This is a genomic window from Nitrospinota bacterium (assembly GCA_035528715.1).
Taxonomy (GTDB): Bacteria; JADFOP01; JADFOP01; order DATKYB01; family DATKYB01; genus DATKYB01.
This window is the reverse complement of sequence record DATKYB010000130.1, coordinates 1-52,048: the sequence shown is the minus strand read 5'-3', so window position 1 is coordinate 52,048 and position 52,048 is coordinate 1. Positions and strand designations below refer to the sequence as shown.

The following is a 52,048-nucleotide window of genomic DNA, read 5'->3' as shown; positions in this document are numbered from 1 at the left end:
CAGGTAAAAATTGGTATTTTCAATCCAAATTTATATATCTTCCTTGCGTTTCTAAGTATCAACTTAGGAATCCTCAATCTTCTCCCGATCCCTATTTTAGATGGTGGACATATTCTATTTTTTTCTTTAGAAGCTATTTTAGGTAGGCCCATTAGCCTAAAGAAGAGAGAGATGGCTCAACAGATAGGTCTTATATTTATTGTTTCTTTAATGTTATTCGCCTTTTATAATGATATATTACGGCTATTTGGTAGATAGCTTTTCGTTTGTAAATCTTTAATAAATAAAAAATGAAGAGAAGAAAATCTTTGAGTATATCAATAGGTGGAGTAAAGATAGGAGGGAAGGCTCCTATTGCTGTTCAGTCGATGACGAAGACAGATACGAGGGATATAGACACAACTGTAAAACAGATTAGAGAACTAGAAAGGGTAGGTTGTGAACTTGTTAGAATAGCTGTACCAGATACTGAGGCAGCCGAAAAGCTGAGGAAGATTAAAGAGAAAATAAGTATTCCTTTAATTGCTGATATTCATTTTGATTATAAATTGGCATTAAAAGCTATTCAAGAAGATATCAATGCATTAAGGTTAAATCCTGGAAATATTATTGGTGGAAAGAGAAAGATTGCCGAGGTTGTTAAAGCGGCCAAAGATAAAAATATACCAATACGAATCGGGGTAAATGCTGGTTCGCTAGAAAAAGACCTTATCAAGACGTATCCTAAGAATATATCTAAAGCTATGGTACTAAGTGCATTAAGGCATGTTTCTATTTTTGAAGAACTTGATTTCAGATTGATAAAGATATCTCTAAAGGCCTCTGATATATTGACAACCTTGAGTGCATATAGAATGATTTCTAAAAAAATAGATTACCCTCTTCATTTGGGGATAACTGAGTCAGGAACCGTTTTTGGTGGGACTATAAAATCATCAGTAGGCATAGGAATTCTTCTTTCAGAAGGAATAGGTGATACAATAAGGGTATCTTTAACAGGTGATCCTAGAGAAGAAGTTAGGGTAGGTTTTAAAATACTTAATAGTCTTCACCTAAGAAAAAGAGGTATTGAAATCATCTCCTGCCCTACCTGTGGCAGATGTGAGATCGACCTAACATCATTAGTGAATAAGATTGAGAAGAAGTTGAATCATGCTTCTAAGCCAATCAAAGTTGCTATCATGGGATGCATTGTTAATGGTCCTGGTGAAGCAAAAGAAGCTGATATTGGTATAGCAGGGGGAAAAGGTTTAGGTGTTTTGTTTCATAAAGGAGAAATCATCAGGAAAATAAGAGAAGAGGAGATGGAAAAAGTACTTATTAGAGAGATAGAAAAAATGCTGAAAGACAATTAGTTTTTTCTTGCAATCTTTTTTTTTGTATGATAACTTTTTTATAAATTAAAAGGTCTACTAAAAAAGTGGGTCCTAAAACCCACTTTTTTAATTTTAACTCATTTTTGATGAAAATATAGGTTAATAGTAAAAAATAGACATTATGAATAAAGATAATTTAATTTTCAGGATAAGAAAAATTATCGCTCCTATAATTCATGAAGAAGGTTTTGAACTAGTAGACTTACAATTTTCAAAAGGTGGTAAAAATTTTTTTCTGAGAATATTTATCGATAAGAAAGATGGAGGAGTAACTCTTGATGATTGTCAAAATATTAGCACCCAGGTAGGGGCTATTTTGGATGTTGAAGATCTTATTGATAGGCGCTATATATTAGAAGTTTCTTCCCCTGGGCTTGATAGACCTTTGAAGAAAAATGAAGATTATATTAGATACAAAGGAAGAATAGTTAAGTTAAACACCATTAATTCTTACAATAACAAAAAAAACTTTATAGGTAAGATTATCGATTTCAAAAATGATATTCTCACTTTAAAGATAAAAAACGATGGAATAATAAATATACCGTATAACCAGATATCTAATGCCAGATTAGAGATAGAATTTTAGGAGAAGTTTTTCATGAATCATGATTTAATCCATGTTATTGAACAGATAGGAAGAGAGAAGGGCATAGATAAAGAGATTTTAATTGAGGCTGTTAAGACAGCGATGCTCTCTGCATCAAAAAAACGCTTTGGTTATAATATAAATGACCTGCAGGCTGATTTTGATGATAAAACAGGAAAAATCAAACTTTTTTCTTGTAAAGAGATTGTCAAAGATATCAAAGATAAAGATAATGAGATATTATTGGAGGATGCTATTAAAATTGACCCTAAGGCCAGCTTAGGTGACAAGATTGAAATTCCTTTTGAAATAGAAGATTTTGGAAGAATTGCAGCACAGACAGCAAAACAGATAATCGTACAAAAGGTTAGAGAGGCTGAAAGGGATCTCATCTTTAATGAATTTAATGGACGGCAAGGAGAGTTAGCTAATGGCATTGTACAAAGAGAAGAAAAGGGGAATATTTTTATAGATCTTGGAAAGGCTGAAGCTATCATACCTAGAAGAGAACAAAGCTTTAGAGAATCCTTTAGGAGGGGTGAGAGAATAAAAGCATATATTATTGATGTAAAGAAGACTTCTAAAGGACCACAGATATTCTTGTCGAGAACTCATCCAGTATTTTTGTTTAAACTATTTGAACTTGAGGTTCCGGAAATCGACGAAGGAATTATTGAAATAAAAGAAGCGGTAAGGGAACCCACAGGCAGATCAAAGATTGCAGTCTTTTCTAAAAATAAGGATGTAGACCCTGTTGGAGCCTGTGTGGGTATAAGGGGTTCGAGGGTCCAGTCTATTGTTCAAGAGCTAAGAGGCGAGAAGATCGATATTGTTAAATGGTCAGAAGACCCAGAGACTTTTGCTATTAATGCATTAAGTCCTGCTAAAATCTCTTTGGTAAAACTAAATAAAGAAGATAAATCTATGGAAGTTATTGTCAATGATGACCAGCTTTCTCTTGCAATTGGTAAGAAAGGTCAGAATGTTAGATTGGCAGCCAGGTTGATCCACTGGAAAATAGATATTAAAAGTGAAAGTCAATATAAAAGTGAGCAGGAAAATATTGAAGGTACCATATCTATTGCTCAATCACTTACCGGTCTTGGGAAGAAAACAACAGAATTATTATTAAATAATGGTTTTGAGACAATCAACGATATTTTAAAAGCTGATATAAAAACCTTTATGTCTATAAAAGGAATAGGGGGAAAAACTGCTGAAAGAATCAAGTCACTAGCAGAAAACTATTTAAGTAAAGAAGATGATAATAGTAAAATTATCCCATAGTTTGAGATCTTTAATCTTATGAAGAAAAAGTTTCAAAGAACTTGTATAGGATGTAAAAAAACTTCAGATAAATCAAATTTAATTAGGATTGTTAAGACCCCGGATAGAAATATTAAAATCGATGTAGATAAGAAACTACCGGGGAGGGGTGCATATATATGTCCAAATACAAATTGTATCGAGTTAGCTTTAAAAAATAGATTTTTAGACAAGGTTTTTAAAGATGAAGTATTAAAACCAAATAAAAGAGATTTCTTTGAAAGTATAAAAGAATAAGTTACAAAAATGATATCCAAAATGAAAAGTTTTGGGAAAGGAACATATTAATTCAAAATAAACAAAAGTAATACATGCGAACTTTAATTATTTTTCAATAGACTACTTTAGAATAGAAGAAGGATAATTTATGAGTAAAATTAGAGTTTATGAATTGGCTAAGAAATTAAAAAAAGATAGTAAACTGCTCATTGAAGAACTCAAAAAAGAGGGAATAGAAGTAAAGAGTCACATGAGCACCATTGATAAAGAGACTTCTGATTTAATTCTCGAGGTCTTATCTGAATCAAGAAAGGTAAAAAAGAAGGAAGAGAAATTAAAAAAGAAAGATGTTACTCATCAAATAAAAGAAAAAGAAGAAATTCCGACATCTACTCAGGAAAAAAGATTAAAAAAGATTCAATTGAGCGAGGCAATTACTGTAAAGGAGATAGCGGAAAAATTAAATGTTCAGCCAAACGAAATAATAAAAAAATTAATGGCAATGGGAATAATAGCAACCATTAATCAGGTTATTGATATTGAAGCAGTAAGGGTAATTGCAAAAAATTTTGGATTTGAGGCTGAGATTTATTCAATTGAACGAGAAGAAACTTTTCAGGAAGAAAAAGAAGACCCTTCTTTGCTTATTCCTCGGCCTCCAGTAGTCACTATTATGGGACATGTAGACCACGGTAAAACCCTTTTATTAGATGTAATTAGAAAGACTAATGTTATAGGTAAAGAAGCAGGTGGTATAACACAGCAAATTGGGGCCTATAAGGTTGAGATTGAAAAAGGAGAAATTGTATTTTTAGATACACCTGGACATGAGGCTTTTACCTCAATGAGAGCAAGAGGGGCTCAAGTTACAGATATAGTTGTACTTGTAGTTGCTGCAGACGATGGTGTCATGCCTCAGACAGAAGAAGCGATTAACCATGCTGAAGCAGCTCAAGTCCCTATTATTGTTGCAATAAATAAGATAGATAAACCCAACGCCAATATTGAAAAAGTAAAAAAAGATTTGATGAAATTTAATCTGGTTCCTGAGGAGTGGGGAGGACAAACAATATTTGTAGAGACCTCTGCGAAAAAAAGAACAGGTATTGAAAATCTATTAGAGATGATACTTTTGCAGGCAGAGGTTTTAGAATTAAGAGCAAATCCAAAAAGACTAGCTAAGGGTATTGTTATCGAGTCAAAGCTAGACAAGGGAAGGGGACCTGTTGCTACTGTCTTAATCCAGAACGGAACCCTTAAAGAGGGACAATCTTTTATAGCAGGTCTAAATTATGGAAAGGTAAGAGCCCTTATTAACGATAGAGGAAAAAAGATAAAGGAGGCTGGACCATCAACCCCTGTTGAAGTTCTTGGTCTGTCAGGAGTACCATTAGCTGGAGATTCTTTTGTGGTTGTGTCAGATGAGAGAAAGGCACGACAAATAGGTATTCTAAGACAGACAAAACAACGTGAAGAAGGATTAGCCAAAACTTCTAAAGTTACTCTAGATGATCTCTATACACAAATCCAAAAAGGGGACATAAAAGAATTAAATATATTGATTAAAGGAGATACCCACGGATCGGTTCAGGCCCTTAAAGACTCATTGGAAAAACTTAGTACAAAAGATATTATACTGAAAATCGTTCATGGAGCTGTTGGAGGCATTACAGAATCAGATGTAATGTTGTCATCTGCCTCTAATGCTATTATTATTGGGTTTAATGTAAGACCAACTCCAAAGGCATCAGAATTTTTAGAAAAAGAAAAATTAGATATGAGGATCTATACTGTAATCTATGATGCTATCAATGATGTAAAGGCGGCTATAAAAGGATTATTAGAACCAAAATTCAAAGAAAGAATGCTCGGAAGAGCAGAAATTAGAGAGGTCTTTAACATACCAAAAATTGGACCTATAGCCGGATCCCATGTTACTCAAGGAATAATTAAAAGAGGTTCAGAGACAAGGCTATTAAGAGATAATGTTATAATCTATCAAGGAAGAATCGAATCTCTTAGAAGATTCAAAGAGGATGCAAATGAGGTTCAAAGCGGCTATGAATGTGGAATCGGTATAGAAAATTTTCAAGATATAAAAGTTGGGGATATAATCGAAACTTTCTTTTATGAGAAAGTAAAATAAGTTTTTTTGTTAAAAAAATGTTTATTGGTGTCTGTAGACTAGTTTTGCACTTACCTGAAAACTCTTCTTTAAAGGGAAAACGGAAGGTAGTTAAAAGTATTGTTGCAAGAGTGAAAAATAAATTTAATGTTTCTATCGCAGAAATCGAAGATCATGACAAATGGCAGAAAATAAATATCGGTATTGCTACGATTAGCAATGATAAAAAACATGCAGACAGCATATTAGTCAACATAGTCAGCTTTATAGAAAACCTCTGTCTTGCAGAACTGATTGATTACGAAATCCAAATCTTATAATTATCTTATAATAAATATGCCCTATTCAAAAAGAACAGAGAGAGTGAGCGGATTACTCCTGAAAGAAATTTCTCAGTTGTTACTGAGAGATATTAAAGACCCTAGAATAGGATTTTCAACACTAACAAAAATAGAGGTTACTAAGGATCTTCGTTATGCAAAGGTTTTTGTAAGTATCCTAGGGAGAGAAACTGATAAAATTCAAACTTTACGGGGACTTGTAAGTGCTTCTGGATTCATTCGTGGAGAGCTAGGTAGAAGATTAAGGTTAAAACATATCCCTGAATTGATATTTAAAATAGATGACTCAATTGAACATGCAGCGAATATATCTAAGAAATTGGAAGAGATAAAAAGTAAAGATAAATGAACGGAATTATTAATTTTAATAAACCAAAGGGGCCAACTTCTTATAGTATCGTTAGTCATATTGGACGTATATTAAATGTTAAAAAAATAGGACATATAGGAACCCTTGATCCTGAGGCAAGTGGTTTATTGCCCATATGTATTGGTAAGGCTACTAAGATAGTTGAGTTAATTTCTGATTTTGAAAAAATTTATATTGGAGTTATGAAATTAGGAACTAAGACTGATACTCAAGATGCCTCGGGAAAGATATTATCAGAAAGCCCCGATACTAAAGTCTCAAAAGAGAAGTTAATGAGTGTATTAAAAAAATTCAAAGGTGAAATTTATCAGACTCCTCCCATGTACTCTGCTGCTAAATATAAAGGAAAAAGGCTTTACCAATTAGCAAGAAAAGGTCTAAACGTTCAGGTTAATCCAAAAAAAGTCAAAATCTATGCTTTGAATTTAATAGATAAAAAAAATGAATTAGTTACATTAAAAATAAGATGTTCTAAAGGGACATATATCAGAACTCTCTTTAATGATATTGGAGAGAGTTTAGGCTGCGGAGCTCATATGGTAGAACTTCAAAGAACAAGTGTAGGAATTTTTGACATTTCCAACGCAATAACTATTTCAAGATTGCATGAATTAAAAGAATGTAATAAACTAAAAGACGTGGTCATTCCTATTGATGATGTATTGAATTTTATGCCGACTATATTTATTAAAGAAGGAGAGGAAAAAACATTATTGAATGGAATGCCTCTCTGGAAAAAGAGCATTAATGATATATCAAAGGATTTTTTATCCGATGATAATGTGCTTATAAAAAACTTTAAAGGTAAATTGTTAGCTTTAGGTAAAACTCTTATTGCCAGAAAAGATTTATTAGGATTAGATGATGAAGACGTAGTATTGAGACCAAAAAAGATCTTAATATAGATAATATAGAAAAGAGGAGGAAGAATATATGGTTTTAACAAAGAGTGATAAAGAGTCCATTATTAATGAGTTTCACTTTCATGAAAAAGATACAGGTTCTGCAGAGGTTCAAATAGCAATACTCAGCAAAAGAATAAGTTATCTTACAGAGCATTTTAAGCATCACAAAAAGGATCACCACTCAAGAAGAGGATTATTGAAACTTGTTAATAAAAGAAGAAAATTATTAAACTACCTTAAAGAAAAAGATATGAAAAGATATCATGACGTAATAAAGCGTCTAGGTATTAGAAGATAATTGTTTTATAAATCGGAGAGGTAAATAAGATGGCATACAAAGTAAAAAAAGATATTAGAGGAAAGGCTCTATCGATTGAGACAGGGGAACTAGCTAAACAGGCCGACGGTTCGGTGTTAGTAACCTACGGAGATACAGTGGTATTAGTGACGGCAGTTGTATCAAAGGAAGTTAAGAATGAATATGATTTTCTACCATTAACTGTTGATTATAGACAAAAGGCTTACGCAGCCGGTAAATTTCCAGGTGGTTTTTTCAAAAGAGAAGGGAGACCGGGTGAAAAAGAGATTTTGACCTCTAGGCTCATGGATAGGCCCTTAAGACCCCTTTTCCCAAAATATTTTAATAATGAGATACAAATAATCGGCATAGTTCTATCAGTCGATCAAGAAAATGATCCTGATATATTGTCAATTATTGGGGCATCAGCCTCTTTATCAATGTCAAAAATACCATTTCAAGGACCTATTGGAGCAGTAAGAATTGGATTAATAGATAATAATTTTATTATCAATCCAACTTATAAAGAATTAGACAGAAGCGATATAAATCTCGTTGTGGCTGGAGCTAAGGAAGGTATTTTAATGGTAGAAGGAGGAGGAAAACAAATTTCAGAAAATGTTTTTTTAGACGCAATATTTTTTGGACATGACGTCATTAAAGATATCGTTGAGCTTCAGATTGAAATGGTAGAAAAAGTTGGTGTCGAAAAGATGAAGATAGAAGAACCTCAAATAGATTTAGAATTAAGTAAGAAGATTGAAGAAAATATCATAGATAAATTGAGAGAATCATTGATCCAAACATCTAAAATGGCAAGAAATAAAAAGAGGGAAGAGATGTTAAATCATCTTATGGACTCTTTTGGAGATGATGATGAAGAGAAAGAAAGAGATATCAAAAATATTTTTGAAGAATTAGAAAAAAGGGAGATAAGAAATCTAATTATTAGTAAAAAAATTAGACCGGATGGAAGGAAAACTAAAGATATTCGTCCTGTATCAGCTAAAATTGGAATTCTGCCAAGGACCCATGGCTCTGCTTTGTTCACGAGGGGAGAAACCCAAGCACTGGTTAGTGCTACCCTTGGAACATCAATGGATGAACAAAGGCTAGACGATTTCGAAGGAAAATCTTCTAAAGCTTTTATGCTCCATTATAATTTTCCCCCTTTTAGTGTCGGTGAAACCAGGTTTCTTAGTGGCCCGGGACGGAGAGAAATTGGACATGGAGCCTTAGCCGAAAGAGCCCTATCAGCAGTATTGCCAAAGAATGAGGCCTTTCCTTATACCATAAGGTTGGTATCTGATATACTCGAATCTAATGGTTCTTCTTCCATGGCAACAGTCTGTGGAGGGAGTCTTGCTCTTATGGACGCAGGCGCTCCAATCTCTTCGGCTGTGGGTGGAATAGCAATGGGGTTAATAAAAAATGATGAGGAGACGGTTATCCTTTCTGATATATTAGGAATTGAGGATCATGTTGGAGATATGGATTTTAAAGTTGCAGGAACTGAAAAAGGAGTTACTGCTATTCAAATGGACATAAAGATAAAGGGTGTCGATAAAGAAATTATGAAACTGGCACTGGAGCAGGCAAGGGAAGGGAGGCTCAATATCTTAGAAAAGATGAAAGAAGTAATCTCAAGCCCAAGATCTCAGATTTCTAGTTATGCGCCAAAAATTATGAATATTAAAATTAATAGTGAAAAGATCGGCTTACTCATAGGTCCTGGAGGAAAAACTATTAGAAACATTATTGACAAAACAGGAGCAAATCTTGAAGTAGATGATAGTGGAGAAATATCAATCATTTCATCAGATAAGGAATCCATGGAAAAAGCAATTAAGATGATAGAAGAGATTACCCGGGAGGCTGAGATTGGAAAGATATATCTAGGAACAGTTAAAAAAATAATGGATTTTGGAGCCATCGTTGAAATTTTTCCTGGATCGGATGGGCTCGTTCATATTTCACAAATATCAGACCATCATGTTAAAAATGTATCAGATGAACTTCGTGAAGGTGAAGAAATATTGGTAAAAGTCCTTGATATAGACAAACAGGGAAGAATTAGATTAAGCCGCAAAGAGGCCTTGGGTGAAAAGAAGATATCTGATAGTAAGAAGAATTAAGATAAAACAACAAAAGATTTAGTAAAGTTTTTTAAAATTATATAATCGATTCATCAAGACTGTTCTTAATCATTTTATCAGCAATCTTCTGAGCATCAATAATATAATTATTATTTTTTATTTCTGTTTTTAAGGAATCTATCTTGTTTTCCCTGGTTTCAGGGAGTGATTTGATTATTTGAAAAGTCTTTACTATCTCTTTTCCTTTTTTGGAAATATTTATTTTATCGTTTGAAACTTTATTGTTTATAGGTATACAAGTCTTCTTCTTAATATTATCAAGGGGTAAGGGAATATTATTAATTTTATTGGTTCCAAAAGAATCTATCTTCATCCTCTATTACCTTTAGATGGAAATTTTAATAATAATAAATAAATTTATCTATTCACATATCGGGATATTCTATAAATACTTTAATAAATAAAGAGAAAAAAATTAAAAATATATTTCATTTAGACCTAAACTAAGAGTAAAAAAGAGACGATAAAACTATAAATAATGCTGACATTCTATATTCAAAGAATATTTATTTAATAAAAAATTAAAAAATGAAACAAACTACAAACATATTAATAGTAGAAGATGATCCTTTGGTACTTAGAGGTTTTGAAACAATTCTAAAACAAGATGGATATAAAATTTATCCTGTTAATAACGGCCAAAAAGCACTAGACTTAATTAGTCAACAAAGTTTTGATATTGTTCTCACCGATCTTAAGATGGAGGGTATTAACGGATTAGATATATTGGAAGAGGTAAAGAAAATATCGCCAGATACACCGGTCATTGTTATAACAGGGTATGAATCACTCGATTCAGCCGTTTATGCGCTAAGAGGTGGTGCATATGATTATTTAATAAAACCCTGTCAAGACAATGATCTTAAATTGACTATTAAACGAGGCCTGGAAAAGAGGAAATTGGAAAAAGAACTTTTAGGATTGGCTACTACTGATAGTCTTACTAAACTTTATAATCGGAATTATTTTCTATCACGCTTTGAAGAAGAATTCGAAAAGGCAGTTCGTTATAAAAATAATCTTTCATGTGTCATGATAGATATTGATCACTTCAAAAATGTAAATGATAATTATGGACATCAAAGAGGAGATGAAGTCCTCTTGCAGCTTAGTGATATTCTCAAAATCAATTCAAGAAATATAGATATTGTAGGAAGGTATGGAGGTGAGGAGTTTATAATCATTTTACCTCAGACAGATTCTGAATCAGCATATAAATTTAGCGAAAGACTAAGAAGAGTTATTAAGTCTAATGAATTTGAAGTAAATCATAATAAAATAATAAAGATCACAATAAGCATTGGTGTTTCTAGTTTCCCACAAAGTAAAGTTAAAAGCTATTCTGACCTTATACAATTAGCTGATAATGCTTTATATTCAGCAAAAAGAAAGGGAAGGGATAAAGCCGTTCTCAATGTGGAGAGTTGATGAATAATGAATATATTCTCCAAAATTTAGAAAAAATAGCTGATTCTTTAAATGTAAAGATTCAGTACGACGAATTCAAAAAAGATGACTATAAGATAAAAAGCAGCCTTTGTAGGGTTAGAAATAATATGGTAATATTTGTTGATAAGTCATTAAGACTAAAGGATAAGATTGATATCATACTTAATGAGCTTACAAAGTTTGATTTAGATCATATCTATATACCTCCTAAAATAAGAGAATTAATCAATAATTACAAAGGAGAAGGGGACTAAAGTTGGAAAAAGATTGTCTTTTTTGCAAAATAGAATCTGGAGAAATACCTGTTGATAAGGTATATGAAGATGATGACCTTTTTGTTATCAAGGATATAAACCCCCAATCACCTGTTCATTTATTAATCATCCCCAAGAAGCATATATCAACAATACTAGAGGTCAAAGAGGTAGAAAAAGATCTTATTGGTTCGGTATTTATGGTTGCAAATAGTATGGCAAAAGAAAATGGTATTGATAAAGATGGGTTCAGGGTAGTTACAAATTGTAATCGAGGAGCAGGGCAATCTGTATTGCATATACATTTTCATCTTCTTGGCGGAAGAGAAATGGGCTGGCCTCCAGGTTAAAATATTTGTTAGTTTACATAATATATCTTATCAGAAGTAATATCAGATAATAATTCAAAAATTAGAAGGCAGTCAAATAATATCTAAACAAAGATTCTCTATTTGCCTCTAGGATTGATTTATTTCCCTAAGGAGGTGAATTTTATGGCGTTAAAAAAAGATGAAATTTTTTTGATTATAGAAGCAGTAAGAGGAACAGATATTGAGAGCTCTGAAACAGTTAAGACATTAAGGGAAATCGCTGAAAAAGAGATAGATACAATTACTGTTGAAAAAGGAAATTTCTCCGAGGATTTTAAACGTTCTACATAATAACCGGCTTTACCCTACCCCATATAACATATATAAATTCTAACTTTTAGGAGGTTAAAAATGGAAAATGATAAATATACATATACTTTACGTGGTAGATTATTTGATGAATTAAAAAGATTTATAGAAGAAGGGAAAGACATAAAACTTGAATTAGATGAAACAGGAGAAATAAAGCTTATAGATAACACTCTTGGAATAGAAATCCTAAGATTAAAAAGCGAGTAGTTTGAATAATATTAACTACCCTACCCTATTCTTATCTTTTTAAAAGTACTTATATTTCAGAGACTTATATCTTAGCCTTTAAATCTTCAATCTTATTTATCAATTCAGATTTCCATGTATTTGTTGGAAATTCTTTATTTATTGAAATGTAACTTTTTATAGCTTCTTTATAATCCTTTAAACCTTCATAGCACCTACCTATTGCCATATATGCATGAACTTTATTTGGATTATTTTCATCCTCTGTGATTTTTTTAAAGAAAGCAATAGACTTTTTGTAATCTCCTAAGGCTTCATAGGAATAACCCAGTCCCATTATGGCTAAATCATAAAGATTTGTGTTCTTTTTGACCTCTTTTAAAAGTTCTTTATATTGATCTATAGCCTTATTATATTTTTCCATTTTAAAGTAGATATTCCCTAAATAAAGCTGTGCAAACTTTGATCCCTTGGTTCCTTTATATTTCTTTATAATATCTAAATAAACTTTTTCAATGTCTGTTCTATTCTTTTTAATATCTAAATTCCTATATAATTTCAATGCTTTATATTCAATTATATAAGAATTATTATTAAGTTTATATTTATAGAGAATAAAACCAGAAAAAGCTATAATACATATAAGGATTATGATCAGAGTTGATAGGAGTAGTTTAAAATTTTCGTTTATAAATGAAATAATCTTTTCTGTACTGGTTAAAGGTATAATTGTATCTTTAGATTTCTTCAATATTCTTCTTCTAACCATTTCTCATCTCCAAGTTTAAAAATATTCGTTTACTTTCTTTTTAAAGATAAAAAAGACTAGCGACGGGAATTTTTTTGGTACCCCCGAGAGGAATCGAACCTCCGGCACAGGGATTAGGAATCCCTTGCTCTATCCTACTGAGCTACGGGGGCACATTTAATTCTAAAATTGGATTAAGGAATAAATATTATATTTATTGAGTTTATCCCTTCCCCTTAAAAAAGTCAACTCTATGAGGAATGCGATTTCTAAGATCTCTGCGTTTAATTTTGCGACAAGGTCAGCAGCAGCTTTTATGGTTCCTCCAGTTGCAAGAAGGTCATCTGCAATCAAGACCCTTTGCCCAGGCTTAATCGCATCCTGATGAATCTCTAATTGGTCTGTACCGTATTCTAATTCATATGTTATGCTGTGTGTCTTATAGGGAAGTTTTCCCGGTTTTCTAATAGGTATAAAACCAGCACCTAACTTATATGCCAAAGCAGAACCAATAATAAACCCTCTAGCCTCTATCCCAACAACGACATCTATTTTTTTCTCTGTATATCTATCTCCCAAAAGATCAATGGCTTTACTAAAGGCAACTGGGTCATTTAAGAGGGTTGTAATATCCTTAAATATAATACCCTTTTTTGGAAAATCAGGGATATCCCTTATCTTTTCTCTTAAATTCTCGGCTATATTCATAAATCAATCTCCTTTCTAAGGCAGATACAAGAGAGGGTCTCTTGGAATCCTGTTTTTTCTGATTTCTAGATGAAGATATGGTTCTTCTTTATCCTTTGTTTTCTCTATTCTTGCTATTTTTTCACCCTGCCTAACTATTTGGTTTACAGTAACCAAGTTTTCTTTTTGATTAGAGTATAGGCTTACAAAGCCGAATCTATGTTTTATCATTATCATCTTACCATATCCCTCGGGACCAAAGTCACTGAAAATTATTTTTCCAGATGCAATAGCAACAATATAGCTCTCACCAGAAACACTTATATCTATTCCATTGTTTTTCTTTTTTTCTTTTACACCAAAATAGGAAATGATTTTGCCCTTTATAGGCCAAATAAATTCCTCAATCTTGGGAGAATGGATTTTTGCTTTGAGAGGCTTTTTCGCTCTAGGAATGAAAAGTTTCTGTCCTACAGTTGTTCTTTTTGGGTCAGATATACGATTTGCTCTTATAATCTCTTCCAAATCAACATGATAGAGATTCGATATCCCCCAAAGGGTTTCTCCTTTTTTTACAATATGATAAACTCCTTCTTTCTTATGAGGATAAGAAAATCCTTTCGGTAGAACCCTTGAACAGCTTATCAATCCAATTAAAGCCAAAATTACAAAGATAAGATATAAATTTTTCTTTGAATCTTTAATCATTTCTATTTTATGAGGCTAAACGCTTTTTCTACCGCATCCTCTGCTCCATTTGCTACTACAATATCTTTTAGCCACTTCCATGTATTGATTCCAATAACAGGCTTTCCTATCTTTAATGCAATAGAGATTTCTGACAATGTTCCATACTCTCCATTTATAGCAATGATTGCTTGAGAACTTCTTACGACAATAACATTTCTGGCATGGTCAAGTCCGGTAACAATCGGTATATCAATATATCTATTTGCATCTGTATCTTCAAAACCCGGTAATATTCCAACGGTTAATCCCCCTTCTTCTTTAGCACCTTTTGAAGCTGCTTCCATAACACCACTTAAACCACCAGTAATTAACACCCCTCCCCTTTTCGCTATAAATCTTCCAACATCTTCAGCAATTCTATAAATATCAGAATTACAAAAAGCACCACCAATAACACCAATATTCATTTTCTTTTCTCATTTAATATTCAAAATGGTCGGGACGAGAGGATTTGAACCTCCGACCCCCTGCTCCCGAAGCAGGTGCGCTAACCAGGCTGCGCTACGCCCCGACATTCTATTCATGTTTCCAAGCATGGTTCCCAATTAACTTTACAAAAACACATCCACTAAGATTAGATGTTTTAATTCCTTCTTCATTTTTAACAACCTTTATCAGGTTCTGAGAAAATGAACCTCCTACTGGAATAACCATCCTTCCATTAATCGCTAGTTGGTCAACAAGTGTTTCTGGAATATTTGGAGAGGCTGCTGTAACCATAATTACATTAAAAGGGGCCTCTTCTTTCCATCCATATGTTCCATCAAAGACTTTTAAAACTGTGTTGTGATATTTCAATTTATCTAGGTTTTTTCTTGCCTTTATAGAAAGGGATTTTATTCTCTCAATGGAATATACCTTTATAGCTAATTCAGCAAGTATTGCTGTCTGATATCCGGATCCAGTCCCTATTTCAAGAACCTTCTCATCTCCCGCTAATTTTAAGGCTTCTGTCATTAATGCTACGATATAAGGCTGCGAGATTGTTTGTTTCTCACCAATAGGTAACGGATAATCACCATAAGCCCTATCTCTTAATGCCTGCTCAACGAATAAATGCCTAGGAATTTTTGCCATAGCGTCTAAAACCTTTTGATCTTTAATTCCTCTATTTATCAGTTGATCTCTAACCATTTTGTTTCTGGCTACTGAATATTCCATTTATCTAAATTCTCTTAATAAATTAAAAAGAACGTATCGGATACTTACTAATCATCTGTATAATTTTCTTTAATTCTCTAAAAACTTTTTATTATGATTAATTAATTATGGAAAGTATCTGTTAAGCCAGCAAAACAACTAAATTATATATGAAATTTCCACTCTTTTAGCAGCTTTGAATAAGCCTCATAATTAGTTAGATCAAGATGAAGGGGGGTTATGGAAATTTCATCATTCTGGATTGCAAACATATCTGTATCTTCTTCAAGACTCCATTTTCGATTATTGCTGCCTATCCAATAATACTTTTTATTTCTTGGATCAACTTTTTCTACAATGGTATCTCCGTAAATACTCTTTCCCTGTTTAGTAATTCTAACTCCTTTCAACTCTTTAAGAGGCTTATTAGGAATATTTACATTTAATAGTGTATTTTTCGGTAATCCTTTCTTCAACACATAACTTGCTAGTTCTAATGTAAATTCTGCAGCTGTCGAGAAATGAAAATTATTTTTTGAAACTAGAGAAACAGCAATCGATGGGATCCCTAATAAGGTTCCTTCCATTGCTGCAGAAACCGTTCCAGAATATGTAACATCATTTCCCAAATTTCCTCCTTTATTTATTCCAGAAATAAGAATATCAGGCTTTTTTCTTTTTAGAATAAAGTTTAGACCAATATTAACACAATCTGCTGGTGTTCCGTTAATTGAAAACCAGTTGTTCTTTATTTTTTCAATTCTTAGTGGGGAATCTAATGTTAGGGAATGCCCTACTACACTTCTTTCTCTATTAGGAGCAATGACAATGATTTTACCAAGGTTTTTTAGCGAGTCGTGTAGGAATTTTAATCCCTCAGAATTTATACCGTCATCATTTGATAAAAGTATCTTCAAAATTTTATTCCTCAATAGATAAAAAGCCTACCCTTCGGGCAGACTCTTTATCTCTCCAGCTTTCTGCTAAAATAAAATGGTCGGGGCGAGAGGATTTGAACCTCCGACCCCCTGAACCCCATTCAGGTGCGCTAACCAGGCTGCGCTACGCCCCGCCCTAATCGATGTCAATTAATACAGCGGTTTACTCTTTATTTTTTATCTAAGATACGAAAAATTGAAACTAAATCATTTTTTAAATTATATATTAATCTTTTATATAATTGTTCTTGATCAATGTTTAAGGTCATTTGACGAGCTGTTTTCTTGGAATCGTCTAATATCTTCTTTTTTGCACCAGCAATCGTATATCGCTCATCATATAAAAGTCTCTTTATCTCTAGAATTCTCTCTAGATCCTTTTTCTGATAGACTCTTTGACCCACTCTGTTTTTTTCAGGACGAATAATAGGAAACTCGGATTCCCAATATCTAAGGATATATGGTTTAATACCTGTAATTTTTGCTACTTCTCCAATCTTAAAGAATAATTTTTCAGGAATATGGGTCATGACAATTTCAATTTATATTTAAAGGAAAAATATAATATCTATTTAGAATGGTTTACCCTATCCTTTAGTATCTGACTTGCTTTAAAGCTCAGGACCTTTCTAGGGGAAATCATAATCTCTTGTCCAGTCTTTGGATTCCTGCCAATCCTTTGGTTTTTACTATGGATATTAAAAGTTCCAAGTCTTGAAATTTTAACGTTCTCTCCTTTCTCTAAGGTCTCTTTTATAATATTGAATATGATTTCTACAGCCTCTTCTGCTTCGTGTCTCGAAAAACCGATCCTTTCATAAACAGAGTTTATAATATTGGTTTTTATCATTTTAATAAGGCTCCTCTTTCTTGTTTTTATTTTTCTTCTTTTTTCTCACCTTTTTCCTTAATTATTACTTCTGAAATATGACCGGGTACCTCTTCATAATGAGAAAATTCCATAGTAAAAGCACCTCTTCCTCCCGTCATAGACGTTAAGTTGGAGGAATAACTCAATATTTCTGCCATCGGCACCTGAGCTTTGATTTTCTGGTTACTATTCATCGAATCAACACCTGAAATTTTTCCTCTCTTGGAATTCAAATCTCCAATGATATCACCCATATATTCTTCAGGAACCACTACTTCGATATTCATAATGGGTTCAAGGAGTACCGGATTTGCTTGAAGAACCCCTTTTTTAAATGCAAGCGAACCCGCTATTTTAAAGGCCATTTCTGATGAATCAACGGAATGAAACGAACCGTCATAAAGGGTTACCTTAACATCAACAACAGTGTATCCAGCTAATGCTCCTTGTCCCATAGCTTCTACGATACCCTTTTCAACAGCAGGAACATATTGTCTTGGAATCACTCCACCAACTATCTTGTTAACAAATTCAAAACCCTTTCCTCTTGGAAGAGGCTCTATCTCTATCCGGGTATCACCATATTGCCCTCTTCCACCTGACTGTTTCTTATATTTCCCTTGAACCTTGCATGATTTTCTAATTGTCTCTTTATAGGGAACCTTAGGTGTCTTCATATTAACTTCAACACCAAATTTCCTCTTTAGTTTTTCCACGATAACTTCTAGATGGATTTGTCCCATACCAGAAATCGTAAGCTCTTTTGTCTGACTGTCTCTTTCCACTTTTAATGTAGGATCCTCTTCTTTTAACTTCGTAAGGGCTGTACTTACCTTTTCTTCGTCTCCTTTTGATTTTGGGACAATAGCAAAAGAGATTACTGAATCAGGGAATTTTATCGGTTCAAAGATTATAGGCTTTTTTTCATCGCAGAAAGTATCACCAGTTACGGTTGTTTTTAATTTGGCTACTGCAGCAAAATCCCCAGCACTTATTGAAGAAACTGGCTTCTGGTTTTTCCCTAACATAGCATAAATCTGACCTATCCTCTCTTGTGTTTTTTTGGTCGAGTTAAGCACTGTTGAATCAGAAGTGAGTTGACCCGAAAATACTCTAAAGAAGTTCAGCTTCCCTGCATAGGGATCTGTAATTGTCTTAAATACAAAGGCTGAAAAGGGTTCCTGTTCAGAAGGATTTTTAGAAACAACCTCGTTATTTTTAGGATCAGTCCCTTTTATTTCTGGTCTCTCATTTGGTGATGGTAAACATTCAACTATTAAATCAAGGAGAGGTTGAACCCCCATATTTTTAATAACGCATCCACAAACAACAGGAACAATCTTACCGTTAATAATCCCTTCCCTTAATGATTTTTTTATTTCTGTATCATCTAATTCCTCTCCCTCAAGATATTTTTCTAAAAGTTTATCATTTATTTCTGCTGAGGCTTCAATAAGCTTTTCTCTCTGTTCGTTTGCCTTTTCTAAAAGCTCTTTTGGTATCTCTTCTTCACTAACCTTATTGCTAACCCCATCAAATTTTAATACCTTCATCTTAATCAAATCTATGATACCATTAAAATTAACGCCTTGATTTACAGGGATTTGTAAGGGAACAATATTTTGATTAAAGGATTTGCTCAAATTCTCTATATTTCCAAAAAAATCAGCTCTTTCTTGGTCGATTTTATTTAGAAAAACGATTCTGGGAAGATTTAATTCATTGGCCTTATTCCAAATTTTCTCTGTCTGAACACCTACACCATCTGTTGCACTCACCACTACTACCAAACCATCTACTACTCTTAAAGATCCCTCAGTATCACTAAAAAAATTTGCATTTCCTGGAGTATCTAAGATATTAATTTTGTACTTATTCCAGTTACAGTATCCTAACGACAAATTTATTGTCGTTTGTCTTGATATCTCATCAGCGTCATAATCCATTATGCTCGAACCATTATTTACTTTGCCAAGCCTATCAACAGCTCCAGCATCGTAGAGTATTGCATCACTTAGAGATGTTTTCCCTGTTCCTCCATTCCCAACAATACTAACATTTCTAATCTTGATAACTTCAGCCATTGTCAACGTTCCTCCTGACGATATTTTCTAGGATTTAAGTTTTTGGAGACTTAGAAGTAAGACAATCCTTAATTATCATTTTAAAAATTTTTTGTCAAGATACTAAATTATTTTTATTAATAAAATTTATATTTACCTTCTATCCCTTAATAATATTCTTAAGGGTGTTCCGAAGAACCCAAATTCATTTCTTAACCCATTTTCAATATATCTCATATAAGAAAAATGAATTCCTTTTGAATAATTGACAAAGATTAAAAAGGTTGGTGGACCGGATTTTATTTGTGTTGAATAATAAAACTTTACGGCTTTTCCTCTGTATGAAGATGGATGTCTCTTGTCCCATATCTTTTTAATAATACGGTTTAATTTACTAGTGCTTAATTTTTTGTTATATTCTTTAAAAATTTCTTCAATAAGAGGAAAAAGCTTATTTATCCTCTGGCCTGTCTCGGCTGAAACAAAAATAACAGGAGCAAAAGAAAGATATTTTAATTTATTCTTAATTTCTGTTGTATAAGCTCCTGTTGTTTTATTATCTTTTTCAACCAAATCCCATTTGTTAACTACGATAATACATGCCTTACCTGCCTCGTATGCATAGCCTGCAATTTTTGTATCTTGAGCTGTGATTCCATCAGTTGCATCTATTAAGATCAAAGCAATATCAGATCTTTCTAAGCTTTTTAAAGCCATAATTACACAGTATTTTTCAAGAACGTTTGTTACTCTTCCCTTTCTTCTAATCCCAGCTGTATCAATAAATAAAAATTCCTTCTCATCTCTTTTGAAATATGTATCTATTGAATCCCTTGTTGTTCCTGGAGATTTATCAACAAGAACCCTTTTTTCATTTATGATCTTATTTATTAGGGAAGATTTGCCTACGTTTGGCCGTCCAACAACAGAGACCCTTATATATGTATCAGGATATTTTATTTCCTTATAATCCGGTAAGAAATTACATACTGTGTTTAAAAGATCACTAATCCCAATTGAATGTTCCGCTGATATTGCTAAGAGTTGATCTGTTCCCAGTTTATAGAAATCATAAACCCTTTCTTTGTGTTTCGAGTCATCGATTTTATTTATTGAAACAACAATTGGTTTCTCAGTTTTTCTAAGAAAATTAAAAATCTCTATGTCATCATTTGTGATTCCTGTTTTACCATCGCAGAGAAATATGATAATATCAGATTCATCAATTGCTAATTGAGCCTGTTCTTTAACTTGCATCAAGATATTATCTTTCGAGACAGGCTCAAAACCTCCTGTATCTATTAAAATAAAATCTTTTCCCTCAAAAGAGGCTCTATTGTAGTTTCTATCTCTAGTAAGTCCTTCAGTATCATTGACAATGGCCTTTCTTTGACCAATAATCTTATTAAATAGAGCCGATTTACCAACATTAGGTCTTCCGACTATAGCTACTACAGGAATTTCTTTTTTGTTTTTTTTCATAATTTCAAAGAGGGTTTTAATCAGGAATAATTTTTACCTTGCTGCTCGTAAATCTTTCTTAGTTTCACTCATATAATTCTGGATACCTATAAATATGGCTTCTGCTATACGCTGCTTATATCTCTCGTTCCTCAACATTTTCTCTTCTTTTCTATTGCTTATGAAGAGAGTCTCTATAAGAACACTCGGCATTTCTGCGCCAAATAGAACATAAAAAGGGGCCGCTTTAGCGCCTCGATTTTTCAATTTTCGATAATTAGAATCAAGACTCAAAATCAATGACTCTTGAACATGATTTGCCAAGAGAATAGATTCATTATAATAATTGGTTTTTTTAAGATCATACAAAATTGCTTGAAGGTCATCCTTCAATAAAAAAGGAGCGTTATTTTCTCTGGAAGCAATCTCTAGGACTTCTTCATTAAAAGTATAGTCAAGAAAATAGGACTCAACACCCATAGCGCCCCTTCTTCTGCTGGCATTAGCATGTAAAGAAATAAATAGGTCAGCATTTAAAGTATTTGCAATAGCTGTTCTTTCTTCTAATGAAAGATAAACATCTTTTTCTCTTGTTAAGATAACTTTATAGTTCGTTTTTTTTCTCATTATTTTTTTCAGTCTCTTAGCAATATCTAAAACAACTGTTTTTTCCTCAAGACCATTATATCCAATAGCCCCAGGATCTTTACCTCCGTGCCCGGGATCAATAACAATTGTCTTTATATAATGTTTTACTGTCAATTCTTCTCTTTTCTTTCTAGGGAGAGCATCCTCTTCTTTTCTCTTTTCAGTAACTACCTCATCCTTAACACAGCCTCCTTTAACATCAATGACTATTCTAAAAGGATTCTCGAGAACAAAGATTTTATATCTATTTATATTATTAATATCTATAACTACCCTGGTTATCTCTGCTGTATGGTGACTTAATCTTATGCTTTTTAAAAGGCTGTCTCCGATTTTTATGAAATGTTTTTTTACTTCTGGTCCTAATCTTGTATTTAAGAGATCAAGGTAGATTCTGTCTGGGTTCTTCAGTTGAGATTCTTTATAGGTAACTTTGTTATCTAAATCAATGACGATTCGAGTATATTTTGGGTTTGACCAATGACGAACACCTTTTATTTGGCTCAATCCCTCTTTTTTCTCTAAAGAAGCTTTATTTGAATAGAACTGCTTAATCTCTCTTAATCTTATTTTTGCTGAGGTATATTTATCCCCTTTAGGATAATTATTTACTATCTTTCTATAAGCTGAATCAGCACTGGAATAGTCCTTTTCATAAAGAAAAAATGCTTCTCCTATCAAAAAAAGGGAATCATCTGATAGGTTGCTTTTAGGAAATTCTTGGTAGACCTTTTGATAGTATTTTACTGCATTCTTTAAGTCATCCTTGTTTCCAGCTCTTCTATAAAGCTCTGCGTAAAGACTTCCAATTGAGAATAGAGAATCATCAGCTAAAGAACCTCTAGGATTTTTATTAAAAACTTCTTTAAATAGACCTATTGTACGATCCCAACTCTGTCTATTTATCTTTTCTATAGGAGATGAGGTCATCAGTTTGTGATATCTCCTTTTAGCAATCTCATAAGTCTTCTCTGGTGAGAGATCAGCATTTGAGGGAACAGTAATTAGCAAGAAAAAGATGGAGAAAAACAACAATAAAATGTTTTTTAAAGACTTCATAAACCGAATTCTAAACGCTGATAAAATATTGATTTATTGACATTTTATTACAGAAAAAAAATATGTCAAGAAAAAGAGTTTTTTAAACATAAAGCTTTTTTGGAACTGAAAAAACTACTTTAAATTTTCGATTAATTTCAAACTCAGGCTTATTATCTATTATGCCCCCTATTCCTAAATTTGAGTTGACATATATCCTCCGCATTATTATTTTATGGAATATATAGTGTTATTGAAGGTTTTTTAGCCAACACATCATCATCGCAAAATATTTATTTGGTTTGTCTTTCTGAAAGGAAAAAATAAATATGTCAATGGCAAAAGATTGTAGTTTATCAAATCAAATGGCAAAAGTGGCTAGTTGGCCAGTTTTCCCTTGTAGTCGGCACTAAAATCCTTTCATGGTTCTAAATACCAATCTTCTACTTTTTTATCTCTTGTATAGATCCATCCAACAGGTAATAACTGATGATGTCTCTCATACTGGTCAATAATCGTAACTTTTACTTTTATCTCTAAGCGCTCAGAACTCACAACAGCTTCTTTTGGAACGCTAAAATGCCCTCGAATAAGAAAACGTGGGTTTAAATTCCATTTCTTCTTTCCAGAATAATATTCTTCAGTTTCTGGCCAACCTAAGTCTTTATTTCCTAATAGTATTTGAGCATTAACTAAGACATTTACAGGTAGGGAATCCCCCATATGCCAAATTTTAAAGCCAACATCGGGCAAACGACGTCTCTGGTTATTAGGCAGCACCTGAGTAATTTTATAATGGATCGGAGGAACAAGATGGCGAGTTTGTTCCTCATAGATTTGATCTCGACGTGCTTTAAGCTCTTTTGGCCGATATTTATTGCCTAGAGGATGCTCTTTATTATATCTACCAATTTCACTGTGACACTCAAAACATAGTGGTATAGCATTATCAATATCAGCAGATCCTTTTTCAATATGTGCGATTTCAATATTCGCTCCGCAGGCTTTTCCGCATAGACAACAATGACGATTACACCAAAGGAGACATTTTACTTTATCTTGTTCGCTAAAATCATCTGACATTTCTATATCCTCCTATCCTTCATTAGTAACTATAATATATTATAAATTATATAATAATAAGAAAAAAATGAGTTTTTGCAATGGGAAGTCTTGACAGGGTGTTACCAAAAGATTTATAAAGCCATTATCTTTTAATATTTTTGTTTAAACAAAAACCTTTACATAAAATTTTAATCTTTCAGGAAACCATATCATGTATGATTCATTAATCAATCATTATACTCAGTTGCTAAAACCTATATTTCCTCCAGATGCAGATTTCTTAAGCGAAGAAACAACTGAAGATGCTATTATTATTAAGGTGTGCTGGTATCTTGGCAGTGACCCAGATCGTAAACACAAGCGCTCCCGGCCAATCAAAATCATAATCCCTCGAGAAACAATTGAGGACCACAATCTTGAAAACGATAGTGATCGAAAAAATGCAGACAAAAAGATTTTTAACTTTGTAAAAAATAAATATAAAAATTTCAACCCAAATCATGATTTTCCGCAACAAGAAGTACCTCCAGCCGTGGAATGGATAATAAGTTCTGACTTAATCTAAAAATTTTTGATCAGGACCTCCTTCCTGGGTTTGGATCTGGAGTCGTCAACCGGCCTCGTATGAAATAAAGGTTCCTTATCCTCCATCTGATGCTTTCAGACCGATTAAGTCGGAGGTACATCTGGTTGGTATAAATATAACTGGCTCTGGTATCTGAGAGGATTTTTAGATCAGATTTTAGGGGGTGTTGGAACAAGGCGGGGGCGCCGCAATCCAAAATCTTTATTACTTGGTGATACTGTTGATTTTTGGCGTGTTGAAGCAATCGACAGAATCGCCTTCTCAGATTAAATGCCGAAATGAAGCTTCCTGGACGAGGCTGGCTGCAATTTGAAGTCGAAAAGGATAAAACCGGTTCGATTATTTGGCAGACATTAATCTTTGATCCTATAGGCATTCTCGGATTACTTTATTGGTATCCTCTTTACCCAATACACAAGTTGATATTAAAAGGAACGCTTAATGGAATTGCTAAATCCATTAGAGAACAATAGAATGTAGGATAATAGAATTTTCTTTTATTTATTTCTCATTTGTTTTTATCCAAAAAGCAATATATATTTGAATAAATAAACTTTTTATGGAGAAATAACAATGAAGCTTAGCGAATATTTTGAAAATAAAAAAGGTCTTGGCGTAATCGCTACAGCAGATTCAGATGGAAGAGTGGATGCTGCGGTTTATGCAAGGCCTCATTTTATTGATGAAGAGACTATTGCTTTTATCATGCTTGAGCGCTTGACCCATAAGAATCTCCAGTCAAACCCTCATGCCGCATACCTTTTTATGGAAGGGGGGGATAAATACATAGGCAAAAGGCTTTATCTCACAAAAATTAGAGAGGAGAAGAATAGCGAATTTATCGATACTCTTAGAAGAAGAAAGGATTACAAAGAATATAAAGATACGACAAGATATCTTGTCTATTTTAGAATTGATAAGGTTTTACCTCTTGTTGGAGACAAAGAATAATATTGGATTCTTCTATGGCATATCAAGTTTGTAATTTAAAAAAAGAATATTATTATTTTAAATAGGAAAGAAAGTTTTTTTAATTTCTTTTCCTACCCCTCCTAAAGTCCCATGATAGAAATATCTGGGGCTTTTTGTTTAAAGAAATAATAGATTATCTAAAGATAATAAAAGCACCTTTGATCTTTTGTCTATGTTCTGTCTTAATATATAAAAAAAGGGAATTAAAAAAAGGAAAGAAGGATTGAAAAATTAATTTATCAAACTGGTGAGAGAATAAACTAATTTTAATGTCTTTCCCATTGTTTATCCCACGATTTCATAATTCTTATGTATTCTTCTATGAGAGACTGTTGATAGCGATCTTCCTTAAATTCTATAGCAATGTGATACTCCTCACTACTTTTCTTTTCGCACCGAACTACTCTGCCAGAAATATTTATTACAGTATTAATACTCGGTAACAAAAGACCAACATAAATTTCTGAATCCTTCATATAGGGCTTGCTAGAGATAAATTTTGCTCCTACAGCAGAAACATCACAGATTTTTCCTCTGAGCTCTGTTTTATGCTCACCATTTATAGGATATACATCTATAAAAGCTGAACGTAAAGTTATTCTCGGTGCTCTACGTCTCTCTTTTTGTCCTATTGTCTTCATCGTTTATAAATGACAAATTTTAAAAATTAAACATAGTCTTACAACTATTTATCGGCAAACTTCTTTATAACTTTAATATGATAATTTAAGGTAGTTTGAATGAGTTTAGCAGAGTGAAATGATATGAGTCATACTCAAGGTTAAGGAAACAAGAGATAACAGGGCTAACTATAATTAAAATAGATATTTATGAAAAAAATATTAAAAATTATTTCCCGTTATTTTTTGCTATTTTTAATTACTTTGTTAGAAAAGTGTTAGAAAATGACAAAAAAATGGCCTACCGATATCAGCAAGCCATTGATTTTATTGGTAGCGGGGGCTGGATTCGAACCAGCGACCTTTGGGTTATGAGCCCAACGAGCTACCAGACTGCTCCACCCCGCGATAATTCTAAACGATTGATATTATTTTATTATCAAATGGTTGTCAAGGAATTTTTATGTCTCTTTTAGGTTTCTTTTCATCTTCCTTTTCGTCAACAAATTCGTAAACCTTTTCCTTTGGTTTTACAAGCCCAAGCTCTTCTCTGGCAAGCTTTTCTATGTAATAGGGATCTGTTTTTAGTTGATGAATCTCTTTTCTAATCCTATTATTCTCTTTTTCTAACAGCTGAATCTCCTTCTTCATAGCATCCACCCTATTATTCATCTGAAAAACCTTCATTATACCTTGTGAACCAAATATAGAGACATAGATAAGAGATAAAAAAAAGCAAAGGGTTAAAATGAAAGGAATGTTAAATCTTTTGTTATTTTTTTTTCTATTATCCATTTTGGAAAATTAGATAATTTATTGAATATTGTAAAATACCCCTTTACCTTTAAATATGGCTATATCTCCGAGTTCCTCCTCTATTCTTATTAATTGATTATATTTAGAAACCCTATCAGTCCGAGAAAGGGAGCCTGTTTTAATCTGACCTGTATTATAAGCCACTGCCACATCGGCAATGGTAACATCTTCTGTTTCTCCTGACCTGTGTGATACTACAGCAGTATATCCGTTTCTTTTAGCCATCTCTATAGCATCTAAAGTTTCGGTCAGCGTTCCAATCTGATTTAATTTAATTAATATCGAGTTTGCAATACCTTTCTTAATACCCTCTTGAAATATCTTTGTATTGGTTACAAAGATATCATCTCCAACAATCTGAATCTTTTTACCAAGTTCCTGAGTTAATAACTTCCACCCATCCCAATCATTCTCAGCAAGCCCGTCTTCTACGGAAATAATTGGATATTTTTTTATCATGCCTTTATAAAATTCTATCATTTCTTCAGATGACTTTTTAGGTTTTTTTTCTGCAGACAAGATATATTCTCCATCTTTATAGAATTCACTCGCAGCAGCGTCTATTGCTAGATAGATGTCTTCTCCTGGTTTATATCCCGACTTCTCAATTCCTTTTAGAATTAATCCAAAAGCCTCTTCGTTTGAACGAAGATTAGGTGCAAAACCTCCTTCATCTCCTACAGCGGTATTATATTTTTTTTCTGAAAGAACCTTCTTTAGGTTATGAAATACCTCTGAGCCCATTCTCACAGCTTCTGATAAGCTCTCTGCCCCTAATGGCATTATCATATATTCTTGGAGATCAAGATTATTGTCAGCATGGGAACCCCCATTGAGAATATTCATCATAGGCACAGGAAGCTCTTTTGCGTTGGCTCCTCCTATGTATTGATAGAGAGGTAGCCCCAAGTCCTGGGCTGCTGACTTAGCAATTGCCAGCGATACCCCCAAAATGGCATTGGCACCTAAATTTGATTTGTTCTCTGTACCATCTAAGCTTAAAAGGAGATTGTCTATAAAGACCTGATCTGCAGGATCGAGCCCAACCATCTCTTCAGCTATCTTGTTGTTTATATTTTCAACAGCTTTTTTAACGCCTTTACCGAGATAGCGTTTTTTATCCCCATCTCTTAATTCAATGGCTTCTCTCTCACCAGTGGATGCCCCTGAAGGAACTGAAGCCCTTCCCAGTATTCCATTTTCTAAAATTACATCAACTTCAATTGTAGGATTGCCGCGAGAGTCAATGATTTCTCTTCCGATAACTTCTGTAACTTTTGACATAAGCCACCTTTCTAATTTATTTTTATTTAAAAAATTATATTATATCTTTTCTTAGAATTATTCAACCCGTTTTTTAAAAAAGCTTCTAAAGAGATTTTAGCGCAGTGAGGTTTGCAGAGAGGGTTTTTTCTATATCTTGATATGAGTGGGCCGTAGAGACAAATCCCGCTTCAAATTGTGAAGGAGCGATACTTACCCCCTGATCTAGCATTGAATGAAAATATTTTGCAAAGCGTCTTGTGTCAGACTTCTTGGCTGCCTCATAATCAAACACCTCTTCTTTATTGAAAAACATGCAAAACATCGATCCGACTCTTGTAAAATATGCAGGAATCCCTACCTTTTTTGAATTTTCACTCATGCCTTTACAGAGGACTTCTGCCTTTTTATCCAATTCATTATATATCTCTTTATTGCTTGATAAGATCTTTAATGTTTTAAGACCAGCAGTAATCGCAATGGGATTTCCTGAAAGGGTTCCTGCTTGGTAAACAGGGCCCAATGGTGAGATATGCTCCATGATATCTTTTCTTCCACCATAGGCTCCAACAGGTAGACCCCCTCCTATGATTTTTCCAAGGCATGTTAAATCAGGCATGACATTATAAAACTCCTGTGCTCCACCGTAGGATACTCTAAATCCCGTTATCACCTCGTCAAAGATGAATACGATATCATAATCTTTGGTCAATTTTCTCAGTCCTTGGAGAAAGTCCTTCTTTGGAGGAATGACACCCATGTTTCCAGCAATAGGTTCAACAATAATGCATGCAACATCTTTTCCTATCTTTTCTAACACATCTTTTAGAATTTCAATATTATTATAAGGTAGAGATATGGTGCTCTTGACCAAATCCTGAGGAACACCTGAGCTGTCTGGAATCCCAAAAGTAGATGCGCCAGAACCTGCTTGTACTAATAGGTTATCTGCATGTCCATGATAACACCCATTGAATTTTATAATCTTATCTCTCTTTGTGAAACCCCGAGCCAACCGAATAGCGCTCATCGTGGTTTCTGTACCTGAATTTACTAACCGAACCATATCGATTGAGGGAACAGCTTCGATAATCATCTTAGCCATTTTCACCTCTAAATGAGTCGGAGCTCCAAAACTCGTTCCTTTATCAGAGACTTCCTTAATGGCAGAGATAACTTCTGGATGGGCATGACCAAGAATCATTGGTCCCCAAGAACCAACATAGTCGATATATTCGTTTCCATCGATATCATATATCTTAGAGCCAAAGCCTCTTTCGATAAATAGAGGTGTCCCTCCCACTGCCTTAAAAGACCGAACAGGGCTGTTAACGCCTCCTGGTATGTATCTCTGGGCAATATGAAACAAATCTTGAGATTTTTTCCCCATAGTTAAAATAACCCTTAAATATATTTACCTATGATGATTTCTAAATTCTTTTTAGTTTTTTCAGGGATGGATTCTTTTGAAGTGAGGATTGTGTGTTTTAATGCTTCAGAACAAATACATGTTCTCTTATCAGAAATCATTTTGACGGCCTTTTTAATAATGGACTTTGCCGTGTTAATGTTTTTGTTCATAATCTCCAATACCGCATCAATCTTTACATCTTCTTCGGATTCGTGCCAACAATCAAAGTCGGTAACAAGGGCAACAGTTGCATAGCAGATTTCTGCTTCTCTAGCTAGCTTTGCCTCAGGTATATTCGTCATTCCTATGATATCTACACCCCAGGCTCGATAGGTTTTTGACTCAGCCCTTGTAGAAAACTGGGGACCTTCAATACAAAGATACGTCCCTCCTTTATGGATTTTAGCCCCTATCTTCTCTCCTGCTTTAAATAAGATAGAGCTAAGATCAGGGCAAACTGGGTCAGCAAAGGGGACATGAGCAACAACCCCGTCTCCAAAAAATGTGTTGATTCTTTTTTTTGTTCTGTCAAAAAACTGGTCGGGAATGACTATATCTCCAGGATAGAGATTTTCTTTCATGCTACCTACCGCGCTTACGGATATTATCCACTCTGCTCCTAATTCTTTCATACCGTATATATTTGCACGAAAGTTCAGCTCAGATGGCAATATTCTATGACCAGTGCCGTGTCTTGGGAGGAAAACAACATCTGCTCCATCTAAGGAACCAATAATAAAGCTGTCTGATGGATCACCGAAGGGGGTGCTTAGGTTTTTTTTCTCAATAACCTCTAAACCTTCCATCTTATAGAGGCCGCTTCCGCCTATCACACCAATTTTGGCTCTTGACATTTAAAGTTCTCCAAAAAATTATAAGAGGCCATCTCTAATTATTACCTCGGCTATCTGTATGGCATTAAGGGCAGCGCCCTTTCTGAGATTATCAGAAACTACCCATAGATTTAATCCTTTTTCTATTGACTCATCTTCTCTGATTCGACCAACGAAAACCTCATCTTTCCCAGCAGCATCTATAGCCAAGGGATATTCTAAGTTTTTAGGGTTATCGATGACCTTGATTCCTGGAGCCTTAGATAGAGCCTCCCTTGCTTCTTCTGCAGTTATTTTTTTCTCAGTTTCGATATTTATTGATTCTGAATGGCTATGAAAAACAGGAACCCTAACCGTAGTGGCGGTTACTGCAATCGAATCATCCTCCATAATTTTCTTTGTCTCATTAACCATCTTGATCTCTTCTTTAGTATATCCACTATCAAAAAAAACATCGATGTGAGGGAGGCAGTTAAAGGCTATCTGATGAGGATACACATTACATATTACTTCTTGAAGATTGAAAATTGCTCTGGTTTGTGTCGACAATTCATCTATAGCCTTCTTTCCTGTTCCTGAGACAGCCTGATAAGTGGAAACAACCACTCGTTTTATCTTTGCAATGTCATGAATGGGTTTTAAAGCAACTACCATTTGAATCGTAGAGCAGTTAGGATTAGCGATAATCCCTTTGTGTTTAGAAATGGCGTGAGAGTTAACTTCCGGAACGACAAGAGGAACCTCAGGATCCATTCTAAAGGCGCTTGTATTATCTACAACTACTGCCCCTGCCTTAACTGCTGCTGGTGCAAACTCTTCACTTCGAGACCCACCAGCAGAAAAGAGTGCAATATCTATGTCTGAAAATGAATCTTTTGTAAGTGTCTTGACTATAAATTTTTGGCCTTTAAATTCAAGGCTTTTACCTTCCGACCTTTCGGATGCAAGGAGCCTTAAGTTCTTTACTGGAAACTTTCTTTCTTCAAGTATAGATATCATCTCGTTTCCGACAACTCCTGTTGCCCCTACTACAGCTACATTGTATTCTTTTCTTTCTTTCATTGTTATTTCATCTCCTTTATTATTTCTCCAGTTCTTCTGAAATAAGGGAACTCATTTCTCTGGTTCCGACCAAATTATCCCCTTCTTTAAATATATCCTTTGTTCTATAGCCCTTTTCTAAAACCCTTTCTACAGCATTCTCGATATCATTAGCTGCTTCTTTCTGGTCTAATGTATATCTGAGCATCATTGCTGCAGAGGTAATGGATGCAATGGGATTGGCAATATCCTTACCTTCTATGTCTGGAGCGCTTCCGTGAACAGGCTCATATACCCCTACCTTTCCTCCAATACTTGCAGAGGGAAGCATGCCTATTGAACCTGTAAGCATTGAGGCCTCATCACTCAAGATATCTCCAAAGATGTTTCCGGTAACAATAACATCAAACTGTTTTGGTTCTCTTATTAACTGCATAGCACAGTTATCAACATAGAGGTGGTTAAGTTCTATATCAGGAAACTCTTTTCCAACTTCGTTAACAACCTTTCTCCATAATACACTTGTATCGAGGACATTTGCCTTATCTACAGAGGTCAGTTTTTTGTCCCTTTTCGAAGCCAACTCAAAAGAAAGCCTTGCAATCCTCTCAATTTCATAATCGAAATATACCATGGTGTTAAAACCTCTTTCTTTCCCGTTTTTCTTCTCCACTCCTCTAGGTTCTCCAAAATAGATATCTCCTGTGAGTTCTCTCACAATCAAAATATCCAGCCCTTGGATAATCTCGTTCTTTAAAGGAGAAGCCTCCATGAGCGTTGAGTAGAGTTTAGCTGGCCTTAAATTTGCAAACAGGTCTAGTTCCTTTCGAAGCTTCAGTAACCCTTTTTCAGGACGTATAGAGTAATCTAGCTGATCCCATTTTGGTCCACCTACCGCTCCCATGAGAACCCCATCACTATCTTCGCAAGCTGAAAGCGTTTCATCAGTCAGTGGGACTCCTGTTTTATCAATGGCAGCCCCACCGATAAGGTGTTCGGTAAATTCAAAATTGATCGAATATTTTTTTTCAATGATTTTTAATATATTTACTGCTTCTTTTGTTACATCTTTTCCAATTCCATCTCCTGGCAAAACAACAATCTTATAGGTCATTTTTTCTCCTTTTCTAGACCTTCTTTTATAGATACATAAGGCATCAAGCCACCTGACGCAATCAATTTCTGCATAAAAGGTGGAAAGGGCGTTGTCAAATATTCTTCTTTTTTTGTCAAATTCTCAATCTTCCCTGCCTGAATATTGATTCTCACGATATCCCCTCTTTCAATCTTGTCTGAAGCTTCAGGACACTCAATGATGAGAAGACCTGTATTGATGGCGTTTCTATAAAAAATTCTCGCAAAGGTTTTCGCGATAACACATGATATCCCTGCAGCTTTTATTGAAACAGGGGCATGTTCTCTGGAGGAACCACAGCCAAAATTCTTGCCAGCAACAATGATATCTCCCTTTTCTATATTTTTTACGAAATCCTTATCTATGTTCTCCATGCAGTGTTTCGCGAGTTCAGACGGATCAGATGTATTTAAATACCTTGCCGGGATGATTACATCTGTATCGATATTTGAACCAAACTTCCATGCTTTTCCTTTTATTTGCACCCTGACCTCCTGTTATTTATTGACAACTTCTTCTGGGCTAGCTATTCTTCCCATAACAGCAGATGCCGCGGCAACTGCTGGATTAGAAAGATAGACTTCGCTCTTGGGATGTCCCATCCTGCCCACAAAATTTCTGTTTGTAGTAGCAATAGCCCTCTCTCCTTCAGCCAAAACTCCCATATGTCCTCCAAGACATGGGCCACATGTGGGAGGGCTGATAATCGCCTTGGCATCCAAAAAAATATCAAAGAGTCCCTTTTTCATTGCCTGACGATAGATCTCTGGAGTAGCAGGAATGATGATTAACCGGACATTGCTATTCACTTTCTGTCCTTTTAAAACTTTTGCTGCTTCTTCTAAATCGGAGAGCCATCCATTCGTGCAAGAACCGATTACTGCCTGATCAATCGGAATATCTCCTACCTCATTGATCGGTTTTGTATTTTCAGGAAGGTGGGGAAAAGCAACCTGGGGTTCTATATCTTCCCCTTTAAACTCATAGACCTTAGAGTAGTTTGCATCAGAGTCGCTCTGGTATATCTTGAATTTCCTTTTCGCCCTGTTCTTAACATATTCGAGGGTTATTTCATTTGGTTCAATAATACCGTTCTTTGCGCCAGCCTCAACAGCCATATTTGTCATCGTGAATCTTCCTTCCATGGGCATTGACGTAATGATATCTCCTGTAAACTCCATGGATTTATACAAAGCACCATCAACCCCAATCTTCCCAATAGTATAAAGAATCAAATCTTTTCCAGAGACCCACTTTTTTAGCTTTCCGTTAAATATAAATTTTATAGATTCAGGAACCTTAAACCAGGTTTCCCCAGTAATCATGGCAGCTGCTAGGTCTGTACTCCCTATTCCTGTAGAAAAAGCACCTAAGGCTCCATACGTACATGTATGAGAATCTGCACCAATGACTATATCTCCTGGAAGAACCAGACCTTTTTCTGGTAAAAGGGCATGTTCAATGCCTACCTCACCCCCTTCATAGAGGTTGATAAGCTCGTGTTTTTTTGCAAATTCTCTAACCATCTTGCACTGTATAGCTGAATTGATATCCTTATTGGGTGTGAAATGATCAAGGACAAATATAATTCTCTCTTTATTAAATACCTTTTTTGCACCGGCCTTTTCAAATTCTTTAATAGCTAAAGGAGCAGTGATATCATTTCCAAGAGTAATGTCTAACTTGACATTAATTAACTCACAAGGTCTTACCTCTTGTTTATCAGAATGAGCCGCTAGTATTTTTTCGGATATTGTCATCCCCATTTCTTATTCTCCAGTTTATTAATTAAGTGTTAAAACGAAGTTTTCAAATATATTTTAAATCGATTTTAAAATCAAGACAAAAATGAATTAAAATTATTTCTTATTTATCTTTGGCCAGTAATGATATTTTATGAAGGATTTTTATTGCCTCCATCGGTGTTGTGTTGTTGATATCAATCCTTTTTATCTCTTCCATTAAAACATCCACCCTTTTTGCAAAAAGAGAAAACTGCTCGCCCATCTCCTCCTGATTTCCCCTTTTTTTATAGCTGATTTTGGGTTTTCCCTTATTATCAAGCTCTGTGTTTTCAAGGTTACATAGGACTTCTTTGGCCCTCTCTAAAATTTCTTTAGGAATACCGGCCAGCCTTGCTACCTGAATACCATAGCTCCTATCTGTACTTCCTGGAACAATTCTTCGTAAGAAGATAATTTCATTGTTCCATTCTTTAACTGCAAAGTTATAATTTCTTATCTTTTTTAGCACTAAAGATAAGTCTGCTAGCTCATGGTAATGAGTAGCAAAGAGTGTTTTTGCTTCTAATTTATCATGTATATATTCCACAATTGACCACGCAATACTTATTCCATCAAAAGTACTGGTTCCCCTTCCTATCTCATCGAGGATTATTAGACTCTTTTTAGTAGCATTATTGAGTATATTTGCTGCTTCATTCATTTCAACCATAAATGTGCTCTGGCCTCTTGTCAGAAAGTCTTGAGCCCCTACCCTTGTAAAAATCCTGTCTACCATACCAATTTCAGCCTGTTTTGCAGGAACAAAAGATCCTGTTTGTGCCATGAGGACTATTAAAGCCACCTGCCTTAGATAAGTAGATTTTCCAGCCATGTTGGGACCTGTTATGATTAATATTTGATTGTTCTCACAATCTATAAGCGCATCATTAGGGACAAACTTATTATTAACATCTATCTGTTCCAAGACAGGGTGTCTCCCTTCAGCAATGTGTATAACATCGTTCTCATTAATCTTTGGTTTAACGTAGTTATAAAGTGATGATGCTTCTGCAAATGATGCTAAGACATCTATTGTTGAGATGATACCAGCAATTTTTTGAATTCTATTAACTTCTTTAATTATGGATTCCCTGATCTCCTGAAAGATGTTATACTCCAAAACACAAATCTCTTCCTGTGCATTGAGTACTTTTATTTCATACTCTTTGAGTTCTGGAGTAATGTATCTCTCGGCATTCACTAAGGTCTGCTTTCTGATGTAATCTGGCGGGATCAGAGGGATATTTTTCTTAGTGACCTCAATGTAGTAACCAAAGACCTTGTTATAGCCAACCCTCAGACTATTAATGCCTGTCTTTTTCTTCTCTTGAGCCTCAAAATTTGAAATCCAATCCTTACCAGCTTTTGTAATTTTTCTTAACTCATCCAGTTTGCTGTTAAACCCCTCTTTGATCATTCCCCCTTCGTTTATAGAATATGGAGGATTTTCCTGTATAGATCGCTCAATCAGTTCACCAATATCTTGCAGGTTATCCCATTTGCTTAATAAGTCATTTAAAAGAGGAGAAGACGATTGGTTTATCAACTCATTCAGTCGTGGAAGAACAAGAACAGATTTTTTTAATGCCGAGAGGTCTCTTGCATTGGCTGCTGATAGAGATATTCGACCTGCTAACCTCTCCAGATCATAAACCTCCTTTAAGGCTTCTCTTACTTCACCTCTCAGAATCGTATTCGATAAAAATTCATCCACAACATCCTGTCTTTTTCTGATTTCTGATGCGTTTAAAAGGGGTCTTAATATCCATTTTTTTATTTTTCTTCCGCCCATTGGCGTGATGGTGAGATCAAGAATGTCTAAAAGAGACCCTTTTTTTGATTCATCTCCCAAGCTTTTTAAGAGTTCGAGATTCCTTTGGGTAGATGGATCAATAATCATATAATTTTCTGTGTTGTAATAAGTTAATTTATTGATGTGTGCTAGGGATGTTTTTTGAGTTTCTTGCAGATATTGCAATATCGCTCCTCCAGCCTGAACGGCCACCCTTCTTGATTCACAGCCATAGCCGTCGAGGGAGTTAACCTTAAAATAGTCTAAAAACAATCTATAGGCATGATCATAGGAAAAGACCCAATCATCATAAGGATTAATTGAAATATCAAGGGTTTTTATATAGTCAGATATCTCTTCATTGTCAGATATATTATTTGGTATTAATAATTCTCTTGGATTCCAGCGTGAAAGCTCATCCTTTAATTTTTGAAAGGGAGAAGTTCCATCTAACTCAGTAATAAAAAATTCTCCAGTAGATATGTCAGTAATTGCAAAGCCAATTACTTTTTCTTCACAGAAAACGAATGATGCGAGATACTGATTTTCTTTAGATCCAACCAGAGGAGAATTTAATATCGTTCCAGGCGTAACAATACGTATAACATTTCTCTTCACTATTCCTTTTGCTTTTTTAGGGTCTTCTATCTGTTCGCAGATGGCTACTTTATATCCCGCATTAATTAAACGTGCAATATAAGACTCAGATGCGTGGCATGGCACACCACACATAGGCACAGATTTATCCTTTTCTTTGTTTCTTGATGTTAAAGTAATTTCTAATACTTTTGATGCTATCTTAGCGTCTTCAAAGAACATTTCATAGAAATCACCCATTCTAAAAAAAAGGATAGCGTCTTTATGCTTGCTCTTTATATCAAGATATTGTCGCATCATTGGTGTAGACTCAGCCATAAGAAACCTCTGTTAAGTTAAAAGATACTGAAATCTATCATATTTCAATTTTTCAGTAAATAGATATAAAAGGTCTTAATAGATTTTTTATCCCTGCATCTTTAAGATAGAAAGAAGAGCTAAGGAATATATAAGAGCTGAGAGTAATAAAAGCCATTGAAATCCGAGAAAAATTGCCAAAATCATAGATAAGATCGAGCCCAAGATTGACGATACTCCATTCAGGCAAAAAGCCAGAGGAATGATTTCTTTATTTAAAAGGCCCGTTATCCGGATACCTAAAGGAAAGGGCATTCCCATAAAAAGCCCTATTGGTGCTATGATAAGAATTGTAATGATCGGTTTCATAAAAAAACTGCTGCCCAAAAAGAACCTGAGAACGGTAGGCAATAAAAGCCAATAGATAAAAATAAATGCTATTAATGTAGTTATTCTTAAAATCAATGAATTCTTGATCTCTAATAGAAGATTATTTCGGCTCACAAAACCTTTGTCTGTCAGATAACTCCCTATTCCTGAAAATAATAATACAGAGAAGAGGATAACAGAGAGGGAATATACAGGATGGCCTAAAAACAGAATAAATTTCTCTAAAAATATGATTTCAATAAAAATAAACCCAAAACCTAATGCGATAAAATAAATGGATGTATAGATGTTTAACTTCGAGATAAATTTTATCCCTTTGGATAGAGAGATGGGTAAAAATATCAATAAGATACTAATTAAAAAGGCCTGGGCTAAGATTATGGGTAAAAGATATCCTCCTTCAAAAAAAGGCTGCCATTTTTCACCCATTAATCTATATGTTTCAGGAATCTTGTTCCATCTAAGAAAATGAAAGAAAAAGGGATTATCGTCTGTAACTGGCGATAAATCAAAGATATAGTTATTCAAGACGTCTTTATTTTTATTGTTTAAGAGATTATCTACTAAATCAAAGTAGTAAGGCTTTAAAAACCTATTGAATATATTGACCTCTTCTTTTTTTATTCCTGGAAAATAGACCGTATCAAACCCCCTGTTTTTACAAAAATCTTTTATCACGCTTACATCCTTTCTACCAAAACCATCCTTTTTGAGTAGAAAGGTAATTGTTCCCCAGCTCCTTATTAAAGAGATATGATTTTGAGGGTTTGATATACCGAGTTCTTCCAATGCCCTTTTTGCAATGGAAACTAGCCTCACCCCTTCTTTTGGCGGTGGAATAAGATACCTGGTAACGGTAAAAATCCCTTCTGGCGTGAGGTGGTTGTAAAAATCTTTAAATGCTTCTACAGTATAGAGATAACTCTCCCTAAGGCTGTAGAGGCCTGTAGAGGCTGCTGAAGGGTTATCAGATAGGGATATATTGATGATATCATATCTCTTTCTTGTCTTCCTGATATAGCTTCTCCCCTCCTCACTTATGACATTTATTCTTTTATCGCGGTATATTCTTCCAGAAAACACGGCATATTCCCCTTTGACAGCATTGATGATAAGCGGGTTAGGCTCTAAAGCCTCTATATAAGGGATTTTATGGCACAGTGCTCCAAGGACATCTATACCCCCATTTGAGCCGATTATTAATAGATTCTTTGCTTTTTTAAGATGATATACCAGGGCAGAGGGTAGAAAATCTGTAAATGCTAGACACTTTTCACTTCCGTCAAAATAGGTGATGCTGTTGAGATTGTCTCCATCTATTGTAATACCAAGCTGAGGCGGGAGAGCTTTGTTGTATTTTAGGCTTAATCCCGGAGCAAACCTCACTGCCGGGCTTCCTATAATATCGACCCTTGAAAAAGAGTTCCAATAGGTATTCAAGATTTTAGCGTTTTTATATGTCAGGGATAATTTTAATGCTTTATAAGGAGAAATCGATATTTGAAGAAAGGGAGGAGGAAAGACCAAAAGAGCTAAGAATAAAGCTACTGTTACTAAAGCTAAGGCTTTATATGCTCTTGATAAATTATAAGAAAAAGCGAAGAAGGCAGCCCCTCCAACAAGAGAAACAAATACAATCGTCCCCTCCCCTTTTAGAGGTGAAAAAAGCTGGGTTACGATAAGACATCCTATGGCTGAGCCTGTCAGGTTAAAGAAGTAGAGTTTACTTGATTTCTCCGGCAGTTTCGTAAATAGGATAGCGAGACATAGTCCAAAGAAAAAAAACGGTATGCTCAAAAATAGATAGTAAAGCAGGATATAGAGAGACTGATTCGTATCCCAGGCAATGCGAACGGGATCAAAAGGAATTGTATTGAAGATACAATAACCCAGTATGTTACTTATGCAGAATAACAAAGAGATGATTGAGAGTGTTTTTTGGATTTGAAAATCTAATATCTTGGGAAAGACAAAAAGGAAAGAGCCCCCTGCCCCAAGACCAAGCAGAGCAATACTAATCACCAGATAGGCGAAATGATGCCATTGGGATACGGAGATAACCCTAACAAGGGAGATCTCGAGGATTAAGGTAGCCGTTGATATCAGAAATATGCCAATATAAAGCGATAAGGATCTCTGTTCTTCCATTATTTATCTTGTATTAGGATATAATGAATATTTATTATATTATACCAAAAACTACAAACCTTGTATTAATATTAAAAAAGAAAGAATCTCTCATTGTATAATCTATTAAATAAAAGACCTCTTGTAATCTTAACTATATCTTATATTGCTGGTCTGATAATAGGTTTATTCATATTAAATTCGATATTTTTAATTGTAATTTTCTCTTTTCTAATTTTATTATCTATCATCTTACGAAAAAAACTATCTACAATTACTATTATTTCCATCTTTTTTATTTTATTCGGACTGTTTCGTGTTTATATACATACCTTTCCCTTTCCCAACAACCATATTTCTAATGTTATTAATGATAAAAAAAAGGTTAATCTTGAAGGTGTAATTATTTCACCACCTCAATTTAAACTGGATAAGACAAGATTTATCATAGAGGCAAAAAAGATATATTCTCGAGAAGAAACAAAAATTGTGAATGGAAAAGTTAAAATAACCATTTATGAACCTTATGTCAATTTAAAGTATAAAGACGAGGTTTTAGTTAAAAAGATAAGACTACATCCACCTATAGGTTTTCAAAATTTTAATACTTTTAATTACCAAAGTTATATGCAGAGACAGGGAATATATGTTATTGGAGGTGTATCGAAAGGATCAAGGGTTGAGGTTTTAAAAAGAACCGAGACAGGAATTATCAACACCCTTTTTAAGATAAAAGATAAGGTACTAGAAAATATAGATACTAACTTACCTTTTCCCAATAATGGAATCATAAAGGCAATTGTCTGGGGAGAGAGGGGTTTATTAGACAGGTATATAATAGAGATGTTTAATAACTCTGGCATTGCGCATCTCCTTGCCATATCTGGTCTCCATCTGGGATTTATAGCATTCGCTTCGTTCTTTTTAATATATAAATTGATCTTTTATATACAATATCTAATTATCCCTAAAGGAATAACTTATTATGACTCTAGAAAGATTGCGGCTCTTTTTACTATATTTCCTATATTTATATATGCAATCATGGTAGGAAATAGGATACCTACCCTAAGGGCCGGTATCATGATATATACATATTTATTTGCTATAATCCTTGACCGACACAGAGACCTTTATAATATTTTGGCCCTGGCAGTCATAATTCTTTTAATATGGAATCCCCTATCCTTCTACGATATTGGATTTCAACTTTCTTTTATAGCAGTATTGGGAATTACCTTTTGTATTTCCAATTTTTTATATAATAACACCGAGATAAGAAAAGAAGAATTTAACTTTTATTCCTTTATCAAGAAGAAGGTTTTTCAATATTTAATTGTATCTCTTGCAGCTTCCTTAAGTGTACTACCAATTATAGCAATATATTTTAATAAGCTAATTTTTGTAAGTCCCCTATCTAATTCTATTGTTCTACCTTTTGCCTCATTTTTAATTCCATTGGCTCTATTTTCATCATTTTTGGGATTAATCTATACTCCTTTAATAAAACTTACTTCTTGGACTATAAATATTTTCACATCAATTATATTCTATCTTGCTAAGTTCTTCTCTTCTTTACCCTTTTCATATATCTTTATATCAAAACCGTCTTTATTAATTCTTTTATTATATTATACAGCGCTTTTCACTATATTTTTTTATAAAAAGAGAGTTTTAAAACGAGTACTTATTACTTTACTTCTGTTATTATCAATCTTATTTTATTCATCAAAATTTATTTTAAATAGTAATAACTCCTTAATGGTAACCTTTCTTGATGTAGGGCAAGGAGAATCAACCTTTATCAGAACCCCATCACACCAAAGCATATTGATTGACGGCGGTGGAGCATATAATAATGGTTTTAAAATTGGAGAAAAGGTTGTTCTTCCCTTTTTATTGAATCATGGGGTTAAGAAGATAGATCTTATGATTGCAACTCATCCACATCCTGATCATATGAAGGGCTTAGTTGACATAGTAAATACACTAAAAGTAAAGGAGATATTTCTCAATAAGGACAATCCTAATTACAACTTTTATAGAGAACTCAATGATGCAGCATTTAAAAAAGAAATAAAGATAAAGAGAATCTCTTCACCTTTTCACTATAAATTAGGTGAGGTTCAAATTACATTTTTTCATCCATCAGATGAATTTAGTAGTATAAATAGTAAGATAAAAGATGAAAATAATAGATCATTGGTTTTTAAATTAATATATAGAAAATTTAGCATTCTTTTTGCAGGCGATATACAAAACAAAGCTGAAGAATATATTCTAGCTAATATTTATCCTTTAAAAGCTAACATATTAAAAATACCACATCATGGGAGCAGAGCCTCCTCAATAGAAGAATTTTTAAGAGAAGTAGATCCAGATATATCAATAATCTCTCTAGGTCGATATAATTGGTTTCGACTCCCATCTTTAGATGTTATCGAGAAGCTAAAAGAAAGGGATATTGAAATCTATCGCACTGATAAACATGGATCAATTCGTGTGATAAGTAACGGAAGTGAATGTTTCGTTAAAACATTTAATTAAATGGATCTGAGTTACAATCCATTTGACAACCCATTGTCTTTTTGTTACTTTCGTTTCCATGGAGACTGAGATTAGAATAAAAGAAGAGACATTAAATGCTTTTAAAAAAGCCCGCTCAGCAGCAGTGTTAACAGGTGCTGGAGTCTCAGCAGAGAGCGGTGTTCCAACCTTCAGGGGAAAAGATGGATTGTGGCGTAACTTCAGGGCTGAGGAGCTTGCAACCCCTTCTGCCTTTTCCAGAGACCCGAAGCTTGTCTGGGAGTGGTACAGCTGGAGGCGAGAGATCATCCGTGATATAAAGCCCAATCCGGCCCATAACATCATTGCTGAATGGGAGAATACCTTCAATGATTTTTGTCTTATAACACAAAACGTGGATGGTTTGCACGCCAAAGCAGGAAGCCAAAAGATTTTGGAGCTCCATGGAAATATTTGGAGGGTTCGCTGCACAAAAGAAGAAAAGACTTTTTTGAATCATGAGGTATTATCAGACAACGTTCCTCCCCTTTGTGAGTGCAGTGCACTCTTTCGGCCTGATGTTGTCTGGTTTGGAGAAGCTCTCCCCGAGGGTATTATTTCTAAGGCTTTGGAAAATATCAGAAGATGCGAACTTTTTTTTGTTATTGGGACCTCTGCTATTGTTGAGCCTGCAGCTTCTCTACCATTAATTGCAAAACAATCTGGTGCCTATGTCATAGAGATAAATATAGACAGGACACCCATCTCGCACTTTATGGACGATACCTATTTAGGAAAGGCGGGGGAGATATTACCTTGCCTTCACAGCGAATCATTAAAATTGAGGGAATGAAAATGGAGATCAGGGCTGTTAGAGGGGTTAAAGATATTCTGCCTCACGAAGTGAGAAAATGGCAAATTGTTGAAATGGCGGCAAGGGATATATTTGAAACCTATGGTTTTTCAGAGATAAAAATCCCTATCTTTGAAAACACTGCTCTTTTTGCAAGAGGTATAGGAGAGACCACAGATATCGTTGAAAAGGAGATGTATTCTTTTGTTGATAAAGGAGGAGAAGAGATTACCCTGAGGCCTGAAGCCACGGCTTCTGTAGTGCGAGCTTATATAGAGCATAAACTCTATAAACACCCTTCTGTTCTAAAGGTCTATTGTTTAGGGCCGATGTTCAGGTATGAGCGTCCCCAGGCAGGGAGGCAGCGTCAGTTTTACCAAATTAACGTTGAAGCCCTTGGTTCTGATAATCCCTCTTTGGATGCTGAGATTATCTCCATGTTAGATCAATATCTGGACAGGTTAGAAATTGAAAACAAAAGCCTTCTTATTAATAGCCTGGGATGTAAAGAGTGCCGTCCCCAATTTAAAGAAGCCCTGACTTTCTTTCTTGAGAAGAAGATTAATCGTTTATGTAAGAACTGTAAGAACAGGTTTAAAAGAAACCCTTTAAGAATTCTCGACTGCAAAGAGGATGATTGTAAAAAGGCTCTGGTTGATGCCCCTACGACTAGGGAATTTGTATGCAAGGATTGTTATGAACACTTTAAAGAGGTCCTACGTCTTCTTTCCCAATTGAAAATAGATTACAAGATAGAAGACCATCTGGTAAGAGGGCTTGATTATTACACAAGAACTGCCTTTGAGATCACGGTCAAAGGATTGGGTGCCCAGAATGCTATTGCTGGGGGAGGAAGGTACGATAATCTCGTGGAAGAAGTAGGCGGTCCCCCTACCCCTGCTTTTGGTTTTGCTATTGGTTTAGAGAGGTTGGTATCAGTTCTCAATATAAAAATGCTTGAAAGTGGTCCAACAGTATTTATCGCATCCCTAGGGAAAAAGGCTGAAGAAGTTGCCTTTAAAATCCTTGATAAACTGAGGTCCAGGGGTATCAGTTCTGAAAAGGATTATGAACCTAAAAGTCTTAAGAGCCAGATGCGAAAAGCAGATAAGTATAATGTGAAATACGTAATGATATTAGGGGATGATGAGATAAATAAGGGTACCTTAATACTGAAAAATATGAGAGATGGAAAACAAGAAGAGATTGAAATCACAGGGGCTGAAGATCATATCCATAAATTGTTAAAGGGATAATTTTTCTATTTATTTAGGGGGGGTGAAAAAATGATAAGAAAGCCGGCAGTAGCCGGACAGTTTTATCCGCATGATGGATCTGAAGTAAGGAAACAGATAAAAGAATTTACAGTTGAAGATGTAAAGAAAGAAAAGGTTATTGCTGCTGTTTGTCCTCATGCAGGTTATATATACTCAGGAGGGGTTGCTGGCGAGGTTTACTCGAGGATCCAATTACCCAAAAATATCGTTATCATAGGCCCAAACCACACAGGCATTGGTGCCCCTGCTTCTGTTATGGCTGATGGGGAATGGGAAATGCCCACAGGCAACGTGAAGATTAATTCTGAACTTGCAAACGCAATAATTAACCAATCAAGATATCTCAAGAACGATTCTATGGGCCATGTAAGAGAACACTCCCTCGAAGTTCAATTACCTTTTATCCAGTATTTTATTGAAGACTTTACCATTGTTCCTATTTCATTAATGCGAAGCGATTACGAGATCTGTGAAGATGTGGGAAATGCTATTTATAAAGGAATAGAAGCTATCGATAAAGAGACTTTAATCATTGCCAGTACAGATATGACCCACTATGAATCTCATGAGTCTGCTGTGGAAAAGGATAAGAAGGCTATAGACGAGATATTGAAACTTAATTCAGAAGGTCTTTATACTACTATAAAGGAAAATCACATCTCTATGTGTGGATTTATACCTACGACTACTACGATCATTGCATCGAAACTCTTAGGAGCAAAGGAGTGTGAGCTCATAAGATATACTACATCAGGAGAGGTCAGCGGTGATTACGAACATGTGGTAGGATATGCTGGTCTCTTGATAAAATAATGGATAAGGGATAATTATCATGAAAGAAACTGTCAGAGTCAGGTTCGCGCCCAGCCCGACAGGTTATCTGCATATTGGAGGGGCAAGAACAGCTATATATAACTGGCTCTATGCACGCCATAACGAGGGCGTGTTCGTTTTGCGCATTGAAGACACTGACAGGACGAGATCCACTGATGAATATATAGAGGCGATCATTGACGGGATGAAATGGCTTGGTCTTGACTGGGATGAAGGCCCCTACAGACAGACGGACCGTCTTGATATATACAAAAGCAATATTTGGAAATTGCTGGATGAAGATAAAGCGTATTACTGTTACTGTTCTCCAGACGAGCTCGAACAGAAGAGACAGGCTGCAATAAAAGCAGGAGAAACGTCGAAATATGACGGCAGGTGCCGGGAAAGGAAGGAGCCGGTTGCTGGCGTAACCCCTGTTGTGAGATTCAAGATGCCTAAGGCCGGTACGACAGTTGTCGAGGATGATATAAAGGGAAATGTAACTTACGAGAATTCAATGTTCGATGATTTTATAATCCTCCGTTCAGATGAAAGTCCAACGTATAATTTTGTTGTTGTGGTTGATGATATGGATATGAACATTACTCATGTCATCCGCGGTGACGACCATCTGAACAATACTCCGAAGCAGATTCATATCTACAGAGCACTTGGCTGCGAAGTGCCTCACTTTGCACATCTTCCAATGATACTCGGATCAGATAAAGCAAGGCTTAGCAAGAGACATGGGGCAACCTCTGTTCAGGCCTATCGGGAGATGGGCTACCTGCCCGAAGCGCTCTTAAACTATCTCGTGCGACTTGGCTGGTCATATGGTGACCAGGAAATCTTTTCGAAGGATGAGTTGGTAGAGAAGTTCACTCTCGAGAATGCAGGAAAATCTGCGGCTGTCTTCAACCCCGAAAAACTGCACTGGATAAACAGTCAGTATATAATCAATACATCGTCAAAACAACTGACTGAACTTGTAATACCATTCCTCGAAAAGGAGCATATAATCAGTGGAGAAGAGACTCTTGACAAGGAATGGCTAGAAAGAGCGGTTGAAACATTAAGAAAGCGTTCAAAAACGCTTGTCGAACTTGCAAAAACACTTAGCTACTATATTGCAGAAGAGGTAAAATACGAGGAAAAATCAAAAGAAAAATTTCTGAATGAAAAGAGCCTTCCCTATCTTAAGGATCTGGAAGGAGCTTTGTCTGACCTACCTGATTTCAGGAAAGAAGCACTCGAAAAAGTATTTGTAAAGATAATAGAAAAACATCAGATCAAGCTAAAACATCTTGCACAGCCTGTTCGTGTTGCAATGACAGGGGACACAAAAAGTCCAGGAATCTTTGAACTGCTGGAAATTATCGGAAAAGAAAAGACGTTGAAAAGGCTTGAAAGGGCAATACGGACAATAGAAGCTTCTTAATTATTTATAAATACACTTTTGGAGAAATACGATTATGAGCAGAGAAGAAACGCCTACTACATCAAATTTTATTAAAGAGATTATAGACGACGATCTTAAGACGAATAAATATGAAGGTCGGGTACATACGCGTTTTCCTCCAGAGCCAAACGGCTATCTCCATATAGGTCATGCAAAATCGATATGCCTTAATTTCGGCCTTGCCGCTGAATACAATGGACTCTGCAATCTTCGGTTCGATGACACGAATCCCGTAAAGGAAGAAGAGGAATATGTTGAATCAATCAAGAAAGATGTGAAGTGGCTTGGTTTCGATTGGGAAGACAGGGAATATTATGCCTCTGACTATTTTGACCAACTCTATGAATATGCATTAAAGCTCATTAAAGATGGCAAGGCGTATGTTGACGATCAAAGCGCTGATGAAATACGGAAGAATCGTGGTACCCTGACAGAACCCGGAAGAGAAAGTCCGTATCGTAACCGTTCTGTCGAAGAGAACCTTGAACTGTTCGAGAGGATGGGGGCAGGCGAGTTTCCAGACGGTTCTCGTGTGCTTCGTGCTAAAATCGATATGTCATCCGGAAATATCAATATGCGAGATCCGGTGATGTACCGAGTCCTCCATGCCACTCATCATCGAACCGGTGACAAATGGTGCATCTATCCGATGTACGACTGGGCCCATGGTCAAAGTGATTCTATTGAAAGAATTACTCATTCTATATGTACCCTGGAATTTGAGGACCACCGTCCCCTCTATGACTGGTTTGTGGATAACCTTGGAATATACCATCCTCAGCAGATCGAGTTCGCCCGTCTGAATCTCGGTTATACTGTTATGAGCAAACGCAAGCTCTTGCAATTGGTAAAGGAAGGACATGTCAAAGGATGGGACGATCCAAGAATGCCGACGATTTCGGGAATGCACAGGAGAGGTTACACCCCTGAAGCAATACGCAGCTTCTGTAATCGTATAGGAGTGGCAAAAAGTGACAGTATTGTTGACATTGCACTCCTTGAATACTGCATCCGCGAGAATCTGAACAAGTGTGCTCCGCGAGTGATGGCCGTTTTGAGACCGCTCAAAGTTGTTATTGATAACTATCCTGAAGACAAAGCAGAAGAACTCGAAGCGGAAAACAATCCTGAGGACCCCTCAGCCGGCACAAGAAAAGTCCCTTTTTCACGAGTTATTTACATTGAACAAGATGACTTCCGGGAAGATCCTCCGAAGAAATACTTCAGGCTTGCTCCTGGTCGCGAGGCAAGACTTAAACATGCCTATATTATCAAATGTGAAAAAGTTGTGAAAGATGAGAAGACCGGTGACGTAGTTGAACTCCGTTGTACCTTTGATCCGAAAACGAGGAGTGGTTCTCTGCAGGAGGGACGAAAGGTAAAGGGAACTCTTCATTGGGTATCTGCTGAACATGCGCTGAAGGCTGAAGTTTGTCTGTATGATCGTCTTTTTACTGTGGAGGATCCCGGTAGCGAGGATGATATGAAGTCTTGCATCAATCCACACTCTCTTGAGATCTTGAAAGAGTGCTATGTTGAACCAAGCCTGAAAGATGCAAAACCCGGAAGCATTTACCAGTTTTTACGATTGGGCTATTTCTGCGTAGATCCTGATTCTAAAAGTGGTTCACTCGTATTCAACAGGACAGTATCACTTCGCGATACATGGGCAAAGATAGAGAAAGCACAAAAGGGAAATAAGAACTCATAATTTTTGGAAAGTGTTATCGACTGTATAAAAGGTGATCGAGAGCTGATTTTTTCTTGACTGTGCTCTGCTTGTAATTTATATTTATAAAACTTCATATCAAATATGGGGAGTCGTCTAGCGGCAGGACACCAGACTCTGGATCTGGGTACAGAGGTTCGAATCCTCTCTCCCCAGCCATGATGGCCCCATCGTCTAGAGGCCTAGGACGCCGCCCTCTCACGGCGGTAACAGGGGTTCGAATCCCCTTGGGGCTACCAAATTATTCTTTTCGAATCGGCAAATCTTTTCTATCAGGCAGTGTCAGGGTCATTCCTGCAAACAATATTGGTAGAAAAGCAACCCCTGCCAGAGCTGACCATATTCCATAGAGGTCTGCAACCTTGCCGAGCAAAGGTGCGGCAACTCCTCCAATCGCAACCGCAGCCCCAATCGTTATTCCTGATGACAATCCAATATGATTAGGCAGATAATTCTGTCCCATCACGATCAGCGGGCTGTAGACAGCGAAAATTGCCATTCCTATCGGAGCTAAGAGAAACATGGCGATATGGGGATTGCTCACCCATATTAGGGCCGGCATAAGGGGAATAAGGACGCTAAACCCGATAAACATGATTTTAATGTGGCCGAAACGGTCGGCCAGCTTTCCACCGAGTATATTTCCGATGACGCCTGATGCAGACATGATGGTAAGTGCGGTTGCTCCTGACACCTTTGACTGGTTCAGGACGCTGATCCAATATAAGGGGATAAAAGTATTAAGACTGTAAAAAAGAATAGAGCGGCCAATGACATTAAAGGTCAGACGGGTAAAAGGAGCCCACGCATCAGGAAGTGTCTTGGAAATCGTATCTTCCGCATGAGTATTAGCTGTTTTTTCGAACTTTGAAAAATTGGAAATCTGAGAAGCCATAACAATAGCTATGAGGCTCGCCGGCACCAAGAGAATAAGTGTACCCTTCAATCCAAAAAAAATAAGAGCCATGGTCGCGAATATCGGTCCGACTGCAAAGCCAAGAGTGCCCCCTACACCAAAGAGGCTCATTGCCATTCCCTTCTCTTCTCCCGAAGCAAAATTAACAAGACGTGCCCCTTCAGGATGGTATGCAGCGACACCGATGCCGCTGAGAATTGCTGCTATGATTATAAGCTCATAGCTTGTAAAAAGCCCTATCAGGGAAATACCAAATCCTGCCAGGAAAACTCCAAGCGGCAATAACCAGGGTTTTGAAAAACGATCTGCAGCATGCCCGAATAAGGGCTGCACAAGCGTGGATGCAAAATTGGAGGCAAATACGATGCCTGCGGCTGCCATATATGAGAGGTGATGTTCAAAAATCAAAAAAGGCAACAGTGCAGGCACTGCCCCCTGATTTATATCTGTAAACATATGCCCCAATGAGAGTAACCCGACAAGCCTATATTTCACTGTTTTGTTCCTCAACAGGCATAACTTTTTAAATATTTACTAAAGAGACCAATCCAGTATTCGAGCTTATCAAAATCGTTATGATAGATTTCTAAAAAAGAACAAGAAAAAACCCCCGGCCGAAACCAGGGGTTTTCTCTCTTTTATAGAAATTTTTTATGTCCCTATTTCCCAGGACTTAAGATAGATTTTTTGTTTTCTTGTCAATTTATCTATCTTCACACCCAGGGAATCAAGATTTAACTTAGCAATATACCGATCTATCTCTTCTGGGACATTATAGACCTTTTTTTCGAGCTTTTTCCCTTTCTTTACCAAAAATTCTGCGCAAAGGGCCTGGTTGGCAAAGCTCATATCCATAACACTAGAAGGATGGCCTTCAGCTGCGGTTAAATTTATTAGCCTGCCATCTCCCAGAAGATTTATTCTTTTACCATTTGTTAAAGTAAATTCTTCTATAAACTCTCTTATCTTCCTTTTTTTCTTAGTTATTTTCTTTAAAATATTAATATCTAACTCTACATTGAAGTGTCCAGAATTAGCTATAATCGCTCCATCTTTCATTAATTTGAAATGCTCTTTTCTTATTACCTCAATATCACCGGTCAGTGTTACAAAGAAATCACCAATCTTTGCAGCTTCTGAAATGGGCATCACCTCGAATCCATCCATAATCGCCTCAAGACCTCTTAAAGGATCAACTTCAGTAACAACCACCCTTCCACCACATCCTTTTGCTCTCATGGCTACCCCTTTCCCGCACCAACCATAACCGCAAACAACAAAAACAGACCCGGCAATTAAGCGGTTTGTAGCTCTAATAATTCCATCCAGTGTACTTTGGCCTGTTCCGTATCTGTTATCAAAGAGGTGTTTTGTCGTCGCATCATTAACAGCAATAAGAGGAAATTTTAATACCCCTTTATCAGCCATGCTTTTCAATCTTATAACCCCTGTTGTTGTCTCCTCTGTCCCTCCAATAATGCTCTTTATCAATTCCTTTCTTTCGGAATGGACTGTAGACACCAAATCTGCCCCGTCATCCATGGTAGTATGGGGTTTGATATCAAGGGTTTTGTTTATGTGTTGATAGTAGGTCTTATTGTCCTCTCCATTTATGGCAAAAACAGGAACCTTGCTATCCTTTACTAGCGATGCAGCAACGTCATCTTGCGTGCTTAAAGGGTTTGAAGCACACAAGGCTACTTGTGCTCCACCAGATTTAAGTGTTTTCATAAGGCTTGCTGTTTCTGTAGTAACGTGAAGGCATGCAGCTATTTTAAAACCTTTCAGGGGTTTTTCCTTTTCAAATCTTTTTTTAATCAGATTCAATACGGGCATACTTCGATTAGCCCATTCAATTCTCAGCCTTCCCTTTTTTGCTAATGAAATATCTTTTATATCACAATCCATTATTCTGTTTCTCCTTGAATATTAAATTTGTCTATAAACCAGCATCCTTCTTTAAGATTTTTGCCTTATCTGTCTTCTCCCATGTGAACTCTGGTTCATTTCTACCAAAATGGCCATAGACAGCGGTCTTTTTATAGATTGGACGTCTCAAATCCAGAGCCTTTATAATAGCAGCTGGTTTTAAATCAAAATTATCCCGAACCATCTCCCTTATCTTTTTATCCTCTATTTTTCCTGTACCAAAGGTATCTACCATTACAGATACCGGATCAGACACTCCGATAGCATAGGCTAATTGTATTTCGCATTTATCTGAAATACCTGCTGCTACGATATTTTTGGCGATATATCGAGCCATATAAGAAGCAGACCTATCAACCTTTGTTGGATCTTTTCCTGAAAAACATCCTCCTCCATGGCTACCAATACCCCCATAGGTATCAACGATTATCTTTCTTCCTGTTAACCCTGTATCTCCCTTTGGACCTCCGATAACAAATCTTCCTGTTGGATTAATATGGTATTTTATATTTTCTTCATCAAAAATCTCACGAGGAACTACAGGTTTTATTACCTTCTCGATAATATCTTCTCTTACTTCCTTTAAAGTAATGTCATCGCTGTGTTGTGTCGAGATAACAATGTTATCTATTCTTGACGGCATTCCATTGATATATTCGATGGTAACCTGAGATTTTCCATCTGGTCTTAAGTAGTGAAGCATATCTTTTTTTCTTACGTAGGAAAGCTGTTTGACCAATTTATGAGCAACCATAATGGGTGCAGGCATCAGTTCAGGGGTTTCATTTGTAGCGTATCCAAACATAAGCCCCTGGTCACCAGCTCCCTGCTCTTTCTGTGTTTCTGGGTCTTCGTCTACGCCCCTGGCTATATCAGGTGATTGCTCATCTATAGAGGTAATAACAGCACAGGTCTCGTAGTCAAAGCCGAATTTAGCCCTTGTGTAGCCAATATCTTTGATGGTATCCCTTACTATCTTGGGAATATCAACATAACAGCTCGTGGTTATCTCTCCTGCTACAAAGGCTAAGCCTGTTGTAACGAGTGTCTCACAAGCTACTCTCCCCATAGGGTCCTTTTCATAAATAGCATCTAAAACAGCATCAGATATCTGATCAGCAATCTTGTCAGGATGTCCTTCTGCTACAGATTCAGAGGTAAAAAAATAATTTTTTTTACTCATTTTTATATCTCTCCTTAAATTAATCTTTTAATAT

General features: G+C 35.6%; 52 protein-coding genes and 6 tRNA genes. 27 read left to right on the top strand and 31 right to left on the bottom strand.

Going from position 1 to position 52,048, the window contains the following annotated elements; translation table 11 throughout:
- Positions 1-9 precede the first annotated feature (9 nt).
- The 11 genes from VMW81_09455 to pnp all read left to right on the top strand — a co-directional run bounded on the left by VMW81_09455 (position 10) and on the right by pnp (position 9,684).
- The gene (locus VMW81_09455; protein HUU51163.1) at positions 10-258 is read left to right on the top strand and encodes a site-2 protease family protein; all 249 of its coding nucleotides are present in this window, start codon (positions 10-12) and stop codon (positions 256-258) included.
- A gap of 32 nt (positions 259-290) precedes the next feature.
- On the top strand, positions 291-1,355 hold the full coding sequence (gene ispG / locus VMW81_09450; protein HUU51162.1) for a flavodoxin-dependent (E)-4-hydroxy-3-methylbut-2-enyl-diphosphate synthase: 1,065 nt from the start codon (positions 291-293) through the stop codon (positions 1,353-1,355).
- 142 nt (positions 1,356-1,497) lie between these two features.
- Positions 1,498-1,965, top strand: coding sequence for a ribosome maturation factor RimP (gene rimP / locus VMW81_09445; GenBank protein ID HUU51161.1), 468 nt, complete (start codon positions 1,498-1,500; stop codon positions 1,963-1,965).
- Between the two features lie 12 nt (positions 1,966-1,977).
- Complete coding sequence (gene nusA / locus VMW81_09440) at positions 1,978-3,252, top strand: transcription termination factor NusA (GenBank protein ID HUU51160.1); 1,275 nt, start codon at positions 1,978-1,980, stop codon at positions 3,250-3,252.
- Positions 3,253-3,270: 18 nt separating this feature from the next.
- Entirely contained in the window at positions 3,271-3,528 is a 258-nt protein-coding gene (locus VMW81_09435) for a YlxR family protein (protein HUU51159.1), read from the top strand.
- A gap of 130 nt (positions 3,529-3,658) precedes the next feature.
- Entirely contained in the window at positions 3,659-5,656 is a 1,998-nt protein-coding gene (gene infB, locus VMW81_09430) for a translation initiation factor IF-2 (GenBank protein HUU51158.1), read from the top strand.
- A 17-nt stretch (positions 5,657-5,673) separates the two neighbouring features.
- The gene (locus VMW81_09425; GenBank protein HUU51157.1) at positions 5,674-5,955 is read left to right on the top strand and encodes a DUF503 domain-containing protein; all 282 of its coding nucleotides are present in this window, start codon (positions 5,674-5,676) and stop codon (positions 5,953-5,955) included.
- Positions 5,956-5,971: 16 nt separating this feature from the next.
- A complete protein-coding gene (gene rbfA / locus VMW81_09420; protein HUU51156.1) occupies positions 5,972-6,325 on the top strand; it encodes a 30S ribosome-binding factor RbfA in 354 nt (117 codons plus the stop codon).
- Positions 6,322-7,251 carry a tRNA pseudouridine(55) synthase TruB gene (gene truB / locus VMW81_09415; protein ID HUU51155.1) on the top strand — a complete coding sequence of 310 codons (930 nt, stop codon included), beginning with the start codon at positions 6,322-6,324 and terminating at the stop codon, positions 7,249-7,251. Before rbfA ends, truB begins: the two co-directional genes overlap by 4 nt.
- Before the next feature lie 28 nt (positions 7,252-7,279).
- Positions 7,280-7,549: a 30S ribosomal protein S15 gene (gene rpsO, locus VMW81_09410; GenBank protein ID HUU51154.1), complete on the top strand. Its 270-nt coding sequence runs from the start codon at positions 7,280-7,282 to the stop codon at positions 7,547-7,549.
- A gap of 29 nt (positions 7,550-7,578) precedes the next feature.
- A complete protein-coding gene (gene pnp, locus VMW81_09405; GenBank protein ID HUU51153.1) occupies positions 7,579-9,684 on the top strand; it encodes a polyribonucleotide nucleotidyltransferase in 2,106 nt (701 codons plus the stop codon).
- Between the two features lie 37 nt (positions 9,685-9,721).
- Here the strand turns inward: pnp and flgM are convergent, their stop codons facing one another.
- Complete coding sequence (flgM, locus tag VMW81_09400; GenBank protein HUU51152.1) at positions 9,722-10,018, bottom strand: flagellar biosynthesis anti-sigma factor FlgM; 297 nt, start codon at positions 10,016-10,018, stop codon at positions 9,722-9,724.
- A 215-nt stretch (positions 10,019-10,233) separates the two neighbouring features.
- On the opposite strand from flgM, the gene VMW81_09395 reads away from it, so the two are divergent.
- From VMW81_09395 to VMW81_09375, 5 genes are all read left to right on the top strand, one after another.
- Complete coding sequence (locus tag VMW81_09395; GenBank protein HUU51151.1) at positions 10,234-11,133, top strand: diguanylate cyclase; 900 nt, start codon at positions 10,234-10,236, stop codon at positions 11,131-11,133.
- Entirely contained in the window at positions 11,133-11,408 is a 276-nt protein-coding gene (locus VMW81_09390; protein ID HUU51150.1) for a hypothetical protein, read from the top strand. The genes VMW81_09395 and VMW81_09390 overlap by 1 nt, the downstream gene beginning before the upstream one ends.
- A 2-nt stretch (positions 11,409-11,410) precedes the next feature.
- Positions 11,411-11,758: a histidine triad nucleotide-binding protein gene (locus VMW81_09385; protein ID HUU51149.1), complete on the top strand. Its 348-nt coding sequence runs from the start codon at positions 11,411-11,413 to the stop codon at positions 11,756-11,758.
- Positions 11,759-11,902: 144 nt separating this feature from the next.
- Positions 11,903-12,070 carry a hypothetical protein gene (locus VMW81_09380; protein HUU51148.1) on the top strand — a complete coding sequence of 56 codons (168 nt, stop codon included), beginning with the start codon at positions 11,903-11,905 and terminating at the stop codon, positions 12,068-12,070.
- A 60-nt stretch (positions 12,071-12,130) separates the two neighbouring features.
- Positions 12,131-12,298 (top strand): hypothetical protein, encoded by a 168-nt coding sequence (locus tag VMW81_09375; GenBank protein ID HUU51147.1) that lies wholly within the window; start codon positions 12,131-12,133, stop codon positions 12,296-12,298.
- A gap of 64 nt (positions 12,299-12,362) precedes the next feature.
- Here VMW81_09375 and VMW81_09370 read toward each other — a convergent pair whose 3' ends face one another.
- From VMW81_09370 to VMW81_09300, 15 genes are all read right to left on the bottom strand, one after another.
- The gene (locus VMW81_09370; protein ID HUU51146.1) at positions 12,363-13,046 is read right to left on the bottom strand and encodes a tetratricopeptide repeat protein; all 684 of its coding nucleotides are present in this window, start codon (positions 13,044-13,046) and stop codon (positions 12,363-12,365) included.
- Between the two features lie 75 nt (positions 13,047-13,121).
- Positions 13,122-13,198: transfer RNA gene (locus tag VMW81_09365), tRNA-Arg, on the bottom strand.
- A 10-nt stretch (positions 13,199-13,208) separates the two neighbouring features.
- Entirely contained in the window at positions 13,209-13,733 is a 525-nt protein-coding gene (locus tag VMW81_09360; GenBank protein HUU51145.1) for an adenine phosphoribosyltransferase, read from the bottom strand.
- 15 nt (positions 13,734-13,748) lie between these two features.
- Positions 13,749-14,420 (bottom strand): LysM peptidoglycan-binding domain-containing M23 family metallopeptidase, encoded by a 672-nt coding sequence (locus tag VMW81_09355; protein HUU51144.1) that lies wholly within the window; start codon positions 14,418-14,420, stop codon positions 13,749-13,751.
- Between the two features lie 2 nt (positions 14,421-14,422).
- Positions 14,423-14,869: a TIGR00725 family protein gene (locus VMW81_09350; GenBank protein HUU51143.1), complete on the bottom strand. Its 447-nt coding sequence runs from the start codon at positions 14,867-14,869 to the stop codon at positions 14,423-14,425.
- A 26-nt stretch (positions 14,870-14,895) separates the two neighbouring features.
- Positions 14,896-14,973, bottom strand: a tRNA-Pro gene (locus tag VMW81_09345).
- A gap of 5 nt (positions 14,974-14,978) precedes the next feature.
- The gene (locus tag VMW81_09340) at positions 14,979-15,623 is read right to left on the bottom strand and encodes a protein-L-isoaspartate(D-aspartate) O-methyltransferase (GenBank protein HUU51142.1); all 645 of its coding nucleotides are present in this window, start codon (positions 15,621-15,623) and stop codon (positions 14,979-14,981) included.
- 143 nt (positions 15,624-15,766) lie between these two features.
- Positions 15,767-16,519, bottom strand: a complete 753-nt coding sequence (surE, locus tag VMW81_09335; protein ID HUU51141.1) for a 5'/3'-nucleotidase SurE — start codon at positions 16,517-16,519, stop codon at positions 15,767-15,769.
- Positions 16,520-16,596: 77 nt separating this feature from the next.
- Positions 16,597-16,674: transfer RNA gene (locus tag VMW81_09330), tRNA-Pro, on the bottom strand.
- Between the two features lie 36 nt (positions 16,675-16,710).
- The gene (locus tag VMW81_09325; protein ID HUU51140.1) at positions 16,711-17,070 is read right to left on the bottom strand and encodes a MerR family transcriptional regulator; all 360 of its coding nucleotides are present in this window, start codon (positions 17,068-17,070) and stop codon (positions 16,711-16,713) included.
- A 38-nt stretch (positions 17,071-17,108) separates the two neighbouring features.
- Positions 17,109-17,390, bottom strand: a complete 282-nt coding sequence (locus VMW81_09320; GenBank protein HUU51139.1) for an integration host factor subunit alpha — start codon at positions 17,388-17,390, stop codon at positions 17,109-17,111.
- Positions 17,391-17,416: 26 nt separating this feature from the next.
- Positions 17,417-19,495, bottom strand: coding sequence for an elongation factor G (gene fusA / locus VMW81_09315; GenBank protein ID HUU51138.1), 2,079 nt, complete (start codon positions 19,493-19,495; stop codon positions 17,417-17,419).
- Positions 19,496-19,627: 132 nt separating this feature from the next.
- Positions 19,628-20,956: a ribosome biogenesis GTPase Der gene (gene der, locus VMW81_09310; GenBank protein HUU51137.1), complete on the bottom strand. Its 1,329-nt coding sequence runs from the start codon at positions 20,954-20,956 to the stop codon at positions 19,628-19,630.
- Positions 20,957-20,989: 33 nt separating this feature from the next.
- Positions 20,990-22,642, bottom strand: a complete 1,653-nt coding sequence (locus VMW81_09305; GenBank protein ID HUU51136.1) for an N-acetylmuramoyl-L-alanine amidase — start codon at positions 22,640-22,642, stop codon at positions 20,990-20,992.
- 399 nt (positions 22,643-23,041) lie between these two features.
- Positions 23,042-23,704, bottom strand: coding sequence for a hypothetical protein (locus tag VMW81_09300; GenBank protein HUU51135.1), 663 nt, complete (start codon positions 23,702-23,704; stop codon positions 23,042-23,044).
- Positions 23,705-23,897: 193 nt separating this feature from the next.
- Here VMW81_09300 and VMW81_09295 point away from each other — a divergent pair, with 193 nt between their 5' ends.
- The 3 genes from VMW81_09295 (at position 23,898) to VMW81_09285 (ending at position 25,223) form a co-directional block, all read left to right on the top strand.
- Positions 23,898-24,251, top strand: coding sequence for a hypothetical protein (locus VMW81_09295; GenBank protein ID HUU51134.1), 354 nt, complete (start codon positions 23,898-23,900; stop codon positions 24,249-24,251).
- Positions 24,252-24,550: 299 nt separating this feature from the next.
- Positions 24,551-24,745 (top strand): DUF2867 domain-containing protein, encoded by a 195-nt coding sequence (locus tag VMW81_09290; GenBank protein ID HUU51133.1) that lies wholly within the window; start codon positions 24,551-24,553, stop codon positions 24,743-24,745.
- 100 nt (positions 24,746-24,845) lie between these two features.
- Complete coding sequence (locus VMW81_09285; GenBank protein HUU51132.1) at positions 24,846-25,223, top strand: pyridoxamine 5'-phosphate oxidase family protein; 378 nt, start codon at positions 24,846-24,848, stop codon at positions 25,221-25,223.
- Positions 25,224-25,510: 287 nt separating this feature from the next.
- Here the strand turns inward: VMW81_09285 and VMW81_09280 are convergent, their stop codons facing one another.
- From VMW81_09280 to VMW81_09225, 12 genes are all read right to left on the bottom strand, one after another.
- The gene (locus tag VMW81_09280; GenBank protein HUU51131.1) at positions 25,511-25,885 is read right to left on the bottom strand and encodes a PilZ domain-containing protein; all 375 of its coding nucleotides are present in this window, start codon (positions 25,883-25,885) and stop codon (positions 25,511-25,513) included.
- Between the two features lie 310 nt (positions 25,886-26,195).
- Positions 26,196-26,272 (bottom strand) — tRNA-Met (locus VMW81_09275).
- 42 nt (positions 26,273-26,314) lie between these two features.
- Positions 26,315-26,659 (bottom strand): septum formation initiator family protein, encoded by a 345-nt coding sequence (locus tag VMW81_09270; GenBank protein ID HUU51130.1) that lies wholly within the window; start codon positions 26,657-26,659, stop codon positions 26,315-26,317.
- 18 nt (positions 26,660-26,677) lie between these two features.
- The gene (eno, locus tag VMW81_09265) at positions 26,678-27,964 is read right to left on the bottom strand and encodes a phosphopyruvate hydratase (GenBank protein HUU51129.1); all 1,287 of its coding nucleotides are present in this window, start codon (positions 27,962-27,964) and stop codon (positions 26,678-26,680) included.
- Between the two features lie 85 nt (positions 27,965-28,049).
- Positions 28,050-29,333: a glutamate-1-semialdehyde 2,1-aminomutase gene (gene hemL / locus VMW81_09260; GenBank protein ID HUU51128.1), complete on the bottom strand. Its 1,284-nt coding sequence runs from the start codon at positions 29,331-29,333 to the stop codon at positions 28,050-28,052.
- 14 nt (positions 29,334-29,347) lie between these two features.
- Positions 29,348-30,208, bottom strand: a complete 861-nt coding sequence (gene mtnP, locus VMW81_09255) for an S-methyl-5'-thioadenosine phosphorylase (protein ID HUU51127.1) — start codon at positions 30,206-30,208, stop codon at positions 29,348-29,350.
- 18 nt (positions 30,209-30,226) lie between these two features.
- A complete protein-coding gene (locus VMW81_09250; protein HUU51126.1) occupies positions 30,227-31,249 on the bottom strand; it encodes an aspartate-semialdehyde dehydrogenase in 1,023 nt (340 codons plus the stop codon).
- A gap of 19 nt (positions 31,250-31,268) precedes the next feature.
- On the bottom strand, positions 31,269-32,342 hold the full coding sequence (gene leuB / locus VMW81_09245) for a 3-isopropylmalate dehydrogenase (GenBank protein HUU51125.1): 1,074 nt from the start codon (positions 32,340-32,342) through the stop codon (positions 31,269-31,271).
- Positions 32,339-32,848 carry a 3-isopropylmalate dehydratase small subunit gene (gene leuD / locus VMW81_09240; GenBank protein ID HUU51124.1) on the bottom strand — a complete coding sequence of 170 codons (510 nt, stop codon included), beginning with the start codon at positions 32,846-32,848 and terminating at the stop codon, positions 32,339-32,341. The genes leuB and leuD overlap by 4 nt, the downstream gene beginning before the upstream one ends.
- A gap of 12 nt (positions 32,849-32,860) precedes the next feature.
- On the bottom strand, positions 32,861-34,129 hold the full coding sequence (gene leuC / locus VMW81_09235; protein HUU51123.1) for a 3-isopropylmalate dehydratase large subunit: 1,269 nt from the start codon (positions 34,127-34,129) through the stop codon (positions 32,861-32,863).
- 100 nt (positions 34,130-34,229) lie between these two features.
- Positions 34,230-36,854, bottom strand: a complete 2,625-nt coding sequence (gene mutS, locus VMW81_09230; GenBank protein ID HUU51122.1) for a DNA mismatch repair protein MutS — start codon at positions 36,852-36,854, stop codon at positions 34,230-34,232.
- An 87-nt stretch (positions 36,855-36,941) separates the two neighbouring features.
- The gene (locus VMW81_09225; protein HUU51121.1) at positions 36,942-39,371 is read right to left on the bottom strand and encodes a hypothetical protein; all 2,430 of its coding nucleotides are present in this window, start codon (positions 39,369-39,371) and stop codon (positions 36,942-36,944) included.
- Positions 39,372-39,464: 93 nt separating this feature from the next.
- Between VMW81_09225 and VMW81_09220 the strand changes: the two genes are divergently transcribed.
- From VMW81_09220 to VMW81_09185, 8 genes are all read left to right on the top strand, one after another.
- Positions 39,465-41,897, top strand: a complete 2,433-nt coding sequence (locus VMW81_09220) for a DNA internalization-related competence protein ComEC/Rec2 (GenBank protein ID HUU51120.1) — start codon at positions 39,465-39,467, stop codon at positions 41,895-41,897.
- A gap of 22 nt (positions 41,898-41,919) precedes the next feature.
- Positions 41,920-42,708, top strand: coding sequence for an NAD-dependent deacylase (locus VMW81_09215; protein ID HUU51119.1), 789 nt, complete (start codon positions 41,920-41,922; stop codon positions 42,706-42,708).
- 2 nt (positions 42,709-42,710) lie between these two features.
- The gene (gene hisS / locus VMW81_09210; protein HUU51118.1) at positions 42,711-43,964 is read left to right on the top strand and encodes a histidine--tRNA ligase; all 1,254 of its coding nucleotides are present in this window, start codon (positions 42,711-42,713) and stop codon (positions 43,962-43,964) included.
- 30 nt (positions 43,965-43,994) lie between these two features.
- Positions 43,995-44,798 (top strand): AmmeMemoRadiSam system protein B, encoded by an 804-nt coding sequence (gene amrB / locus VMW81_09205; GenBank protein HUU51117.1) that lies wholly within the window; start codon positions 43,995-43,997, stop codon positions 44,796-44,798.
- Between the two features lie 19 nt (positions 44,799-44,817).
- The gene (gltX, locus tag VMW81_09200) at positions 44,818-46,236 is read left to right on the top strand and encodes a glutamate--tRNA ligase (GenBank protein HUU51116.1); all 1,419 of its coding nucleotides are present in this window, start codon (positions 44,818-44,820) and stop codon (positions 46,234-46,236) included.
- A 34-nt stretch (positions 46,237-46,270) separates the two neighbouring features.
- Entirely contained in the window at positions 46,271-47,968 is a 1,698-nt protein-coding gene (locus VMW81_09195; protein HUU51115.1) for a glutamine--tRNA ligase/YqeY domain fusion protein, read from the top strand.
- 103 nt (positions 47,969-48,071) lie between these two features.
- Positions 48,072-48,145: transfer RNA gene (locus VMW81_09190), tRNA-Gln, on the top strand.
- Positions 48,146-48,149: 4 nt separating this feature from the next.
- A tRNA-Glu gene (locus VMW81_09185) sits at positions 48,150-48,225 on the top strand.
- 2 nt (positions 48,226-48,227) lie between these two features.
- Here VMW81_09185 and VMW81_09180 read toward each other — a convergent pair.
- From VMW81_09180 to metK, 3 genes are all read right to left on the bottom strand, one after another.
- Positions 48,228-49,397 carry an MFS transporter gene (locus tag VMW81_09180; protein ID HUU51114.1) on the bottom strand — a complete coding sequence of 390 codons (1,170 nt, stop codon included), beginning with the start codon at positions 49,395-49,397 and terminating at the stop codon, positions 48,228-48,230.
- Positions 49,398-49,553: 156 nt separating this feature from the next.
- Positions 49,554-50,810 (bottom strand): adenosylhomocysteinase, encoded by a 1,257-nt coding sequence (gene ahcY, locus VMW81_09175; GenBank protein HUU51113.1) that lies wholly within the window; start codon positions 50,808-50,810, stop codon positions 49,554-49,556.
- Positions 50,811-50,841: 31 nt separating this feature from the next.
- Positions 50,842-52,014, bottom strand: a complete 1,173-nt coding sequence (gene metK, locus VMW81_09170; protein ID HUU51112.1) for a methionine adenosyltransferase — start codon at positions 52,012-52,014, stop codon at positions 50,842-50,844.
- Positions 52,015-52,048 lie beyond the last annotated feature (34 nt).

Coding starts and splice junctions, on each gene's coding strand:
- VMW81_09355 (HUU51144.1), bottom strand. CDS start 14,420: ATGATTAAAGATTCAAAGAAAAATTTATATCTTATCTTTGTAATTTTG.
- VMW81_09285 (HUU51132.1), top strand. CDS start 24,846: ATGAAGCTTAGCGAATATTTTGAAAATAAAAAAGGTCTTGGCGTAATC.
- VMW81_09350 (HUU51143.1), bottom strand. CDS start 14,869: ATGAATATTGGTGTTATTGGTGGTGCTTTTTGTAATTCTGATATTTAT.
- VMW81_09305 (HUU51136.1), bottom strand. CDS start 22,642: ATGAAGTCTTTAAAAAACATTTTATTGTTGTTTTTCTCCATCTTTTTC.
- VMW81_09300 (HUU51135.1), bottom strand. CDS start 23,704: ATGTCAGATGATTTTAGCGAACAAGATAAAGTAAAATGTCTCCTTTGG.
- VMW81_09360 (HUU51145.1), bottom strand. CDS start 13,733: ATGAATATAGCCGAGAATTTAAGAGAAAAGATAAGGGATATCCCTGAT.
- VMW81_09195 (HUU51115.1), top strand. CDS start 46,271: ATGAGCAGAGAAGAAACGCCTACTACATCAAATTTTATTAAAGAGATT.
- ispG (HUU51162.1), top strand. CDS start 291: ATGAAGAGAAGAAAATCTTTGAGTATATCAATAGGTGGAGTAAAGATA.
- VMW81_09425 (HUU51157.1), top strand. CDS start 5,674: ATGTTTATTGGTGTCTGTAGACTAGTTTTGCACTTACCTGAAAACTCT.
- metK (HUU51112.1), bottom strand. CDS start 52,014: ATGAGTAAAAAAAATTATTTTTTTACCTCTGAATCTGTAGCAGAAGGA.
- VMW81_09225 (HUU51121.1), bottom strand. CDS start 39,371: ATGGAAGAACAGAGATCCTTATCGCTTTATATTGGCATATTTCTGATA.
- VMW81_09295 (HUU51134.1), top strand. CDS start 23,898: ATGTATGATTCATTAATCAATCATTATACTCAGTTGCTAAAACCTATA.
- mtnP (HUU51127.1), bottom strand. CDS start 30,208: ATGTCAAGAGCCAAAATTGGTGTGATAGGCGGAAGCGGCCTCTATAAG.
- rbfA (HUU51156.1), top strand. CDS start 5,972: ATGCCCTATTCAAAAAGAACAGAGAGAGTGAGCGGATTACTCCTGAAA.
- rpsO (HUU51154.1), top strand. CDS start 7,280: ATGGTTTTAACAAAGAGTGATAAAGAGTCCATTATTAATGAGTTTCAC.
- VMW81_09380 (HUU51148.1), top strand. CDS start 11,903: ATGGCGTTAAAAAAAGATGAAATTTTTTTGATTATAGAAGCAGTAAGA.
- amrB (HUU51117.1), top strand. CDS start 43,995: ATGATAAGAAAGCCGGCAGTAGCCGGACAGTTTTATCCGCATGATGGA.
- VMW81_09340 (HUU51142.1), bottom strand. CDS start 15,623: ATGGAATATTCAGTAGCCAGAAACAAAATGGTTAGAGATCAACTGATA.
- ahcY (HUU51113.1), bottom strand. CDS start 50,810: ATGGATTGTGATATAAAAGATATTTCATTAGCAAAAAAGGGAAGGCTG.
- eno (HUU51129.1), bottom strand. CDS start 27,964: ATGTCAAAAGTTACAGAAGTTATCGGAAGAGAAATCATTGACTCTCGC.
- VMW81_09325 (HUU51140.1), bottom strand. CDS start 17,070: ATGACCCATATTCCTGAAAAATTATTCTTTAAGATTGGAGAAGTAGCA.
- VMW81_09375 (HUU51147.1), top strand. CDS start 12,131: ATGGAAAATGATAAATATACATATACTTTACGTGGTAGATTATTTGAT.
- nusA (HUU51160.1), top strand. CDS start 1,978: ATGAATCATGATTTAATCCATGTTATTGAACAGATAGGAAGAGAGAAG.
- VMW81_09320 (HUU51139.1), bottom strand. CDS start 17,390: ATGATAAAAACCAATATTATAAACTCTGTTTATGAAAGGATCGGTTTT.
- der (HUU51137.1), bottom strand. CDS start 20,956: ATGAAAAAAAACAAAAAAGAAATTCCTGTAGTAGCTATAGTCGGAAGA.
- VMW81_09280 (HUU51131.1), bottom strand. CDS start 25,885: ATGAAGACAATAGGACAAAAAGAGAGACGTAGAGCACCGAGAATAACT.
- mutS (HUU51122.1), bottom strand. CDS start 36,854: ATGGCTGAGTCTACACCAATGATGCGACAATATCTTGATATAAAGAGC.
- pnp (HUU51153.1), top strand. CDS start 7,579: ATGGCATACAAAGTAAAAAAAGATATTAGAGGAAAGGCTCTATCGATT.
- rimP (HUU51161.1), top strand. CDS start 1,498: ATGAATAAAGATAATTTAATTTTCAGGATAAGAAAAATTATCGCTCCT.
- VMW81_09435 (HUU51159.1), top strand. CDS start 3,271: ATGAAGAAAAAGTTTCAAAGAACTTGTATAGGATGTAAAAAAACTTCA.
- hemL (HUU51128.1), bottom strand. CDS start 29,333: ATGGGGAAAAAATCTCAAGATTTGTTTCATATTGCCCAGAGATACATA.
- gltX (HUU51116.1), top strand. CDS start 44,818: ATGAAAGAAACTGTCAGAGTCAGGTTCGCGCCCAGCCCGACAGGTTAT.
- leuB (HUU51125.1), bottom strand. CDS start 32,342: ATGACCTATAAGATTGTTGTTTTGCCAGGAGATGGAATTGGAAAAGAT.
- VMW81_09250 (HUU51126.1), bottom strand. CDS start 31,249: ATGAAAGAAAGAAAAGAATACAATGTAGCTGTAGTAGGGGCAACAGGA.
- infB (HUU51158.1), top strand. CDS start 3,659: ATGAGTAAAATTAGAGTTTATGAATTGGCTAAGAAATTAAAAAAAGAT.
- truB (HUU51155.1), top strand. CDS start 6,322: ATGAACGGAATTATTAATTTTAATAAACCAAAGGGGCCAACTTCTTAT.
- VMW81_09395 (HUU51151.1), top strand. CDS start 10,234: ATGAAACAAACTACAAACATATTAATAGTAGAAGATGATCCTTTGGTA.
- leuC (HUU51123.1), bottom strand. CDS start 34,129: ATGGGGATGACAATATCCGAAAAAATACTAGCGGCTCATTCTGATAAA.
- fusA (HUU51138.1), bottom strand. CDS start 19,495: ATGGCTGAAGTTATCAAGATTAGAAATGTTAGTATTGTTGGGAATGGA.
- VMW81_09290 (HUU51133.1), top strand. CDS start 24,551: ATGAAGCTTCCTGGACGAGGCTGGCTGCAATTTGAAGTCGAAAAGGAT.
- VMW81_09270 (HUU51130.1), bottom strand. CDS start 26,659: ATGGATAATAGAAAAAAAAATAACAAAAGATTTAACATTCCTTTCATT.
- hisS (HUU51118.1), top strand. CDS start 42,711: ATGGAGATCAGGGCTGTTAGAGGGGTTAAAGATATTCTGCCTCACGAA.
- VMW81_09390 (HUU51150.1), top strand. CDS start 11,133: ATGAATAATGAATATATTCTCCAAAATTTAGAAAAAATAGCTGATTCT.
- VMW81_09370 (HUU51146.1), bottom strand. CDS start 13,046: ATGGTTAGAAGAAGAATATTGAAGAAATCTAAAGATACAATTATACCT.
- flgM (HUU51152.1), bottom strand. CDS start 10,018: ATGAAGATAGATTCTTTTGGAACCAATAAAATTAATAATATTCCCTTA.